This window comes from Thioalkalivibrio sp. HK1 (assembly GCA_000583135.1).
Lineage (GTDB): Bacteria > Pseudomonadota > Gammaproteobacteria > HK1 > HK1 > HK1.
Genome location: JFBG01000030.1, coordinates 1 through 57,671, shown reverse-complemented (window position 1 = coordinate 57,671; position 57,671 = coordinate 1). Strand labels below are relative to the sequence as shown.

General features: G+C 58.6%; 32 protein-coding genes and 3 pseudogenes (1 of these 35 running past the window's edge). 15 read left to right on the top strand and 20 right to left on the bottom strand.

The features are described from left to right. The 4 genes from BF99_RS0109400 to BF99_RS21955 all read right to left on the bottom strand — a co-directional run. Positions 1-11,375, bottom strand: part of the annotated coding region (locus BF99_RS0109400) for a Calx-beta domain-containing protein (protein WP_156013244.1) (this coding region is incomplete at its 3' end). 3,883 nt of the annotated region lie to the left of the window's left edge; 11,375 of its 15,258 annotated nt are in view. A gap of 1,023 nt (positions 11,376-12,398) precedes the next feature. Further along, positions 12,399-12,722 carry a hypothetical protein gene (locus BF99_RS0109395; protein ID WP_025770659.1) on the bottom strand — a complete coding sequence of 108 codons (324 nt, stop codon included), beginning with the start codon at positions 12,720-12,722 and terminating at the stop codon, positions 12,399-12,401. A gap of 144 nt (positions 12,723-12,866) precedes the next feature. After that, entirely contained in the window at positions 12,867-13,463 is a 597-nt protein-coding gene (locus BF99_RS0109390) for an autotransporter domain-containing protein (protein WP_197019095.1), read from the bottom strand. Then, complete coding sequence (locus BF99_RS21955) at positions 13,460-15,811, bottom strand: hypothetical protein (protein ID WP_156013243.1); 2,352 nt, start codon at positions 15,809-15,811, stop codon at positions 13,460-13,462. Before BF99_RS21955 ends, BF99_RS0109390 begins: the two co-directional genes overlap by 4 nt. Positions 15,812-17,334: 1,523 nt before the next feature. Between BF99_RS21955 and BF99_RS0109355 the strand changes: the two genes are divergently transcribed. Beyond that, on the top strand, positions 17,335-18,819 hold the full coding sequence (locus tag BF99_RS0109355; protein WP_156013242.1) for a ketol-acid reductoisomerase: 1,485 nt from the start codon (positions 17,335-17,337) through the stop codon (positions 18,817-18,819). Between the two features lie 256 nt (positions 18,820-19,075). Here the strand turns inward: BF99_RS0109355 and nadE are convergent, their stop codons facing one another. Beyond that, entirely contained in the window at positions 19,076-21,127 is a 2,052-nt protein-coding gene (nadE, locus tag BF99_RS0109350) for an NAD(+) synthase (RefSeq protein ID WP_025770652.1), read from the bottom strand. A 383-nt stretch (positions 21,128-21,510) separates the two neighbouring features. Here nadE and BF99_RS0109340 point away from each other — a divergent pair, with 383 nt between their 5' ends. Beyond that, positions 21,511-22,689: an AI-2E family transporter gene (locus BF99_RS0109340; RefSeq protein WP_025770650.1), complete on the top strand. Its 1,179-nt coding sequence runs from the start codon at positions 21,511-21,513 to the stop codon at positions 22,687-22,689. Between the two features lie 143 nt (positions 22,690-22,832). Here BF99_RS0109340 and BF99_RS0109330 read toward each other — a convergent pair whose 3' ends face one another. Next, on the bottom strand, positions 22,833-23,777 hold the full coding sequence (locus tag BF99_RS0109330) for a hypothetical protein (RefSeq protein ID WP_025770649.1): 945 nt from the start codon (positions 23,775-23,777) through the stop codon (positions 22,833-22,835). 43 nt (positions 23,778-23,820) lie between these two features. On the opposite strand from BF99_RS0109330, the gene BF99_RS0109325 reads away from it, so the two are divergent. From BF99_RS0109325 to BF99_RS21950, 5 genes are all read left to right on the top strand, one after another. Continuing rightward, positions 23,821-24,093: a hypothetical protein gene (locus tag BF99_RS0109325; protein ID WP_025770648.1), complete on the top strand. Its 273-nt coding sequence runs from the start codon at positions 23,821-23,823 to the stop codon at positions 24,091-24,093. A gap of 193 nt (positions 24,094-24,286) precedes the next feature. Beyond that, the gene (purL, locus tag BF99_RS0109320; protein ID WP_231471355.1) at positions 24,287-28,423 is read left to right on the top strand and encodes a phosphoribosylformylglycinamidine synthase; all 4,137 of its coding nucleotides are present in this window, start codon (positions 24,287-24,289) and stop codon (positions 28,421-28,423) included. Between the two features lie 363 nt (positions 28,424-28,786). Continuing rightward, positions 28,787-29,773: a protein-methionine-sulfoxide reductase catalytic subunit MsrP gene (msrP, locus tag BF99_RS0109310; RefSeq protein ID WP_025770646.1), complete on the top strand. Its 987-nt coding sequence runs from the start codon at positions 28,787-28,789 to the stop codon at positions 29,771-29,773. Between the two features lie 73 nt (positions 29,774-29,846). Further along, positions 29,847-30,557, top strand: coding sequence for a sulfite oxidase heme-binding subunit YedZ (locus BF99_RS0109305; protein ID WP_231471353.1), 711 nt, complete (start codon positions 29,847-29,849; stop codon positions 30,555-30,557). Positions 30,558-30,606: 49 nt separating this feature from the next. Next, positions 30,607-31,203, top strand: coding sequence for a Smr/MutS family protein (locus tag BF99_RS21950; protein WP_025770644.1), 597 nt, complete (start codon positions 30,607-30,609; stop codon positions 31,201-31,203). 67 nt (positions 31,204-31,270) lie between these two features. Here BF99_RS21950 and BF99_RS22455 read toward each other — a convergent pair whose 3' ends face one another. From BF99_RS22455 to ilvD, 4 genes are all read right to left on the bottom strand, one after another. Then, positions 31,271-31,885 (bottom strand): Smr/MutS family protein, encoded by a 615-nt coding sequence (locus BF99_RS22455; RefSeq protein WP_025770643.1) that lies wholly within the window; start codon positions 31,883-31,885, stop codon positions 31,271-31,273. A gap of 107 nt (positions 31,886-31,992) precedes the next feature. After that, positions 31,993-32,184, bottom strand: a complete 192-nt coding sequence (locus tag BF99_RS0109290) for a hypothetical protein (RefSeq protein WP_038097898.1) — start codon at positions 32,182-32,184, stop codon at positions 31,993-31,995. 4 nt (positions 32,185-32,188) lie between these two features. After that, on the bottom strand, positions 32,189-33,097 hold the full coding sequence (locus tag BF99_RS0109285; RefSeq protein ID WP_051482853.1) for a glutaminyl-peptide cyclotransferase: 909 nt from the start codon (positions 33,095-33,097) through the stop codon (positions 32,189-32,191). 31 nt (positions 33,098-33,128) lie between these two features. Next, positions 33,129-34,823 (bottom strand): dihydroxy-acid dehydratase, encoded by a 1,695-nt coding sequence (gene ilvD / locus BF99_RS0109280; protein ID WP_038097912.1) that lies wholly within the window; start codon positions 34,821-34,823, stop codon positions 33,129-33,131. A gap of 257 nt (positions 34,824-35,080) precedes the next feature. Here ilvD and BF99_RS20605 point away from each other — a divergent pair, with 257 nt between their 5' ends. The 7 genes from BF99_RS20605 (at position 35,081) to argA (ending at position 43,135) form a co-directional block, all read left to right on the top strand. Then, positions 35,081-36,022: a gamma-glutamyl-gamma-aminobutyrate hydrolase family protein gene (locus BF99_RS20605; RefSeq protein ID WP_081759190.1), complete on the top strand. Its 942-nt coding sequence runs from the start codon at positions 35,081-35,083 to the stop codon at positions 36,020-36,022. Beyond that, a complete protein-coding gene (locus BF99_RS0109265) occupies positions 36,019-37,356 on the top strand; it encodes a glutamine synthetase family protein (protein WP_025770637.1) in 1,338 nt (445 codons plus the stop codon). The genes BF99_RS20605 and BF99_RS0109265 overlap by 4 nt, the downstream gene beginning before the upstream one ends. A gap of 106 nt (positions 37,357-37,462) precedes the next feature. Further along, complete coding sequence (locus tag BF99_RS0109260) at positions 37,463-38,542, top strand: polyamine ABC transporter substrate-binding protein (protein WP_038097896.1); 1,080 nt, start codon at positions 37,463-37,465, stop codon at positions 38,540-38,542. Positions 38,543-38,697: 155 nt separating this feature from the next. Then, positions 38,698-39,612 (top strand): ABC transporter permease, encoded by a 915-nt coding sequence (locus tag BF99_RS0109250; RefSeq protein WP_025770635.1) that lies wholly within the window; start codon positions 38,698-38,700, stop codon positions 39,610-39,612. Next, on the top strand, positions 39,609-40,451 hold the full coding sequence (locus BF99_RS0109245; RefSeq protein ID WP_025770634.1) for an ABC transporter permease: 843 nt from the start codon (positions 39,609-39,611) through the stop codon (positions 40,449-40,451). Before BF99_RS0109250 ends, BF99_RS0109245 begins: the two co-directional genes overlap by 4 nt. 117 nt (positions 40,452-40,568) lie before the next feature. Next, positions 40,569-41,684, top strand: coding sequence for an ABC transporter ATP-binding protein (locus BF99_RS0109240; protein ID WP_025770633.1), 1,116 nt, complete (start codon positions 40,569-40,571; stop codon positions 41,682-41,684). Between the two features lie 98 nt (positions 41,685-41,782). Beyond that, positions 41,783-43,135: an amino-acid N-acetyltransferase gene (gene argA, locus BF99_RS0109235; protein WP_025770632.1), complete on the top strand. Its 1,353-nt coding sequence runs from the start codon at positions 41,783-41,785 to the stop codon at positions 43,133-43,135. Between the two features lie 19 nt (positions 43,136-43,154). Here the strand turns inward: argA and pyrF are convergent, their stop codons facing one another. From pyrF to gyrA, 10 genes and pseudogenes are all read right to left on the bottom strand, one after another. Further along, on the bottom strand, positions 43,155-43,940 hold the full coding sequence (gene pyrF / locus BF99_RS0109230) for an orotidine-5'-phosphate decarboxylase (protein ID WP_025770631.1): 786 nt from the start codon (positions 43,938-43,940) through the stop codon (positions 43,155-43,157). Between the two features lie 94 nt (positions 43,941-44,034). After that, positions 44,035-45,231 (bottom strand): lipopolysaccharide assembly protein LapB, encoded by a 1,197-nt coding sequence (gene lapB / locus BF99_RS0109225; protein ID WP_025770630.1) that lies wholly within the window; start codon positions 45,229-45,231, stop codon positions 44,035-44,037. Between the two features lie 244 nt (positions 45,232-45,475). After that, positions 45,476-45,757, bottom strand: a pseudogene (locus BF99_RS23730) (integration host factor subunit beta); the annotation flags it as partial. Positions 45,758-46,375: 618 nt separating this feature from the next. Beyond that, a pseudogene (rpsA, locus tag BF99_RS0109210) lies at positions 46,376-48,034 on the bottom strand (30S ribosomal protein S1); the annotation flags it as partial. Positions 48,035-48,254: 220 nt separating this feature from the next. Further along, entirely contained in the window at positions 48,255-48,977 is a 723-nt protein-coding gene (gene cmk, locus BF99_RS0109200) for a (d)CMP kinase (protein WP_025770627.1), read from the bottom strand. Then, a complete protein-coding gene (gene aroA, locus BF99_RS0109195; RefSeq protein ID WP_025770626.1) occupies positions 48,970-50,355 on the bottom strand; it encodes a 3-phosphoshikimate 1-carboxyvinyltransferase in 1,386 nt (461 codons plus the stop codon). The genes cmk and aroA overlap by 8 nt, the downstream gene beginning before the upstream one ends. Further along, on the bottom strand, positions 50,352-51,302 hold the full coding sequence (locus tag BF99_RS0109190; RefSeq protein WP_025770625.1) for a prephenate dehydrogenase: 951 nt from the start codon (positions 51,300-51,302) through the stop codon (positions 50,352-50,354). The genes aroA and BF99_RS0109190 overlap by 4 nt, the downstream gene beginning before the upstream one ends. Before the next feature lie 76 nt (positions 51,303-51,378). Continuing rightward, entirely contained in the window at positions 51,379-52,311 is a 933-nt protein-coding gene (locus BF99_RS21940; protein WP_231471351.1) for a chorismate mutase, read from the bottom strand. Positions 52,312-52,437: 126 nt separating this feature from the next. Further along, positions 52,438-53,601, bottom strand: coding sequence for a phosphoglycerate dehydrogenase (locus BF99_RS0109175; protein ID WP_025770623.1), 1,164 nt, complete (start codon positions 53,599-53,601; stop codon positions 52,438-52,440). A gap of 466 nt (positions 53,602-54,067) precedes the next feature. Further along, a pseudogene (gene gyrA / locus BF99_RS0109170) lies at positions 54,068-56,620 on the bottom strand (DNA gyrase subunit A); the annotation flags it as partial. A 452-nt stretch (positions 56,621-57,072) separates the two neighbouring features. On the opposite strand from gyrA, the gene BF99_RS0109160 reads away from it, so the two are divergent. After that, positions 57,073-57,671 (top strand): amidohydrolase family protein (locus BF99_RS0109160; RefSeq protein ID WP_025770620.1); only part of this gene is annotated, 599 nt, incomplete at its 3' end.

Genomic DNA, 57,671 nt, shown 5'->3' with positions numbered 1-57,671 from the left:
TCATCGATGAATTCTATTTTTTTGGTATCGTGATAATTCGAATTTTTGATGGTGAAGTCGATATTGATGCTATCGTTTCTATCGGACAAAAACCAATGCCAACTATTGTCTTGAGAGGTGACGGTCAAATTCTGCCATTCATCCCAATTGTTCGGAGTGAATGTAAGATCGACAACATCCCCCAAGCCAAGACGTTCTTTATCGATTGCCTCTTGATTATGATCCATGTTGATGGATATATCGTTGGGTGGTTCGCTCTTTAGTCTTATATTGAACGTGGCGGAGGTTCCTTCGGGCAAGGAATGGGGGAAATTCCTGTACTCCAATCGATCGGTATCATCGTCTCTTACCGTCACTGGAATGTGATTGGTATCCGGGTGTCGGTTTTCCAAGGTATTGACAACCACTCTATCGTAGCCGCCACCGGATCCCGAAATGGTCATCTTGGCGCGATCGTCTTTATCGTCTTCATCATCGGCGGCACGGAGGGTGATCTTTCGCTTTGTATTGTAGTTGGCGATCGTGAATTCAAGGGTGGTCTGATTTCCCGCTTCGCTGCTATCGGTGTCGATGGTCACATCCGGGTTGTCCGAATAGAAGTTGATCACCACATCGTCCGATGGCCGAGAAGGTAGCCAAACATCATGAACGAAGCTGGTACCTTCGAAAAAATCGGCCAAGCGAGGATCGATTTTCACGATGCTATAGTCGCCATCCCTGACCGTTATCGAAACGCTACCTGAGACATTTTCATAGCCACCGCCGGAGGCGGTAAAGGGGATGGTGCCGGTGTCATGACCCGTAGCGTCATCGATGGCCGCAGTGACGACGATGGTTTTGGCTACGCTCCAATCGGAGGGACCGAATGTCAGGGAGGTTTGGTTACCGGACGTCGATGTATCGGCGTCGGCGGTGATGTCTTCATTGGTGGGCTGGGTGAATGTAACCGTCACGGTCGATATCGGATTCGTGCTCAACTTGACTCCGATATTGCCTCGATCACCCTCATCGATGGTCAAAGAGGTCGGATCGAAAACCAGCGCCGGGGTTTCGTCATCGAGGACGACCACCGATGCTTGACCGGATACCCCCGCATAATTGCCTCCGGATGCATTGATGTTGAAGATTTGACTATCATTCAATGCATCATTGTCTTGGGCGGCGGAGATGGTGACGCTTTGAGCGATATACCAGTTGGACGATGTGAATGAAAGCGTCTTTTGGTTTCCCTCGGTAGCGGTATCGGTATCCAATGTGATATCGGAGTTGGAAGGCGGGGCGCGGGTGATGTTCAAGCTGACAACCTCGCTCGGGCGCGTCGACAGATAGACCTTGAACGCTCCCGAGGCACCCTCATCGATCGTCAGCGGCAAATCCTCGAAGACCAGCGCAGGCGCTCGGTCATCGTCGAGCACCGATACCTTGACTTGGGCGGCGATATCATCGTATCCGCCGCCCGATGCGTTGAATGCGACCACCCCGCTGTCGTCATCGGCATCGTAATCGGCGGCGGCGAAGACGGTGATGGTTTTCGCCGTATCCCAGTCGGCGGGCGTGAAATCCAAGGTCGTTTGATGGCCGGTGGCGGTGGCGTCGGTATCGGCCCTGATATCGACATTGTCGGGCTGAGTCAAGGTTACCCGGACATTTCCGTTGGGGAGGGTGCCTAGCCTGATCTTGAAGGTCTCGCTCGCGCTTTCATCCAATATCACCGGCACATCCTCGAAAACCAGCGAGCGCTGCGTCGTTTCCGGCAGGTCTTCCAAGACATTGACGTCCACCTTTCCGGTGATGGCGGCGATATTCTTCGTCGAATCCCCGTATTCGCCGCCGGCGGCGCTCCACGAAACGATCGCGCTTTCGCTGAAGGCGTCGTCGTCCGCCGCCGCCGTCAAATCGATGTTCTGCCATGTATTCCAGTCACCCCGGGTGAACTCTAGAACGAGCGCAGCGCTGCGGTCGCTACCGATGCGCACATCGGTATTGTCGGGCTGTTGGAAGGTCACGGAGACCTCGTTCTCCAAATAAGGCCGGGTGGCGAGCCTTGCCTTGATGGTGGCACTGTTTCCTTCCTTGACGGAGACCGGTACGCCTTCGAATTCGACACCCGCTTGGTCATCGTCGATGATGCTGATCGTCCGCTTGTTTTGATCGCCGCTGAACCCTCCACCTACGGGCGTGAAAGCGAGTTCGACATCCATATCCCCCGACATCTCATCATTGTCGACCGGGGTCAATATCCCGTTTTGTACGCTATCCCAATTCGCGCTGGTAAAAACGAAAGAAGTTTTGTCGAAGCCGATGAGTGCACTGTCGGTGGTATCGCTATAGGCAAGGGTGACCGTTACATCGGAAGTCGGTCTTCGGATCAAACGAAGACCGAATGTATGGGCCGATGCGCTCTCGGAAATCGAGTCGGGGAAATCGGAAAAGATGATATCGGCGGTATCGTCATCCGTTATTTGCACCGGATGGCTGAAGGTGAGCGATTCATAATCGCCGCCCGTTGCGCGAACGGGGATGAAGGCGTGATCGTTGATGGTGTCGTCATCGTCCGATGCGAAGACTCGGATGGTTTGAGGTTGATTCCATTTATCCGGCGAAAAGGTCAAGGAACTCCCGATGGATGCGAGGGCGGGGGTGGTATCGACCTTGACATCCAAGTTGGTGGAGCGGAGAAAAAGCACTTTGACGGTGGCGGTGGGTTTGGTTGCCAAGGAAATATCCAACGAGGCGCTGCCGCCCTCGTTGATTTTGGTCCGGCGAGGATCGAAGATGACGGCGGCGGTCTCGTCGTCATCGATTCTTATATTGACTTGCGCGCTTTGATCGTCGTAGCCGTCGCGCGGAAACTCGCCGCGGGCGCTGACGGAGATGGTGGCGATATCGTCGGCCGCATCCCCGTCCGATGCGGCACTGACTCGTACCGTGCGCGCTGCGTTCCAGTTCGTCTCGGTAAAGCGCAACGTGCTTTGGTTCCCGGTTTTGAGAAGATCGGCATCGAAGGTCATATCGGGGCTGCCGCTTTTGACCATGCGCAGATCGACATAGCCGAAGGGACGGTTACCGAGTTTGACGGTGAAGTCGGAGGAACCCCCTTCGTCGACCGTCACTTGCGTATCGTCGATGACCAATCGAGATGCATCGTCATCGACGATGCTCACTAAATGCACGACGTCGACCAGATGGTTGTCATTCAACTCGAAAAGGAGTTCGACCTCTCTCGAGAGAAATACATCGTCGTCATGGGCCGTCAACGTGACATCGACCCATGTCGTTCTATCGACCGATATCGTGCTCTTGTCGACACTCAAGAGCGCAGGATGGCTGCTGGTGATGCTGACTTCCTGAAATTCGCCCACTCTGAAGACAGAAAAAGGATCGTTATCCAGTCTCACTTTGAATGTGGCGGTCTCACCCTCGTCCATCGTAAGGGGGATATCCTGAAACCTTATATCCGCCCGGTCATTGTCGACGGTGTCATAGCGTAAAGAGCCCGTTAGACCGTCATATCCTCCGCCGCTGGCAGTTATCGTGATTAAGTGGTTGGTAATCGAATACCAGTTGTCATCATCGGCATGTTTGAAGAAAACGGTCTGCGGTCGATTCCAGTTCTCAGGGGTATAGTCAAGATGAACGGCCGGCACCGGCTGCCGAGCGGCATTCAACGGAGCGATCAAGTGATTATCGAATGTATGCCCCGATAGGACGAAAGGAAATGCCACCCTGACATTGCCTTCGGGCTTGGTGGCAAGGCTGATATCGACGGATTGCGTCTTTCCTTCGTGAATGGTCACGGTGGCCGGATTCAAAACCAATCCCTTGCTATCGTCGTCTTCGATATCGATATCGAGACGATAACTGGCATTGTAGTTGGCAGTATTGATAGAAGAGGCATCGAGGGTGACGACAAGACTTTTATCCTCGTCATCGTCGTCGGGTAATGCCACCAAAGTGATGGTTTTAGGCTGGTCCCAATCAAGAGCGGTGAAGATCGATGTCGCAGGGTCGAGACGCAACGCCCCGGAATTCGAAGGATCGTTCAATACGAGTTTGACCTCCGCTCGATTCCGAGGGGCCGTGGCCAGTTTGACCGTGAAATCGATACGCTCGCCCTCGTCGATTTCTTCGGGGGCGTTGCTGACGATCAAGGCATCGTTTCCGCTATCGGAGACGAGAACGTCGATATCGCTCGTCAACTCGTCGTAATAGCCGCCGGTCGTGCTCAATCTCATCTTGAACTTTCGATTCCCCGATCGATTATCCGACACGCTGACATTGATCGTCCACCATCGATCCCAATTCGTGGCATCGAATCGATGCTCGTCGTCATCGAGTGAAATGGCGGCATTATCGAGCACTTGAAGAGTGGCGGTGACCTCACCGATCGGGCGATGGGAGAGCCTGGCTCGAAAATTGGCCGACGAACCCTTTCTTCCGACGATCGTAAGGGGGTCGGGCTCGTATACCAGCGATGCTCGATCGTCGTCGACGATCGAAAGCGTGATACCGATCTCCATATCGTCATAGTTTCCACCGGCGGCGGTGATGTCGATCGTCTCGTTCTCGCCGATCAAGTCATCGTCCTGCGCGGCATCGACGACCACCTTACGCGGAACATACCAGTTGGCGGGCTGGAAACGAAGGGCGCTTTGATGACCGATGACGCTGTCATCGCCGTCGATGGTCAGATCGGAATTGATCGGCGTAGGGAAGGTAAGCACGACATCGGCGGTGGGTTTGGATCCGAGGCTTATATCGAAACTTGCGTTTCCTCCCTCGTCGATTCTTATCAATTCACTTGTCAGCACGATCGCCGGTGATCGCTCGGCATCGGCGATGGTCACTTTCATCGTGTTCTTTACATCGACATAACTTCCTCCGTTGGCAACCATGGAAATCGTCACGATATCGTTGACGGTGTTATCGTCGGTGGCGGCATTCAACGAAACGGTCTGCCAACGATCCCAGTTGCGATCGGTGAAAACGAGTTCGTTCTGATCGCCGGCGGTCGACGGATCGCTATCCAAGGTCAGATCGCTGTCGGCGGGCAGGCTCAATGCCACGCGCACCGGATCGCTCGTCGAGAACACTCGGGTCTTCAAGCGGACATTGAAAGAGGCGCTTCCTCCCTCTTCGATGAGCACCATCTCCTCGGGATCGGTATCGATCATCGGGGTATCTTTATCGGTCAACTCCAATGCCACCCGGGTCTCGATCTTCGAATATTGTCCACCGTGGGCGACCAGCCTCACATCCCGATATTCGGTATAGTTATCGCTATCGGGGGTATTGGTCAAAGTGACCGTTTGCCACTGTCTCCAATTCGAGGAATTGAAAGCGACGGAGTTCGGATCGGCGCTCAACTCGCCATCGTCGGGAAGGACGATATCCACTCGCACCGGCTCCACGGGTTCGGCCGAGAGCCTGATTCGAAAACGATTGCTGCCTCCCTCGTCGATCACCAAATAACCTTGCACTCCGTCCCTATCCGTAATCAACCTCGGAGCGTCGTTATCGATCACTTTGATGGTCGACGTTTTATTGATGGTCGGATGCTTGTAATAGCGCCTATCCAATCCGACGGACTTGGAATGAATGACAACCTCTTCGCTCACCGCATTGTCATCCTCGGGGGCGGTGATGGTGACCGTCTGCGGCACATTCCAGTTTCTGGAGTTGAAACTGTATCTCCAATAATTGATCAATCTGGATCTGTCGTTAAAGACACCGTTCAGCGCCAAGGGGTTGGAAGAACGAAATTCCACTTCGTAGTAATTTTGGGAAGGGTACCAAGGATAGCGAGTGCCTCCATTCGGATAGGAGGGCTTCGCATCCAATTTGACGGTGAAGGTCAGGGTCTGGCCTTCGTCGATCGTCTCCGGAAAGCCTGCGATCATCGGCCCGGATGCGTCATCTTCGATGACGACGATCGGCACTTCCAGAACATCCTGCCGAGGCCGAATCCCGTAAGTCATCACCACCTTGCCGGTTTCCACCCAATAATCATTATCCTGAGGGGAAGAGAATCCCACGCTCTGCCAAGTATCCCAGTCGGACGGGGTGAAGGCAAGAAAGGTTTTATCCATTTGGATACCGGTGGGGTTGACCCTTCGGTATTCCGGTCTCTTTGAATCTCCGAAAAGATATAAAACAGTCCTCAGATCCACACCGACCAAAGCCGATGGCCGTTCTCGAAGCTTGACCCTCAAAGTGCCGCTTCCGCCCTCGGGTAGAGAGATACCGCTGAAGAGCCCGTCGTTCGTATAATCCAACATCAGTTCGGGTCTGTCGTTATCCGATATATCGACGAGCACGGATGCGCTCAGTCCTTGGTAATCCGCTCCGGTGCTGCGAAGGGTGAGGACGAATTGTCCGTGGTTGTCGTCGCTGTCCTCGGCCGCGCTCAGATTGATGACTTGCGGCGTATTCCAGTTATTCGAAGTGAAGGTCAGCGAACTTCGATCGAGGGTGATGCCACTCGAGGCGGCGACGACGGCATTCACCGTGACGCTGCCTTTGAAGGGTATCGTTGCGAGCCTCACCTTCAGCGGCGTTTCGCCCCCTTCCCCCAAAGAGATATTGGTGCTGTCCGGCAGCAACTTCGCCACATCGGGATCTTGTTCGCTGACCGTCATCCGATGCACGGCGTCATAGCCGCTGCCCGATGCCACCGCCACCAGTTGCGCCTTTCGATCGACCGCATCGTAATCGCGCACCGATCCCAACAGGAATGATTGCGATCGATTCCAGTTATCTTGATCGAAAGAAAGGGTATGGGAGGTCTTGGTCGGAACGATACTGTGAGGGATAGTCAAGATCGGGCCGAGCCGCAGGAACGCCGCACCTTCTTCGGAAGGAGTGATGACGACATTCACCCTCCCCGAGGGGCGGTTGGCCAACTGCACGCTGACCGAAGTGTTGATATTTTCCGTGATCTTCAACGTATCGAGCATCACGATTCCCGGAATCGGCTTCGATGGATCTTGATCTCGATCTTGCACATCCACCGAAAGTGAGGGTTTGCCGAAACGGATATCGATGGCGCCGGTTCGCTTGTCATGGACACTCATCGGTATCTCGAAACGCTCGCTGACGCTGTTCAGATCGAGCGGCGCCGAGAGCGTCACCCTTTGCGATGCACTCCAGTTATCCCTCGTGAACGTCAATGTCAAGGGCGCGATGGATAAGTGCGCTTGGGAAAGCGGGGGTGTCAACCTCACTTCCATGTCGGATACCGGCTGCGCCCGCAAAGCGATATCGACCGGCAGACTATTGCCTTCTTCCACGGTGATGTCGCCTGTCGGAGAGATCATCAATCCTTGGGTGTCTTCGTCCACCGCCGTGATTGTCACCTCATCGGATTGATATCCGCCTCCTGTTCCTAGCGGCAGGCCGAACCTGACGACGATCGTCTCGTTTTTTGCATTGTCGTCATCCGATAACTCCACACGACGCGTTTGCTCGACATTCCAGTTATCACGAGTGAATGTCATACCGCTATTCGGGACGATATTGACATAACTACCCGCATACCCCGCCGATGTCGATGTTATATCCAAAGAAAATACGACTATACGCTGCGTTTGAGGGGACTCCGACAGGCGGACTCCGATGATCGCACTACCACCCTCGACGATACTGACCGCTCTGGGACTGACGATCACCCGCTTTACATCGTTATCCTTGACGGTCGTCGTCAATTGCTTCGACATCCCATCGTAGCCCCCGCCGGTGGCGGTGAAGGTGATCACCGGTCTGTTTACAAGAGCATCGTCATCTTCCAAGACCGATAGACCGATACTTTGCACCTTCTTCCAGTTCGTCGGGGTGAAGGTCAACGACGACGGGGTGAAAACGAGGATGTCATCGTCGGCGGCGACGCTGACGCTCACCTGACCCGTCGGCCGGGATTTGAGACGAACGCCCAAACTATAACTTTGCCCTTCCACATAAGTCGGGTTTTCAAGCCCGGTGATCAATAGATCGTTGGTATCCGGATCGGAGACCCTCACCGACAGGTTCGCAACAACGCCTTCATAACTACCGCCGGTTGCGGTGAAACGCAAAGTCCCCGTCTCGTCGTTGGCGTTTTCGTCTTTGGCGGCGATGATGCGAATCCTGCGCCCTTGATTCCAATTCGTTCGGGTGAAGGTGAGGGTGGATTGCAGACCCGAACGCTTGGCATCGCCGTCGACCGTTATCCAGGAAAGTCGGGGTTGTTCCAAGTTCAATACGACATCGCCGCTCGGCTCGTGCGAGAGTTTGACGACGATAGCGACCGCCGCCCCTTCGAGCAACGACAGGCTCTGCCGGTCGATGACGATACTTGCGATCTCGTCGTCTTTGACCGCTATGTTCATACTATCGCCGACACCGGCGTAATCCCCGCCTTGGGAAGTCAAAGTGAGCGATATCGACTCGTCATGAAAATCGAGATCGTTCCTTGCGGAAACGGAAACCCTCTGATTTTGGTTCCAGTTCGAGGCGGTAAAGCGCAACGAACTCTTGTCCACGACCAAATCGGGATCCGGATGATAGAGATCGACGACGACATCGCTGCCGGCATTGCCGCCGGAACTCGAAAAGGTCGGCTTGGCCACGAGTTTGATATCGAAAGAAGCGCTCCGGCCCTCATCGATCGTCAAAGTCTTCGGATCGATCACGAAGCCCGGAGTATCGTCATCGTGAACGAGAACGGACTTTCGCCGACTGCCAACGATGTTATAGGCGCTTGTATCGACGACATAGGCGACCACCTCCGAACGACCGTCGATTCCGTCTTCGTCGTGTTTCGCCGATAGATAGACGCTTTGGGTGGTTTCCCAGTTTTGCGCAGTGAAGGTCAGGACCCTTTCGTTGCGATTTTCGTGAACGCGGGTGGGGGAGACCAAAGACAGGCTATCGTCGCCGGCATGAACCGCCACCATCACATCGGCCGTCGGGGCGTTCCCGAGCCTGAGCCTCACGCGGCCCACGCCGCCTTCTTGTATCCTGGGAAACAGGGGACCGAAAACCAGATGCGGCGCATCGTCATCCGCTACCCTCAAAGAAAGGGTGGCGCTCGCCAGATCGTAGCCGCCGCCATCGTGTCCGCTGTCATCGGCGCCGATGATGAAACCCCCGATCTCGTCGAGCGAATCGTTGTCATCTTCGGCTCTGATGAGGAGGGTTTGCGCTACATTCCAATTCGTATCGGTGAAAATCAGCTGAGCGGGGGTCATCTCGACGTTTTGGAATCGAGTGCCGAATGGCCGGTGCGTCACCGTCACTTGAGAACCGGTTTCGGTCGGCTTTTTGGATAGCCTGATTTTGTATGAGAGGGCATCTCCCTCGGTCAAACTGGCGGACCTGTCGCCATCGATCACGAAACCGAATTCTTCGTTATCCTTGACATTGACCGTGACCTTCTCCGAGAAGCGATTTCCTTGCAGATCCGAATAGCCGCTGCCGAAGGTCGTTGTCACGGTGATATCGAAACTCCGGTCTTCGACTTCGTCATCGTCGGTCGACAGGATTCTGACCGAATGCCCTCGACTCCAATCATCGGGTTCGATGATCAAATCGCTCTGGGTACCCCCTCTCCTCGAATTGCCGTCGATGGTGATGGCGGTGGCGGCGCTTCCCGGCACGTCGATCGAGAATCCCACATCCCGGTCGGGGCGGGTCGCCAAGGCGATCTTGAAACTGCCGGCGCCGCCCTCGTCGATCGTCAATGTCGAGGGGGTCACCGTTATCCCCGGGGTGTCGTTGTCCTGAACATCGATCCGAGCGATGCCCTCGACATTCACATAACCCCCGCCGAGGGCGTTGAAAGTCAGAGGGATGTTGTCATTGACGTGATTCACGTCGTGGGCGGCTGAGATACTGAAAGTTTTCTCTTGATTCCAATCGGTGGCGGTGAACTCCAAGGTGCTCGGGCTAAGGCCGATGAAGGACGGAAGCGATTTGCCGCTCACCGTCACCCTCCCCGTCGGCTTCGATGTGAGTTTGACTTTCAACGTCCCGGCAGCCCCTTCCTCCAAGACCAGCGGCCGATCTCGATTATCGCCACCGAGTGTGCCGAGTCGTTTGAACCCGCCGAGCTTGCTGGCGGCGGGGCTGAAAGCGAGCGCACGGGTATCGTCTTCCCTTATTCGGATCTGGATGTCGTCGATGAAGTTGGAGGGAGCCCACGCATCGCCGTTATCGGAGAATTCGAGCGTCGCACTCGCCCCCGTCTCCACCTGATCGTTATCCACGGCATGGATCTTGATGTAGTGATATCCCCTAAGGGGGGTTGTGGATCCTCCGGATATCGTGATCTGACTTTCGTTCGGAAGGTCGCCCGAAGAGCCGATATCGTTCGGGCCGGTGGCCCGGGCGATCTTGATCCGGTTTGCATCCGTCACTCTGGCGAATATGAAATTGCTGTTGCCGGTCGATGGATACTTGAATCCGATATTGACGACCTTCCCCTCTTCGATCGTCAAGGGAGCGACGAAATTGGGAACGGGTCTATGCTCGTTACCGCCCGATGTCGGCTCTCTGACGATGACCGGGAGTTCGGCCGTGATTCTGAATCCATAGCCTACGTTGAGATCGCTATTGTCGGTGGACGAGGGAGCCGGGGTGCTGAAAACGACCTTCTTGCTCTCGTCGGTATCGTTTGCATCCACCGCCGCCGTCAACGTGACGGAATGCCGGTTTCGGTAGTTCGAATGGGTGACGGAAATCCTGGATCTGTCGGCGGTGATCCCTTCATCCGCTCGAATATTGATATCCGCTCTGGGTCTGGGATTTTCCGAAGTCTGGACATAAACGGTTTTTCGCCCTCCTTCTTCGATCTGCAAGGGATTGCTTGCATCGTAAACTTGGGAACCCGATTGGGCTTCGTAGAATGTCAATCCGCTGTCGCTATCGAGCTGTCGTATCCAAAAGACGACGGGGTCGGGTTGCTGACCCGACTCCCATTCATTATCACGTCTTGCTTCGATCTCGATGGGAATCGCTGTGTCGACCAGATCGTCATCGGAATTGACGGTGATCGTGACCGTCTGATAATGGTCCCAATACTCGTCTTGGTCGGCTCTATGGCGGAAAAAGAGCCGACGGTTGTCATCGAGACCGTCAAAGTTGACATCCTGACTGGGACTGAATTCGATCCTTCCACGATCACGAGTGGCTATGGGTGGCCCGGATAGTTTGATTCTGATCTTGAATTTCTTACCCTCCTCCACCGTGAATGTCGGGGGGTAGCTGTATTGATCGAAGCGGGCGGTTGTCCGAGGATCGACCGAGATCGGATCTCCGTCGATATCGGTGATGATGATTCTCACCTTCTCGTTTTCGATATCCAACCCGGCCTCGACGGCATGAACCCGTATCGTCGCCAAAGCGATGAGGACGTGAAAGACCGCGAAAAAAACGAAACCGGCAAGGCGGAGGCGGGGTATGTTGGGAAGGCAATATCTCCCGTCTTCGACCCGGCTCGTTCTCTGAGATGCGAAGAGGGAAGATGGATAGGAAGGGAGGCGAGAACGACGAAAAGGGAGGCGGTGGACGAGAAAAAAGGGAGTAAGAGGCCGAGCGATCGGCGAATACGATACCCGCCGAGTCGGATCGAGCAAAAGTTTTGTAGCATCTCGCCGACGATTCATTTTCCCAACATTTTTCCCTGTCTTGATTTCGCTTTTTACGGCAACCGTGTACCGCCATTGTCAATCAATGCTTTTCTTTTTCCCTTGCATTCGGAACCGAACTCGTTGCCGCAAGCAAGCGACCCTTCAAGGATCGAAATAAAGCACCGATCCCTCGGGCTAACCGAATACTATACATGAAAATGAAAAATACTATAACCCCATAAGAGATATTGATTGGCACTTCAAGACATATCGCCCGGAGCCGAAGGGATGGCCGTTTTAGAGATCGAAAGCCGGGAAATTCCGAGAAAGAAACGACCGGATCACCCTTATCGCCCGCTCGTATCGACAGTCCATCGGGGAGATGACGAAGCGCTTTGGCGGGCAGGCGCCAGCCGGTATCTCGGCGCGATCCACCCGCGAAAAAACTCTAGGACGGGGGAGACCTAAGGATCGGCTCGGCAACCGGAAAGACCTTGGCCAACCCGGGGCCGGTCCGGAGGGATCTGCGCTCGCGGTTATTCGAATAAGGGGGCCAAGGGATAACGAACCGCTCATCAACCTGCATACGCTACCCGATAATCTCGAAGCGGTTCTCGCCGGTTCTTGCGGTGCTGACCCATCATTAGGCCGATATAGCTTTCGAAATTTCACCCTTGGAGCCCGAGGGTATCGGGTCGATCAAGAGCCGGCTCTTCGGTATCTTCCTTTTCTTCGCTGCGATCGATCCCTAAAGCTTTCGAACAATGCCGATGATCGAGGCGGGAACGGTCTCGATCATCGACGGACTCTCGATCGATTCCATGGTCGAAGTTCGTATTTCAAAATCCCCCCGATTCCGAGGTCTCGATCGGCTCGCCCTGTTTCGCCTTCCTTGACCATCAGATAGACATCGACTTCCAGCCCACCTTCGCCCTCGTCATTCAAACGATAGCCCAGCCGATCCCGACGCTCGCTCCTCGAATGGACATGCTCCAAATAGGGCGAACCCACCAACCCACCCACATCCATTGCGTAGACAACCTCCGCCCGCCAACGCATCCCTTCGCCCTTGCTGCCATCCAGACTCGCAAAGGCGTCATCCGAGAACAGGGTCTTCATTCCTCCATCGGATCCTCCACCTATTCCGTATTCGTTATGGATGCGAAGCGAGAATCCATCACTCGTCGCCGGATCGCTATCCCACTCGACACCCGCCGACAGACCCCAATCCCGAGCCGCCTCCTCGCGGTGATAGACCAGCGCTCAACCCTTCAAAGACAGTTCCAGTCCCGCCTCTCGATCTTCGTAGACCAAGCCCGCTCCCACATCCAACCCCCATCCCTTCTCCGCATCCCCGCTGTCATGGCGAATACCGGCATCCACCCTCTGCGAGAAGCGGGCGTTCTCCCCTTTCCTTTGCATCAGCGAGCCCTCGAATCCGGCGCGGATGCGTCTTGCCTCGCCTTCGATCTCGCCCCATCCTTCCACTTCATCGGAGCGAATCCTCGTCCACAGGAAATCCGTCATGAAGCTAAGGCCGAATCCTCCCTCTTTCGGCAACTCGGTCAAATCCTTCGCGAGTCCGGCGTTCAGCATCCTCCAATCCAGCGAGCCTTCGAAGACGCTCTCGCCCGGATGGTTCAATCTCACCTCTCCCTCGCCATAACCGGCAGCGCCGCGCAAGCGCATTCCGCCTTCGAGTTCCATCGCCACCCACGGGACCATCGTCGTCAGATCCGCTTCCTTGTGCGTCAATCGACCTTCTTCGAGAAAATCACCCTCTCCTTCGCTATATGTCCCTAACAACCCCACCATCCAGCCCCTTCGGGCGTAATCCACTCCGAGCATTCCGGTGCTCACTTGCCCATCGACTTCGACATCGGCCGTCTCTCCTTGGTATCCCGATGCCCAGCCGCGGCCCCACAGCGACATTCCTCCTTGGGCATCGGTGCGTTTCCTTGGGCATCGGTGCGTTGCGTGAAGTTGAACGAAGCCCCGGCCGATAGCACTTGGCTCAGCGTCAAGATGTCCTCGCGCTCGAAGTCATCATCCAAGCCCTTGTCATCGGGGCGCATCACCGTCGAGGCATCGCCGATTTCGATATCGCGACCGGCTATCCTCGCCGACAGACCGAGATTCCTTCCGGTGGCACTGTCCATGCGGCTCTCGATCCCCTCGATGGCCTGCAATCCCACCATTCTTGCGAATCGAGTCAACCACGCCGCTTTCCTCTTTCGGTCATTGACCTTCACGCTCACGCTGCCCTCGATTCCTTCGTAGTTCCCTCCCGATGCTTGAAAGATGATTCGACCTCGGGAGTCGTCCTCGTCTCGCAGCGCCGTCACCTTCACATCGCGCGGATTGTCCCAATCGACAGGGTCGATCACCACCGTGTTCTGCACCCCTTTCGCAGCCACATCCGCATCCACTTCGAGATCGACTCCGAGCGATATACCCACCGCCAATGTCACCGCTTCCGTCGGCCGCATCGCCAATCTCACTCGGAAGTTTCCGACCTCTCCCTCGTCGAGTATCAGTGGCACTCCATCGAAGATCAGCCCCACTCTCGCCGCACCTGTGCCCGGAGTCGTCGGATCGGACGGATTCTTGGGATCGGTAACGGTCGGGCCTTCGGGGGTGCCCGGGTCGGGATTCGATGGGTCGCTCGGACCTTCCGGGCCGGTGGGACCGGTGGCATCGGTCGGGGAGTCCGGACCCTTAGGGTTGGTCGGGGCGCTCGGATTCGAGGGGTTGCCCGGGGCGCTTGGGTCGGTCGGGCCATTGGGATTCGACGGATTGGTCGAACCACCCGGACTGGTGGGCGCATTCGGATCCGATGGATCGGTCGGGCCACCGGGGCTCGATGGCCCGTTCGGGTTCGGGGGATTCGTCGGACCGCCGGGGTTCGATGGGCCGTTCGGGTTCGGGGGATTCGTCGGATTCGGCGTCGGCTCGGGATTCGGCACCGTAATCACCTCCCCTCCCGGAGAGGTGGGCCCATGGGGGACTTTCGGGATCACGACACCGACCGTGAGATCATGATCTATAACGCTCACGGATACGCTATCTAACAACCCCTCGTAGTTCCCGCCCGATGCCCGCAGCGATATGGTCGCTGCATCATTCGTCGTATCCTCGTCATAAGCCGTGGACACCACGACATGCTGCGATGTATTCCAATTCGAAGTCGTGAAGCTCAGCGTATTTTGATTGCCGGATGTTCGGGTATCGGTATCGACCCTTACGTCGGTATTCGAAGGCTGGGTCAATGTCACCCTTACGCCGGCTGTCGGCCTCGTCTCCAACCGTACGATGAAGGACTTCGAGCGGCCTTCATCGATTTGAAGGGAACGATCGATAACCACCATCTTCGGGGTGCTATCCCTCACCGAGACTCGCAAACTGCCACCGATGTCGTCGTAACTACCGCCCGAAGCGGAGAACGACACGCTTGCGCTGTCATCGTCGGTATCGTCATCTCGGGCGGCAAAAACGCTTACCCTTTGCAGCCTATTCCAATTCGAATCCGTGAAAGTCAAGGCGGTCTGGTTGCCGGCGGCAGTGGAGTCGGTATCGGCTCTTATGTCTGTATTCGTCGGCTGAGTCAGGCTCACGCTTACATTCGCGCTCGGCCGCGTCGCCAACCTCACTTCGAAGGTCTCGCTGCCGCCCTCGACCACCTCCAATCTCTGTGGGAAAAATACCAACCCGGGCACGGCTCCCGGAGGAGTCGGCAGTGCCGGGCAAATGAAAGTCTTGCGCCCGGCGGATGCCGCCATCGTAATGCCATCGACCGTTATCGCCTGCACCCGCACCAGATAGCTGTCATCGCATACCTCGGGCACGTCCATCTCGATCCTCGTGCCGGTCGTGAAATACGCCTTGCCGCCATCGATGTTCACCGAGTAACCGGCAATGTATTTCTCGGGCTCGGGATGATCGACAGAGGCCGTCCACGTGATCACCAGCACGGTGCCGTTGAATGTCGATTGGATATCCTTGGGCCGATCCAAGGCCGGCAAGTCCGGCTGTTCTTTGATTTGGCAGAATTTTTTATTGGCCGCGCTCGCTCGACACCACCTGTCGACCACGTCGGCGGTACAAACCGCCTGATTGTCGGCGCACCACTGCGCGAATCGCTCGCCGGTCCACTCGTTGTCAGGCTCTTGCTGCGCGGCAACCGGCAATGCACCGACGAGGAAAAGCATCGATAGCGATCACGATCGCACGGATGGGTCGCCAAAGGACGGATCGACCCTGCGCCCGATAAGGCCCATCGACCCGCACCGCCGATTTCGGCGACGACGATGGCACCTCCGCTGCGAAGCGGAGGCGTTCGGTCAAGATATGACCGACTTCGAGAGTCCGACGATGAAACGAGATCGAAGAGGGTCGTACCCCGCCTCCCGATCTCGACAACCCATCTTGACTTCGCAACCGATTTTCAATGCCGTCACGGCCGTTCATCTTCCCGATATCCCTATCGATTTCCATTTTTTCTTTCGTCGAGGCGCCACACCTTCCCACTACTCGCCTTCACCCGAAATCCCAAAGCCCTCGTTTCCTCAATCGAGCATCAGCCTTCTTCTCTTTCAAGGACACGCTTTACCTTCCAAAGACATCTTGAAAAATGTTGCCATCTCTTTGCAACCGCCAAACCGAAGGATCACCAAGCCGAAGGTCAATGCTTCATCTGATTTGACTATATCACAGAAAATCAAATACCAAAAGAGGCTTGAGACATGGTATCGACCGCTCATGGTCGACTCGCAGTTTGCATATTTTGAATCGATTTTCTATTTTTTTTCAACCCCTTTTCAATCATTTTTTTCGCTTCGATATCGAAAGCGAATTTTCACGCCGGATGGGATGTTGTCAACGATACCTTCGCCGAGGCATCGGCCGCCGCAAGCGATCTTCCGATACGAGCCTTGGAAGGGAATCGATTATTGGATGCAGCCGACCGGTGGATTGCGTCGATAGCCCGATAAAAACGCCTAGCGATAGGGGTTGATTCTTGGATGGATAAGGGGGGGGATTCGGATGAAGATCCTCAGGTCTCGCCCCGAAATCGGCGGGTAATCGTATCAAAGACAAGATACCTCGACAAGGGGGGCAGTAGTGTGAATCAGGGGGCGAATGGCGCCGGTCGACGATGGCCCGGATCACCATCGAAGCCGAGGGTATCGGCAAGTCGTCGATCGGCGATTCGAGCGGAACATCGGAATTCCTTTTCATGCTCGAAAAGAAGGAATGATTCGCCCGCCGCTTCTTCTCAAGAGCCCTTGTCAATGCTTTGACGGCGTGGGATCTTTTCGACCGTTCTATCTCCAACACCGGCAAAAGTCGACGCGATCCGGCGGCAATCTCAGAGGAATGGGGGCTCCATCGCACCCGCCGATATCCGACGGAATCTTCGACAATGCCTTATCCTTCGCATCGGGTGCTGCGCCTTCGGCGGCGCCGAAACCGGGCGATGCTCGGGTCGATTGCGGGGGATCCGCACAAGGGGGAGTCGAGGCCAGTGCCTCGCCGCCGCAAACGATCTCGAGATGCAAAAGCCTTGACCGTTCGCAAAACGCCCTTGACCGGCACGGGTATGATCAAGGGTTCGGTATTCGCACAAGGCATCGAAGGCCTTATTGCTTGCCTTGCATGAATCTGTCAGCCGGGATCGCTGCGAATCTTGCGCTGCATCCATTTGTCCATCAATCACTCAAGGAGCCGTATCGTGGCATTCACCTCGAATATCTTCGACACCCGCACCATCTCGCTTGCCGATCGAGAGGAGACCATCCTTGCCGGCGGTCGCCATCTCTTCCCCCTATTGCCCCGGGCTTTGGAAGGGATCTCTCAGATCGGGGTGATCGGATGGTCTTCACAGGGTCCGGCGCAAGCGCAGAATCTGCGAGAGTCGCTCGAGGGATCGGGGATCAAGGTCAAGGTCGGTCTGAGGGAGGGCTCCTCCTCGATGCGAGAAGCCGAGGCGGTGGGCTTCACCAAAGAAGGCGGGGGCTTGGGCGAGATGTACGAGGTGATCCACGAATCGGATATGTCCTTGCTCTTGATTTCCGATGCGGCCTTTGCGGAAAACTACCGCCGTATCTTCGATGCCTTCCGCCCCCAGACCACTTTGGGGCTCTCGCACGGATTCCTGCTCTCCCACTTACAAGCCCTCGGCGAGGATTTTCCGGCGAATATCAACGTCATCGCGGTCTGCCCCAAGGGCATGGGACCTTCCGTAAGACGCCTGTACGAACAGGGGCGACAGGTCAACGGCGCGGGGATCAACTGCTCGTTTGCCGTCCATCGGGATATCACCGGCCGAGCCACCGATTACGCCCTCGCTTGGGCGGTGGCGCTGGGCTCCCCCTATACCTTCGAGACCACGCTCGAAAGCGAATATAAATCCGATATTTTCGGCGAGCGGGGGATCCTTCTCGGAGCCGTGCACGGCATCGCCGAGAGTCTTTACTCGCGTTTCGTCGACAAGGGCGAATCCCGCGACGACGCTTTTATCAACAGCGCGGAATCGATCACCGGTCCTATCAGCAAAACCATCTCCCGCTCCGGCCTCAATGCGGTCTACGAAGAACTCGACGAAAGCGAGAAAGCGGCGTTTCGCAAGGCTTATAACGCGTCTTACCATCCTTGCCGCGAGATCCTCGAGGAGATCTACGACGATGTCGCCTCCGGCAACGAGGTTCGCAGCGTGATCCAAGCAACGAGGCGTCACGGCACCTATCCGATGGGGACGATCGACAGCACCGATATGTGGGCAACCGGAGAGAAGGTGCGCGCCGACAGCACCCGCAACTACGCCCCGATCCACCCCGAGACCGCCGGCGTCTATCTCGCGTGCATGATGGCTCAGGTCGATCTTCTTGCGGATCGCGGCCATCCTTATTCGGAGATCGCCAACGAATCGATCATCGAAGCGGTGGATAGCCTCAATCCTTATATGGACTACAAGGGGGTTTCCTATATGGTGGATAACTGCTCGACCACCGCCCGCTTGGGGGCTCGTAAATGGGCGGCGCGCTTCGACTATATCCTCAAACAACAGGCCTACACCGCGATCGACAAGGAGGGGAGCGGGGACGAGACCCCCTTCGAGAAATTCCGGTCGTCGAATATTCACGAGGTGCTCTCGGTTTGCGCCGAGCTGCGGCCTTCGGTGGATATTGCGGTGGTGCCGACCCGAGGGAGCGAATGAGGCATCCCGGGTCTTTGCTCGATTCGGCTTGACTCGGCTCGGTTCGGCGGGCTCGTTGCGCTGAACATCGATCATCGGCGGTGCAAGGTCCGTCGAAGGTGCTTTATCCGGGGATATTCCGGTGCCGCACGGTCGAAAGCGACCATCTGCCTCGATCACCGGCTGCGATCACATCCCGTTTCGTGATCGCAGCCGGTAGCCGAGTCCTTCGCCCGCCATCGAGGGCAGCCACGATCGATTCCGAAAATCGACGCTTTCAGCCCTCCTCGAGGAGGCGCTTTTTGAGTTCCATGTAGCGTTGCGGCCACCAAGCGGGGAGCTGACTCTCGCGCAGATCGAAGCCGAAGGCTCTTTTGCTCAACACGATGATCGGCGGGGCTTGGATCCGCTTGAAACAATTCCGGCGCAAGGCCAGGGCCAATTCTTCGAGATCCTCGACGAAGGAGCGATGGTCGGGAAACCATTGCCGGAAACGCTCCTCATCCCGCCAGCCGATGCGATCTTGCAGTTCCCCGGCGCAATACCATCGAAGCAGATCCACGAGGTGATATCGGTATTCGATCATCTCGGTCAGCAGCGCATCGTGGTAACCGTATTTGATCGGATCCCCTCGCCCGCAGGTGATATCGTGATCGGCGGATAGCTCCGCGCTCGGGGGAACGGTGCCATCGAGCAGATTGGCGGGTATCACCTCGCGCCGGAAATGGCTCCGGTTGAGGTGCTCGGCAAGAGCCAAGACCTGGGGCTTGTAGAGATCCGCGATCGGGGCGATGGCCCCGTTGACATCGCCGTAGAGGGTGGCGTAGCCAAGAGCGGTTTCGGTCTTGTTGCCGTTATTGGTGAAAAAGAGCCCGCATTTGGCGGCGATCCCCGCAAGCATATCCGCCCCTCGGATGCGCGCTTGGATGTTTTCCTCGACCTGCACCGTTTGGTTCCCGGGAGCGCCTTCGAATCCGATTTCGGATAGGCGGGCCGACAGGTTCCGATAGAGATCCTCGATGGGACAGACGATGGATTCGATGCCGAGCTCGGCGCACAGTATCCGGGCATTCTCCTTGGTCAGATCGGCATTGAAGCGGGTCGGCAAATTGACCGCGAAAACCCGCTGGGGGCCGAAAGCGATTTGCAGCAAGCAGGCGACCACGCTCGAATCCACGCCACCGCTGACGCCTACCAGATAGCGTCCCTTTCGATCGTGTATCGCATCGAAATGGCGCAGCCCGACGATGATGGCTTGGGCGATATCATCCATTTCCTGCCGAGGCGTTCCACAAGGGGCGGGGGCGGAAGGATCCAAGGCCGCTTCGAAAGGCAAAGCACTTTCACGATCCGAAGCATCGATCGCAGATGATCCCGAGGCCGCAAGATCGAGCAGCAACAGATCCTCTTGCCAAGAGGCGGCTTCCCCGGCGAGCGAGCCGTCCGGACGATAAGCGCTGCTGCCGCCGTCGAAAACCAACACGTTCTTGCCGTTATTTTGCGCCCCGACCAAATTGACATAAAAAAGGGGGAGCCGAGAGCCCGCCATGGCTTCTCGCACCACTCGATTGCGCTTGTCGTTCTTGCCTTGGGTCCACGGCGAGGCGGAGAGGTTGATCACGAGATCGGCACCCGCCCGATCCCATGCTTGGAGGGTATCGACGGGGGCGCCTCGATCGCGATAATCCAAGTGCCACAGATCCTCGCAAAGCTGCACTCCCAACCGGATCGAGGTTCTCCCCCCGGCGATCGTCAAGGGAATTTCCCAAGGGACCATCCAATCGAAAAGGGCCGTGCCGGTCTCGGCCGCGATCTTGCGCAGGGAATGAAAATGCCGATCGTCATCGAAGATGCGGTAGTTCGGATGCAATGTCTTGGGCTGCACCCCATCGGGCAAGGGGGCGGGCAAGGAGGGGCGCTCGACGAACGATCCGTCATGGCAGACCCAAGCGGCGTTGAATTTACGAAGACGGCCATCCTCGCCGCCGACACCGGCTTGGAAGGCGACATTGCCGAAAACGACCGTGATGCCTTCGCTCGCCTCGCAGATCACTTGAGAGAATCGCGCACAATCCTCGACCAGAGCGTCGATCTCCCAAAGATCGCCGAGAAAATAACCGGGGATGCAAAGTTCGGGAAAGGCGACGATCGCCGCTCCTTGGGTTCTTGCGCGATCGATGAAACGAAGCATCCTCTCGACATTGCGATCCGGCCTGCCCGCTTGAACCTCCATTTGGGCAAGCGCGATCAAAAAAGGGGAATCGAGACCTTCGATGCCGCGCTTCGAGCCGAGAGGATCGCAAGCGACGGGAGCGGTGCCGGGGGCCATGAGGTGATCGACGCTAAATAGCAAGTGGAATCAGGGCGACGGGGGATTTGAGAGTAGAGATTCGAGCGGATTCGACTATCTGGTGCACGATATCCGAGTGTTTTCGTTCGAAGAGGATCGATATTCCAACGAACCGCGGATGCGGCCGTTGACCGGTGCACGGATGGCATCGCAAAAGCCGACGAGTTCCAAACGGATGGATGAAAATACGCCCCCCGACGGCAACCTTCTAAATCGCAGGCGAACGAAGCGCAAGTGCGACTCCCTCTTTGCGTCGTTCCCTTTTCCGCTCGAAGCAATCGATGGCCGATCGAGTCTCGCTTCGATCCCCGATGCCGCCTCGGTGAGCGACCCCTTCGATTGAAAGGCCTTCGAAAAAACGCATGAACGATCACGCCGATCCCGAAGAGGATCACAAGGAAAAAGGGGCGATGCCGATACCGTCGCCCTCGCTTGATTCGGGGGCATCGAAAAACCTCGACGCCATCGATCCGGAGCGAGGAAAGGCCGCGAATGTACTGGTGATCGCGGCCGCCTTGGTGGTGGTCATCGCGGGCCTTCGAACCGCAGGACCGATCATCATTCCCTTCCTGCTCTCGACCTTCATCGCCATCATCGGCACCCCGGCCTTGGCTTGGCTGGAACGCTTGGGGTTGCCGCGCTGGCTCGCGATGGTCGCGGTCATCGGCGCGATTATAGTGGCGGGGGCGATGATGATGGGGATCGTGGGCTCGGCGATCGCGGATTTCGGTCAAGACTTGCCGCAGTACAAAGAGCGCATCAATCAGCAAAGCGCCGCATTGGGCGCTTGGCTCGAGGGGCGGGGGATCACTTCGCCCTTCATCTCCCTTACCGATATTTTCAGACCGGAGTTGGCGATCGAACTCACCGCCGACCTCTTCAACGGGCTCGGGGCGCTGCTGACCAATGCCATGCTGATCTTCTTGACCGTGATCTTCATCCTCTTCGAGGCCTCGGTCTTTTCCATCAAATTCCACACCCTCGACAACGGCAATGGCCGCACCCTCGAGCGCTTCACGACCTTCAGTCAGAACGTCAAACGCTATCTGGTCATCAAGACCGCCACCAGCTTGCTGACCGGCGCCGCGATCTGGCTCTGGCTCTGGCTGCTGGGAGTCGACTATCCCGTGCTATGGGGGTTGCTCGCCTTCTTGCTCAACTATGTCCCCAATATCGGCTCGATCATCGCCGCGATACCGGCCTTGCTGCTTTGCCTGATCCAGCTCGGGCCGGGGACGACCCTGGTCGCCGTCGTCGGCTATCTGATCGTCAATATCGCCGTCGGGAGCCTGCTCGAACCGCGCTTGCTCGGGCGCGGATTGGGTCTTTCGCCCTTGGTGGTTTTTCTCTCGTTGGTATTTTGGGGTTGGGTACTCGGCCCGGTGGGCATGTTCTTGTCCGTGCCCCTGACCATCATGATCAAAATCGCCCTCGACTCCCGCCCGGATACCCATTGGATCGCCGTGCTGCTCGGATCGGAGGAGGATGCCGTGCAGCAATGGCAAGCCCGAAAGGGGCCCCAGGGCAATATCGAGACTTAGATTCTTCGAACGAAGGCGGCCGTAAAAACCCGTTTATTCGCCCGAAAAAAAACGATACCCTCGCTCGTCGGTCCGATCGGGCGTCGATCCCGCTTTGCGGTCGGACCGAAAACCATATCAGCGGCGGATCCGAGATGGCACTTTTAAGGCGGGGTTTGGTATGGCAGGCGGCCCCCGTCTTCGCCCTGACTCATGAAGGGCTCTGATCGAGACCCCGGCTCGAAATAACGATCCTCGATATGGCGATCCTCCAAGATCATCCAAGGATCGTGCCGTTGACTCCCCCGAGGATCGATATAGGGACCCAAAGGTGGCGGATATCCCCTCGGCGGTTCGTAACCGGTGGCCATCGAAGACGATGAAGCGGAGCCATGAAGATCCGACGTTCGACGAGGCTCCGGCACGGAGGCGACGGTATCCCCTGCCATGTCCCGATGGGAGGCGGGCGGCATCGATCCGTTATCGGCAAGGGACGAAGGCGAGGGTTCGACGAAGGCCGTTGCCGTTATCGGCTCCGGCTCCGACAACGCCCCGATCTCCGCCGATTCTTGCTGCGGTTGATCGCCGTGAAAAACGATGACCAAAAAACCCACGATAATCAAAGGCCCCCAAAGGGCCAAATAGCTGACGAGGCTTTTATTTTCCTCGACATTGGCCGGAGGTGGAGAAAGCGGGGATGCGCTTTGGGGAAACTCAGGACTCGATGATTCGGTAGCGGAAGTCTCATTCGCCTGCGAAGGCTCGGGGGGCGGGCCGGGGGTTTCGGTCGCCGAAGTCTCGTTCTCGGCATCGGCGCTGCGGGTCTTCGAGGGCTCGGCGGGGCTTTTCGCCGATGTCGATTCATCCGCGCTTTTCTTTCCGTCAGGGATATCGCGGCTTTTCTGCGCGCTCTTGGCGGATCCGGCTTGCGCGGCCCGCACTCGGGTTTTTGCGCTTGGGGTCGATGCCGCGCTCCGGCTTCGGGCACCCTTCGCATCGCTTTTCTTGGCCGATGAATCCTTCGCGGTCGATTTCCTCGCCGGGGCCTTCCGGTCATTCTCGACCTTTTTCTCGTCATCGGTCGCCGATGCGCTTTTTCTCGTCGCCATATCCGAGCCTCCTGTCTCATCGAATCGAGAAGGGAATATCGCAATGCTACCACTGCCTTGGCATCATGACGGCGGCGGCATCGGCGAACGAGGGTTCGGCGCCATCTTCGATACCCTCGCTTGCATCTTGCGCTCGCATCTCGGGACGGTCTTGGCGATCGCGATTCCCGATTGGCATCCCTCATCGGTGCATCGTCGGGTAGCGCCGACCCTCGCCCCCGATTTTGCCCTTTCGAGCGATGATCCCGATCGCTGCGATGCGGGCTTTCATCGAGAGGGGATCCGATCTTCGTCGATGGTGAGCGCGCGCCGATGACGGCGCCTCGATCCGATCGATCGAAGTGCCATATCGCGCCCTTCGATGGACCGAGCATCGAGGAAAAATCCCCCTCGTCCCTGCTCGTACCATCGATATTACTTGTTCGCAAGGAGAGTCTTTTTATCGCTCCTTATCGCTCGATTTTTTTCGCGGGATCTTTTTTTGGCACGATCCAAGAATCGAGATCGTTATGATCTCGGGCATGTCCGATGCCTCTCCTCGAATCCTCTTGATGTTGCGCGGCAAAAGCGTGCGCCTCGTTTCGCGTCGAGATCAGCGAATCGAGAGCCTGCGGGAAATCCATGCCGATATCGAAACTCCCCATGCATGTCGCTTCTACCTTGCGCAAACGACTCCTTTGAGCGAGGAATCGCTGTCAAGGCTTGCCCGACTCCTCGATGCCGACCCCGCACAAGCGATATGGAGCGAAGGCAAGAAGGACGAGCGCGGGGCTTCGTTCTTCGAAGACGATGCGCTGATCGTCGTTCCCCGCCCCGGTACGATCTCCCCGTGGTCGAGCAAGGTCTTGGATATCCTTCGGCTTTGCGGGATCGATGAGGTGCAGCGCATCGAACGCGGGATTGCATGGCGCTTCGCTCATCACAGCTCGCACCCTCGAGCGACCCCGCCGCCCTATCGCATTGCCGAACTCGGTCTGCTGCACGATCGGATGACCGAGGCGATCTTTTTGCCGGCTCCGAGCGAGGATGACGATGGGGCGATCGCATCGGCATCCGGATGGTCGATCTTCGAACCGAAGGCGATCTTCGCCCGTACCGAACCCCCGCCCCATCGAGGGATCGCCCTCGATCGAGAATCCCTCGAGGCTGCGGATTTGGCGCTCGGTCTCGGTCTGTCGGCATCGGAGCGCGATTATCTGCGTCGACGCTTCGGCGAAATCGAAAGGGATCCTTCCGATGCGGAGTTGATGATGTTCGCGCAGGTCAACTCCGAACACTGCCGCCACAAGATATTCAATGCCCGCTGGATCATCGACGGGGTCGTCGCCCCATCGACCCTCTTCGAGATGATCCGCAACACCCACGCCCTGAATCCCCAAGGGACGCTTTCGGCCTACCGCGACAACGCCGCGGTGATCGGCGGCCACGAGACGAAGTGGCTGGCTCCGCATCCGCAAAGCGGGCGCTACGAAACCAAGAACCGACGGATCGACCTCGTGATCAAAGCCGAAACCCATAACCACCCGACCGCGATCTCGCCCTTCCCCGGCGCTGCGACCGGGGTCGGCGGCGAAATCCGAGACGAGGCGGCAACCGGACGCGGCGGATGCAGCAAAGCGGGGTTGGCGGGGTATTCGGTTTCGCACCTGCGAATCCCGGATTTCGTGCAGCCTTGGGAAGGGCACCAAGAAAAGCCGGATCGAATCGCCTCGGCCTTGGACATCATGATCGATGCCCCCTTGGGAGCCGCCGCCTACGGCAATGAATTCGGGCGTCCGACTTTGGGGGGCTATTTTCGAACGCTGGGCATCGACGTTGCGACCGCAAAGGGCGAGGGCGAGTCCGGCAGCGACGACACCCCGTCTTTGCGCACCTACGGCTATCACAAGCCGATCATGATCGCCGGGGGCTCGGGGAATATCGATCGCGATCAGATCGAAAAACGCGAATTCGCCGCCGGAGCCCGGATCGTGGTTCTCGGCGGACCGGGGATGATGATCGGACTCGGGGGTGGAGCGGCCTCGTCGGCGACAGCCGCCGCAAGCGCCGGGGAAACTCGCGAGACGTTGGACTTCGCTTCGGTGCAGCGGGGCAATCCCGAGATGCAGCGGCGCTGCCAAGAGGTGATCGATGCCTGTCGGCGGCGGGGAGAGGCCAACCCCATCCTCTCGATCCACGATGTCGGAGCGGGCGGACTTTCGAATGCCCTTCCGGAGTTGGTGGCCGATGCCGGTTGCGGGGGGCATTTCGACTTGCGCGCCATCCCGAGCGCCGACCCTTCCCTATCACCTTTGGCGATCTGGTGCAATGAATCGCAGGAGCGTTATGTCCTTGCCATCGAATCCGATCGCCTCGACGAGTTCGCCGATCTATGCGCCCGCGAACGCTGCCCGTGGGCGGTGATCGGCGAGGCCTTCGCCGATGGCCGACTCGAAGTCCACGACAGCCTCTTTCGAAGCGATGTCGTTTCGATGCCGATCTCCTTGCTCTTGGGAGATCCGCCGCGGATGGAAAGAAATGTCGAGCGCATCGAGATCGTGCCCTCGTCCCTCGATCTATCCATCATCGATATCGAGCGGGCCTTCGAGCGAGTGCTGCGCATGCCGGCGGTGGCCGATAAATCCTTTCTCATCACCATCGGGGATCGCAGCGTCGGCGGGCTCGTCGCGCGGGATCCGATGGTCGGTCCTTGGCAGGTGCCGGTCGCCGATTGCGCCGTCTCCATCGGCGACTTCGAGGGCTTTCACGGCCAAGCCATGGCCATCGGAGAACGCGCCCCGGTCTCCCTTCTCGATGCCCGCGCCGCGGCCCGATTGGCGGTGGCGGAATCCCTGACCAATCTATTGAGCGCGGATGTGCCGGATATCGGTACGGTTGCGCTCTCGGCGAACTGGATGGCGGCTTGCGGCCATCCGGGGGAGGACGCCCGTCTTTTCGATGCGGTGGAGGCGGTGGCGATGGAGCTTTGTCCGAAACTGGGAATCGCGATTCCCGTCGGCAAGGACTCGCTCTCGATGCAGACCCGCTGGCAGGACCATGAGGGCAAGGAGCGAGCGGTGATCGCCCCGGTCTCGCTCGTCGTCTCCGCCTTCGCCCCGGTACGCGATATCCGCAAGAACCTCGTACCGATGGCGAGGCTCGATGCGGGCGAGACCCTCTTGGTGCTGGTCGATCTCGGCTTCGGAGCGCATCGCATCGGCGGATCGGCGCTGGCTTTGGCTTGGGGCCGAACCGCGATGCAAGCACCGGATATCGACCGCCCCGAGGCTCTGCCCGCTCTTTTTCGCGCGTTGGATCACCTGCGACGGGAGGGCTTGGCGCTGGCCTACCACGATCGTTCCGACGGGGGGCTCGCCACTTGCGCGCTGGAAATGGCCTTCGCCGGTCGGGCGGGATTCGAGCTCGATCTGACCCCGCTGCTGCCGGCTTCGATCGCACCGACAAAGCCGGATCCCTTGGCGCTGCTCTTTTGCGAGGAACCGGGGATCGTGCTCCAAGTGCGCAAAGACGATCTCGAAGGAGTGCTTCGCATCCTGCGATCCGAGCGGTCCTTGGGCGATTGCGTGCACCCGATCGGTCGCATCATCGACGAGGATCGATGCCTTTTCCGGCTCGGGGACGAAATCCTCTTTGCGAGTTCGCGCTCGAATCTTCATCGTCTGTGGTCGCAGACATCGCATCGAATGCGACGGCTCAGGGACGATCCCGAATGCGCCGACGAAGAATATGCGCGCATCGACGATCCCGACGAGCGGGGGCTGTGGGTCGATATCGATCCCCTGCCCGTCGACGATGACGATCTTGCACACATCGCCGAAGACGATCCCTGCGGGGTCGAACACGGCACCGGCGACCGAGATCGCCCCGCCCCCCCCTTGCTGCGATTGAAACCCAAGGTCGCGATCCTGCGCGAGCAAGGAACCAACGGCCATGTCGAAATGGCAGCGGCCTTCGATGCCGCCGGTTTCGATGCCTACGACGTGCATACCGGCGATCTCGCTTCCGGACGTATCCGCCTTGCGGAGTTCGAGGGGCTCGCCGCCTGCGGGGGATTTTCTTTCGGGGACGTTCTCGGAGCCGGGGCGGGATGGGCGGCTTCGATCCTTTTCGAGCCGCGCTGTCGAGAAGAGATGGAAGGGTTTTTTCGGCGCAAGGACAGCTTCGCCTTGGGGGTATGCAACGGCTGCCAGATGTTCGCCGCCTTGAAGGAGATCATCCCCGGAGCGGAAAACTGGCCTCATTTTGCGCCCAATCGCTCCGGGCGCTTCGAGGGTCGGCTGTCGATGGTTCGGATCGAGGCCTCGCCCTCGATCTTCCTCCAAGGCATGCAGGGTTGGCAATTGCCGGTGGTCGTTGCCCACGGCGAAGGGCGGGCGAGCGACGAGAACTTCGATCCCGAGGGGGGTTCGGTTTGTCTTCGCTATATCGATTCCACCGGCGAGGCGGCCAAGCGCTACCCCGCCAATCCCAATGGCTCGCAAGGAGGGGTGACGGGGCTTACCACCCGAGACGGAAGGGTGACGATCATGATGCCCCATCCGGAGCGCTGCATCCGCTCGGTGCAATTTTCCTGGCATCCACCGAATTGGCACGAGGAGGGTCCTTGGATGCGCATATTCCGCAATGCCCGACACCAGGTCGGTTGAGATTGGGCCCGTGAGCCTGCGGGACCTTGCACCCGAAGACCCGTAAAAGCGCTTCGTTTCGAAAAAATCGAGCCCTCCATCGGCTTTTCGGCGAACGAGGAATCCGTCGACGCTCGAGGGTCTTATGATCGATGATGGCAGGGTCGATCACACCAAACCCCATGATCTCTTGACCTTGCGCGCAAAAAAAACCATCCCCCGGATGTACCGGTAGGATGGATACTTGTAGGATGGAAAATCGGGCGATGAAAAGCAAGACTCGATCTCCCGTCTTGGCAAGATGATGCACAATCCGGTTTTATGCGATCATCAATGCTTTAATCTTTCAGTCCCTTTCGAGCCGATCCTTTAGGAGATGTGGCCATGCTCATCCGCAAACGCTCTTCGAACCCCGTCTTGCCCTCGGAAATCACCCCGCAGGCAGTTTTCGAAAGCCGCAGGAAATTCCTGCAAGGAAGCGCCTCCATCGCCGGGATCGCGGCGGGAACGGGGTTGGGATTGCTCGCCCCGGTTAGGGGCGAAGCGGCAATCGCCGTCGACCCGGAAGCGACGGGAAAGGATATCGAGAGCGTCGTCGAAAGCGCTTGGAGGGTCGATGAGGAGCTCAACTCCTGGTCCGATATCACCACCTACAATAACTTCTACGAATTCGGCACCGACAAAGGCGATCCTGCGCGCTATGCGGATGAATTCACGCCGCTCCCGTGGACCTTGGAGGTCGGGGGGGAGTGCGAAAAACCCGGTCGCATCGGCTATGAGGAGATCATCGCCCCCCACCGCATCGAAGAGCGTATCTACCGCCTTCGATGCGTGGAAGCATGGTCGATGGTCGTTCCTTGGGTCGGCATCTCCTTGGGCGATCTGCTGAATCGTTTCGCACCGACATCGAAAGCGAAATATGTCGCTTTTCGCACCGTTCATCGTCCCGAAGAGATGCGCGGGCAAAGAGGTGGATCCCTCTCCTGGCCCTATATCGAGGGGCTTCGTATCGATGAGGCGATGCATCCGATGACCCTGCTGGCCATCGGCATCTACGGCAAAATGATACCCAACCAAAACGGAGCTCCCATCCGGCTGGTGGTGCCTTGGAAATACGGATTCAAGAGCATCAAATCGATCGCCTCCATCGAATTCGTCGAAAAACAGCCCGATACCAGTTGGAATCTCGCCGCCTCTCGAGAATACGGCTTTTATTCCAACGTCAACCCCGAGGTCAACCATCCGCGTTGGAGTCAGGCGAGGGAAAGGCGTATCGGCGAATTCTTCAAACGCGATACCCTGATGTTCAACGGCTATGCCGAGGAAGTCGGCGCGCTCTATGCGGGCATGGACTTGGCGAAGAACTACTGATCCGCAAGAATCTTTGCGGATCGATCTCGGCGGCAATCAATCACCCACTCGATACCTCCGATCGATATCTCCGATGGAAAAGATCCCCGACACCGGCGCAAAGAGCCGCCCGGCATCGCCGATGCCATCGGTCGCGCAAAAGCGGGAGCGCTTCGTTTCACGGGCGAAGATCGTCGTCTTCGTGTTGGCGAGCCTTCCCTTCGCCGCCCTCCTGCTACGAGCCTTTCAGGGGGATTTGGGGGCCAATCCGGTGGAGGAGATCACCCACGTCACCGGCGAGTGGGCCTTGCGCCTTTTGATCGTGACCTTGATGATCACTCCTTTGCGCCACCTGATCGGAGCGGTCTGGCCGACCCGGCTACGACGAATGCTCGGACTATTCGCCTTTTTCTACTTGCTCATGCATTTTCTGACTTATGCGATATTGGACGCTTCGCTCGATCCCGCCTATATCGTTCAAGACGTGATCGACAGGCTTTATATCACCGCCGGTTTCGCCGCCTTCTTGATGCTCATCCCGCTGGCGATAACCTCCACCAATGCGATGGTGCGACGTATGGGTCCGGTGCGCTGGCGTCGATTGCATCGGCTGGCCTACCCGGCGGCGATCGCCGGAGCGCTGCACTTTCTATGGCTGGTCAAGGCCGATAAGGGCGAGCCGCTGATCTATGCCTCGATCCTCGCCCTTTTATTGGTGGCGCGGCTGCCACCTCTTTCGCGGCGGCTCCAAGCCTTGGGCAACCTCCGCAAGACACGCTTGGCCGCCCCGAAAGCGACGCCTTAGAAAGGGCGGGGAATCCTGTCGATACTCGATGGACGAGAGGACACGGGGGATGGCGAGAAAACATGCGATCGACGACAAAGATCGGGATTCATTCGCCCGAGCCATCGAGGGTGTGCGCCCTTTGGATGGGCGAGATGAATACGCAAAGCCTGCGCGCAAGCCCCCGGCACGCCCGAAGAAAAACATCCCGAACCCTGAGCGAAAGGACGATGATCATCCGATGCCCGCACTTGGGGCGCAGCGGGATCCGAGCCGGGATCGAAAAGGATTGTCTTTGTCGATGGCCCCTACCGAAAAAAGCCTGTTTTTCCAATGTCCGGGAGTACAAGACAAGAGGATGCAGCGTTTGAAGGCAGGGAGAATCCCCTACGAGGATCAAGTCAACCTACGCTATAAGCCGCTCGATGATGCCAAACAATCCTTGGAGCGCTTCATCGAGGACTCCTCGGCACTGGGAAAGCGCTGCGTGCTGGTGATCCATGGCAAAGGTCACGGCTCCGACGGTGGTCGATCGATCATCAAGGAAAATATCGGGAAATGGCTAAAACGCTCTCACAATGTGATGGCCTACTGCTCCGCACAACCCGGTGATGGCGACACCGGGGCTTTATATGTACTGCTCGGAAAATCCGGTGCCGCGCGCTAGTCTCGGCGCTCTTATGCGTCGAGCGTATCGAGATCAACCCTGAATGGATAGGCCATATCGCCGGGGATCAGCGAGTGGTCGATACCCTAAGCAGAACATACGAAGCCCCGGTACCGCCGTCCCTTATTTGGGCGAAACTGCTATCCAATACCGCATGGTGCCGATCGAGCCAGTTGCCGATATTCGCCTTGATCGTCGTTCTATTGTCGGGAGAACCGTGGCCCTTGCCATGGATCACCAACACGCAGCGCTTTCCTTTATAGAAGGCATCGTCGAGAAAGCGCATCAAGCGCCGTTCGGCTTCGAAGAGGGTCATTCCGTGTAGATCGATGGTGATGTCATCGGGAATCGATCCGGATCTGGATCGCTTGATCGACTTTCCATTGACCAATTCCCGTCTCGTCTTTTTCTGGATTCCGCTATTGCGCGGCATATCCTCGGCTGTGGGCGACAGGGGCGATCCTCTTGTCTTCGACGGCTTCGTTTTCGACCCGGGATCCCGCCTCGCCCTGAAAGCGGGCATCGGATCATCTTGGCCAGCACGCCTCGAATCCAAAATATGACGGACGGGCTTGCGCACCGGATCGATATATTCGCCTCGTCCCCCCAAAGGGCGCGTTCCTTCGACGGCCCGGGCGAAGGAATCTCGATCCTCGTCGTCGATCAAAGGCTTTTTCGCCATTGCGGTTTCAAATCAGGCTTTCTCGGGTGATCTCAAAAGCGGGCGAGAGAGAAAAACATCGCCGGCGACGGATCGATGGCCGGACTTGCGCTTTTATAAAAAACCGGTCAACGAATCATGTAGATCATCAACATCACGAAGGCGGCCACGGCCAAGATGGGCAAGATCGCCGCCGGCCAATCGCCCTTCCCCGCCTTCGGGGGATTTTTGAACCATCGCCTCAAACCGGGAACGAAGAAAAAGAGCAAGGCCAGAGCCGCCACCCCGGCCAAGAGTTTCTCCCAAAGCGGAATTTCCATCGCATCACCCTCCGGCGGGATCTCGATCGATCGCTTGCGAATCGATCAGTTCCAATAGATAGACCGCACTCCACAGCTTCCCGGTGACGTGAAGCCTACGCATCGCCGGATCCCAAGCAAGGCCGTTGGCGACATTGACTTCGCGATCACCTTCCATCTCGGCTTTGTCTCGCTCCCGCTCGGCCAAGGGAGCCAGATCCAACCAAGCCTTCACCTTGCCGTCGGCGGGATCGATTCGAACGACCCGATCCGAGAGCCAAATATTGGCATGGATCGCCCCGTCGAAGAACTCCAGCTCGTTGAGTCGCTCGATCGGCTGCGATCCCTGGCGCACCGGTAATTCGCGCACGATCTCGAAGGTCTCGGGATCGCGAAATTTCAGCGTCGCGCTGCCATCGCTCATCACCAAATGCCGGCCATCCCAAGCGAGCCCCCAACCCTCGCCTTCGTAGCGATGCTCCTTGATCAGAGAAAAATTATCGATATCCCGCACGAAAGCCCGGCCCGATGTCCATGTGAGCTGATACAGGGATCGATCGACGAGGGTCAGACCCTCGGCGAAGAGTCGATTGGATAGCCGGATTTGACGCACCACCCGCCCTTTGACCGGATCGATTTTGCGCAAGGTGGAGCCGCCGCGAAGGCCGGTGCTTTCGTAGACGAAACCATCGGCGAAGAGCAGGCCTTGGGTGAACGCCCGCTTATCGTGGGGGTACTTCGAGACGATGCGATATTCGATCCGGGCAATATCGTCGGTGATGCCCTCGTCGGCCACGGCGGGGCAAACGAGGCATATCCCCGACAAGACCGAAAGGGCGCACCATCGCATCCACCCTCGCCACCGAACGATCCCCGATGCGCGCTTTCGCATTCGGATCGAATCGTTCAAGGTGGAAGGGGAGTCGAAGAGCATGATCGAAGATCCGGATCGGCGAGAGATATCGCTATTCGTCGGTGACGCATCCGTAGGAGGCATCGGAAACGGTCTTGATGTACTTGTAGAGGGTTCCGCGGGATTCTTTGAATGCCGGCATCGCCCACGCCGCGCGGCGCCTTTGCATTTCATCGTCGTCGATATCGACGACGATCGAATTCTCTTGGGCGTCGATGACGATCCGATCGCCGTCTTCGACCAAGGCGATGGGCCCGCCCTCTTGCGCTTCGGGCACGATATGGCCGATGATGAATCCGTGCGACCCCCCGGAAAAGCGGCCATCGGTGATCAATGCCACATCGGAGCCGAGCCCGGCGCCCATCACCGCCGATGTCGGGGTCAGCATTTCCGGCATCCCCGGCCCGCCCTTGGGCCCCTCGTAGCGGATCACGATCACATCTCCTTTGGCGATATTCCCCTCCTCCAAGGCGCTTAGCATGTCTTCCTCGGCATCGAAGACCTTGGCCGGCCCCTCGAAGCGAAGGCCCTCCTTGCCGGTGATCTTGGCAACGGCGCCCCCGGGAGCGAGATTTCCGCGCAGGATCCGCAGATGACCGCTTTTCTTGATCGGCCGATCCAGCGGATAGACGATATCCTGCCCCTCGGTCAAGGGCGAAACCCGGGCGAGATTGTCGGCGACCGTCTCTCCCGTGCATGTCAAGGGACGGCCGTCGATCAATCCTTCGTCCAAAAGGTATTTCATGACCGCCGGCACCCCTCCGATGCGATGCAGATCTTCCATCACATAGCGGCCGCTGGGCTTGAGATCGGCGATGTAGGGGATGCGATCGCTGACGCACTGGAAGTCATCGATGGTCAAAGGGATATCCACGGCGCGGGCCATCGCTATCAGGTGCAATACCGCATTGGTGGACCCCCCCAAAGCCATCACCATCACCATCGCGTTCTCGAAGGCCTCTCGGGTCATGATATCTCGGGGCTTGATATCGTGCTCCATCAACGCCCGAACCGTTGCCCCGGCTCGCCGACACTCGTCGAGTTTGGCGGGATCCGTCGCCGGGGTCGAGGAACTAAATGGCAACGACATGCCCATGGCCTCGATGGCGGTGGCCATGGTGTTGGCGGTATACATCCCGCCGCAGGCTCCCGGACCCGGACAGGCCTTGCGCACGATCTCCGCCCGTTCCTCCTCGTCGATGCTCCCGGCCAAGTATTGGCCATAACTTTGAAAGGCATTGACGATATCCACGACCTGTCCTTTGGCGGTGCGACCGGCGCGGATGGTGCCCCCGTAAACCATGATCGAAGGGCGATTGACACGACCCATCGCCATCAAACAGCCGGGCATGTTCTTGTCGCAGCCGGGGATGGTGACCAGACCGTCGTACCACTGGCCACGGGTGACGGTCTCGATGGAATCGGCGATCAGATCGCGCGATTGCAGGGAAAAGGACATCCCCTCGGTGCCCATCGACATGCCATCGGAGACTCCGACGGTGTTGAAGCGCATGCCCTTGATCCCGACCTCCTCCACCCCCTCCTTCACCTTTTGCGCCAAATCGAGCAAGTGCATATTGCAGTTATTCCCCTCGTACCAGATGCTGGCGATGCCGATCTGGGCCTTTTCCAAATCCGCTTCGGAAAAGCCGGTGGCCAGGAGCTGGGCTTGAGAGGCCCCTTGGGATTTGGGGCGGGTGATGCGAGCGCTGAAACGATTGATCGATTTCGTGGTCGAATCTTGCATGGTGCGGATTCTCCGTTGCAGGGGATTGGAAGGCATGACCCAAGGCACCGAAAAATCGCTTCGCCTATCGATGCCTGTCGAATGTCCAAGGGACCGGGATCTCGCTTTTCGACGGATCGTTCGAGATCGCAAAAAAAGCAAAAGAGACCGACGCCCTCGCGCCGATTGCCCTATTATTGCCGCTTTGATCCTTGGGGTATTTTCCCGGGTATTTTTGACCTCTTTTGCGCATATCGAGCAATCGAATCGAGTCATCCATGTCAGATGCGGACCGACAAGGGATCGCCCCGGTGATCACTCCGGTGATCGGCATTATCGCCTGTCGCCATGAATCCGACCGGCGCATGTACCAAGCGGTACAGGAGAAATACATCTCGGCCGTCAATGTGGGGATGAATGCGATCCCCTTGCTTTTTCCGTGTATCGGAAATCGGATCGTCGACAGTCCCTTGCTCGAGATGCTTGATGGGGTGCTTTTCACCGGCAGCCTCTCCAATGTCCACCCCCGTCATTACGGCCCCGGCGTCGATTCTCTCGATACCTTGCACGATACCCATCGGGATGAAACCGCCCTGCCTTTGATCCGCCGGGCCGTCGAGAAGGGAGTGCCGTTGCTTGCGATCTGCCGCGGATTTCAGGAGGTGAATGTCGCCTTCGGGGGCAGCCTCGATCGGCGGGTGCACGAGCGACCGGGCGGCATCGACCATCATCCGGATGAAAATGCGAGCATCGATGAACAATACGCCCCCGCGCACCGGATCATGTTGACGGAAAACGGTCTTCTCCACCGATTGTTCGAGACCTGCGAAATCGAAGTCAATTCCCTCCACCACCAAGGAATCGATCGTCTTGCCCCGGATCTGATCGTCGAGGCCACCGCCCCCGATGGCTTGATCGAGGCGGTGCGGATCGAGGGAGCGCCGGCCTTCGCTTTGGCGGTGCAATGGCATCCGGAATGGCGGGCCATCGAGGATAGGGCCTCGAAGATCATCTTCGAAGCCTTTGCGCAAGCGGCAAGGCAGGCGAACGAGCGCCGAAAGGGAGGTGGAGTGCGAAACCGAAATATCGTTCGAAGCACCGAAGCGGCAACGGCGGCAATGAAAAGCGAGATCGAGACAAGCGATGTTCGCGATGCCATGGATCCCGTGCCCGCCGAATCTCACTCTTTTTCAGGCGCTTCGCCGAGGCCGATGCCGTGAACGAATCCATCGAGCAGTGGTGCGCCAAGCGCTCGATCTTGGAGATCGAAGCCCTGATGCCAGATATGGCCGGGGTCGCACGGGGCAAGGTGATGCCCCGCAATCGTTATTGTCACGATCTCGGACTCAACCTCCCCGAGGCCCTGATCCTGCAAACCGTCTCCGGCGATTATCCCGAGGATTGGAGCGCCGTCGATCCATCGGATCGGGATATGGTGCTAAGGCCCGACGAAAGCACGATCCGACTCGTTCCGTGGGCGACGGAGCCCACGGCCCAAATCATCCACGATTGCTTCCATGCCGACGGCACCCCGGTGGAAACCACTTCCCGTTATGTACTGCGTCGGGTGCTCGATCTCTACCGCGAGCATGGCTGGCAACCGATCGTGGCCCCCGAACTCGAGTTCTACCTCGTCAAACGCAACGAAGACGCCGATTATCCCTTGGAGCCCCCGGTCGGTCGCTCGGGGCAGGTCGAGCGCGGCCGCCAATCCTTCGGGATCGACATCCTCAACGAATACGATCCCTTGGTCGATGATATCTACAACTTCTGCGAAAAACAGGAGATCGAACTCGGTACTTTGAGCCACGAAACCGGGGTGGCGCAGCTCGAGATCAACCTCTCCCACGGCGATCCGCTCTTGCTGGCGGATCAGGCCTTCGTTTTCAAACGCACGGTGCGCGAGGCGGCCAGACGTCACGGGATATGCGCCACTTTCATGGCCAAACCCATGGAGCGAGAGCCGGGCAGTGCCATGCATCTCCACCAAAGCGTGGTGGATATCGCCACCGGCGAAAATGTCTTCGCCACCGAGGACGGAGCCAAGACCCGTCTTTTCCATAGCCATATCGGGGGTTTGCAAAATTATCTGCCGGCGGCGATGTCCTTCCTTGCACCGAATGTGAACTCCTATCGCCGGATCACCAAATACTTCGCAGCCCCGATCAACCTTCAATGGGGGATCGACAATCGCACCGCGGGGTTGCGGGTGCCGCTGGCGAAGAGCGTTTCGACCCGGGTCGAGAACCGAGTGGCCGGAGCCGACGCCAATCCCTATCTCGCCATCGCGGCCTCGCTGGCCTGCGGGCTGCTCGGGATGATCGAAGAACGGCAACCGACGGCCGCCATCGAAGGCAGTGCCTATAAAATGCCTTATGGTCTACCCTTGAGCCTCGCCGAATCCTTGCGCTTGCTCGGCGAATGCCCGCCCTTGACCTCGATGCTCGGCGAACGCTTCGTTCATGCTTGGAATGCGGTCAAGGAATGCGAGCTGCATACTTTCTCGCAAGTCATCAGCTCTTGGGAGCGGGAATTTCTGCTGCGCAATGTCTAAAATCCGCCGAATCGGACAAGTCATGCAACGATCCCGACCTTGACCATCCGCCAAATCGCCATGACCTCCCCGCACCATCGACGAATAACGCACCCGGAGAAAAACGATGATGAAAACCAGATACGGATATCGCCCCTCCCGCCGCCGCTTTCTCGCCGGAGTGGGCGCAACTGCCGCCGCCGGGCTCACCCTGCCGAAGTTCGGGTGGGCGGCCGAGGAGCCGAAGCTCAATTTCTATAACTGGGATACCTATATCGGCGAGACCACCCTCGATGATTTCAAGAAAGCGTCGGGGATCGAGGTCAAGATGGATCTCTTCGCCGATAACGACGAACTCTTCGCCAAACTCAAAGAGGGGAATCCGGGATACGATTTGATCGTCCCCACGAACGACTATGTGGAGCGGATGATCAGCGAGGATATGCTCGTGGAGATCGACCACTCGAAGATCTCCAATCTGGCCAATATCGAAGATGTTTTCATGAAAGCCGTCTTCGATCCCGGCCGCCGCTACAGCCTGCCTTATATGTGGGGCACGATCGGAATCGGCTATCGGAAATCGGCGCTCGCCAATCCGCCGACGAGTTGGAGGAGCCTTTACGATTCCGACGAGTTCTCCGGGCGCATCGCCTTGCTCGCAGATAGCGGAGTGGTGATCGGGATCGGGCTCAAATATCTCGGCTACTCGTTCAATGATGCCGATCCGGCGCATATCAAGGAGGTCGAAGCGCTCCTGATCCGCCAAAAAGGGCATATCAAGACCTTCGCCGAGGATAACGGGCAGGATCTGCTCGCCTCGGGCGAGGTCGATCTCACCATGGAGTGGAACGGCGATATCTTGCAGGTGATGGACGAGGATGACGATATCGGCTATTCGGTGCCCGAAGAGGGCGGGCTGCTATGGGAGGATACGCTGGCCATCCCCACCGGAGCCCCGCATCCCGAAAACGCCCACCGCTTCATCGACTATATCCTCGACGCCCAAGTGGGGGCCTCCATCGCCGAGTTCATCTATTACGCCACTCCGAACAAGGCGGCGAAACAATATCTGCCGGCGGATTATCTGGAAAACCCCGCCATCTTCCCGCCGCCCGAAACGGTCGAGAAATCGGAGACCGCGATCTATCTGGGCGAGGAGCGCCAACGCTTGATCGACGAGGCATGGACACGCATCAATGCCGCTTGATCGAAAAGCGTCCGGTCCGCGAAGATCCCGGGGCCTCGATACAAGGCCCCGGGGATCGGGATCGGCGAGATTCGAATTGCCCTCGCCTCGGCGCAGATTCGCTCCTTCATGGAGGTATCGGGTTATCCATATAAGACGATGGCAGGCCTAGCGCCATGCATAGGTCGACGAGTTTTTGGACGTTTTTCCTACCCCCGTCGTTATGGCTGGCGCTCTTTTTTCTTGCCCCTTTGGCTCTCGTTTTCGGCTTTAGCTTCGCAGAGAAACGCGGGCTGATCGATATCGTCATCACCGGCACCCTCGATAACTATCTACGCGCACTGGATCCGCTTTATCTTCGTATCTTCGTCAAATCCTTCTGGTTTGCGGGACTGACGACCTTGATCTGCTTGATCATGGCCTTTCCCATCGCCCTGATCATCGCTTTCTCCTCCGCCAAATGGAAGCCGATTCTGCTGTTGCTGGTCATCCTTCCCTTTTGGACCAATCTGCTGATCCGTACCTACGCCTTGATCGCGGTGCTGCGCACCCGAGGCTACGTCAATTTCAGCGCCGAGTGGCTATGGGAAAAGGCGAATGCGGGGCTGAACCTGTTGGGGCTCGGGGACTATCAGCTATTGGGGGAACGCTTCGTTCCTTTCGAACTGCTGTACAACAATACCGCCGTGGTCTTCGGGCTGGTCTATGTGCACCTGCCCTTCATGGTCCTACCGCTTTATGCCGCCCTCGATCGAATGGATCGCTCCTATATCGAGGCCAGCCTCGACTTGGGCGCAGGTCAATTGCGCACCTTCTTTTCGGTGGTGATGCCCTTGGCCCTGCCGGGGATCATCTCCGGCATCATCATCACTTTCATTCCCGCCTTGGGCTCCTTTCTCACCCCGGATCTTTTGGGGGGCACCGACAGCCAGATGATCGCCAATGTGATCGAGCGTCAGTTCAAATCCGCCAATGACTGGCCTTTCGGGGCGGCGCTCTCCTTCATCTTGATGTACATCACCTTTTTCGCACTGGCGGTGCGGGCCTTGGCCGACAAGGGCAATCGAGGCTCGGGCTCGACGCCGGCATGAAGAAACTCGGGCAAAGGGCTAAGAGCCCCTTGGAATACGGGCGCTCGGCATGGCTACGGCTGATGCTTCTTGCAACCTTCGTCTTTCTCTATGCCCCGATCATCACCTTGGTCGCCTATAGCTTCAACGATAGCCGGCGCAATATCGTTTGGCGGGGCTTCACCCTCAAATACTACGAGAAGGCTTGGAATAACGAGGGACTGATCGAGGCCTTCGTCAACTCGCTGACCATCGCCTTTGCCTGCACCCTCGTTGCCACCGTGATCGGAACCATGGCCGCCATCGCCCTGTGGCGATTCCCCTTCCCCTTTCGCCGCGCCGCGGATGCGACCTTCGCCTTGCCCATCGTCATCCCCGAAATCTGCATGGGGGTGGCGATGCTCGCCTTTTTCAGCCGCATCGGCTGGCCGACGGATTTGATCTGGCCTTTCAATCTGGGGGCGATCACCATCGCGCATATCTCTTTCAGTTTCCCCTTCGTGGCGGTGGTGGTCAGGGCTCGGCTTGCGAGCTTCAACCGCGAACTCGACGAGGCGGCCCACGATCTCGGGGCCTCGCCGTGGCAACGCTTTCAAGATATCCTCTTACCGCACTTGCGCCCGGCATTGATCGCCGGGGCCCTGCTTGCATTCACCCTGTCTTTGGATGATTTCGTCATCACCTTTTTTACCTCGGGGCCGAATACGGTGACCTTCCCGGTCAAGGTCTATTCGATGGTTCGATTTTCGGTGACCCCGGAGGTCAATGCCGCTTCCACCTTGCTGATCGTCATCACCCTGGTCTTGACCAGCATCGCACTGTGGCTGCAAAACCGAGGCAACGAAAGGCATCCCGGATAAAAAGGTATAAAAAAGCGCGAAAAGTGCGAAAGAAGTGCAAAAAAACCGTCTCGCTCTTCGATGCGGGATCCTCGACGATATAACGGCGGACGATCGAACCCCTTTCGAGAACAGCTCATGAACGATCGAAACAGCGAATCACCCATCATCGAGATCCGGGGGGCGACCCGACATTTCGGCGGGGCGTGGCCTGCGGTCGACAATATCGATCTGGATATCGCGGAAGGGGAATTTTTCGCTCTGCTCGGTCCTTCGGGATGCGGAAAAACCACCTTGCTGAGGATGATCGCCGGTTTCGAAAATCCGAACGAAGGGACGATCCGCATCGACGGGGTCGATGTCGCCGGGCTTGCGCCGAACAGGCGGCCCGTCAATATGGTCTTCCAATCTTATGCCGTCTTCCCCTTCATGAGCGTATTCGACAATATCGCCTATGGCTTGAAGGTATCGAAAGTTCCTGTCTCGCAAAGGCGCAAGCGGGTGGAGGAGGCACTGGCCTTGGTGCGCCTCGATGGCTTGGGGCAGCGGATGCCGGATCAGATTTCGGGGGGGCAAAGACAGCGGGTCGCCTTGGCCCGAGCCCTCGTGAAAAGACCTCGGGTGCTGTTGCTCGACGAACCGCTCTCGGCCCTCGACGCCAAATTGCGCGAGACCATGCAGATGGAGCTCGTTAGCCTGCAAAAAAAAGTGGGCATCACCTTCGTCCTCGTCACCCACGATCAGGACGAGGCCCTTTCGATGGCGGATAGAATCGCGATCATGGACCGGGGAAGGGTGCGGCAAATCGCGGATCCGACCACCATCTACGAATCCCCCACCTCTCGTTTCGTGGCCGAATTCATCGGCAAGGTGAATCTCTTCGATGCGGTGGTCAAAGAGGTCCTCGATGCGGAAGATCGGATCGTTTTCGAGGTCGAGGGGCTCGGGGAACTAAGGCTCCCCCGCTCGCGCACCGCCGGTAGCCCGATGCCGGCGGCATCGACCGCCTTGGCGATACGACCGGAAAAGATTCGTCTGAGCGCCGAGCGGCCGGCGGATCCGATCGCATTCGAGGCGAGATTGGAGGGTTTTGCCTATCATGGCAGCCAAAGCCATCTGCATTTGATTACCGAGGGCGGTGGACGGCTTTCGGTGACATCGGTCAACAGCAAACGCAAACCTTGCGAAAGCGAGCGAGGAAAGCGATGTTTTATCAGCTGGGATTTCGATGACACCCTGATTTTGAACGAGTGATATCGATCATCCTTGCAATACCCGCTACGATACTCCTTCGACCTTCGCCCATACCCCCCGCCCCCTTGCGCTGAATATCCTTTTCTTTTCGATCGATCGTGAACCCTCCGCCATCCCCTGCCGACGCCTCGGCTTTTTTATACTGGATCCGCCAGGCCGCTCCCTATATCAGCAGCCACCGCGGGAAGATTTTCGTGGTCGCCATCCCCGGGGCGATGGTCGATCACGATCGCTTTCGCGAGATCGCCCGCGATTTGGCGATCCTGCACAGTCTCGGCATCGACCTCGTCGTGGTGCACGGACTGCGCCGTCAAATCGATCGGCAACTGATAGCGAAGGGACATCGCCCTCGCTATTTGCACGGAGTGCGGATCACCGACGATCACGCCTTGGCTGCAACCCGAGAAGCCGCAGGGTCGATCAGAATGGCGATCGAATCCAAACTATCGAGCGGGATTGCCAATACCCCGATTCCGGCCGGGATGCGGGTGCGGGTTTCTTCCGGGAATTTCATCACCGCTCGACCCTTGGGCATCCATGAGGGGGTGGATTTCAAAAATAGCGGGGAGGTCAGGCGGATCGATGTCGAGGCCATTCGGCAGCAGCTCGCAGGCGGAGCCATCGTCCTCGTCTCTCCTTTGGGCTATTCGCCCACCGGCCATGTCTTTTGTTTGGAAAGCCGCCAAGTGGCCACCTCGGTGGCCATCGAAACGAATGCCGCCAAACTCGTTTTTCTCAACGACGATCCCTTGCTCGAGGATGCGCAAGGCCGGGTCTTGCGCGAGATCACCTTGGACGAAGCGAAAGAGCTGGCTCGGATCCGTTCACAGAGGACATCGCAATCCCCCGAGTGCTCGGGTATCGCTTCGCGCCTGCAACACGCCATCGAAGCCTGTCGCCGAGGCGTGCAACGGGTGCATCTGGTCAATCCTCGTATCGACGGCGCGCTGCTGTTGGAGCTGCTCACGCGCGACGGCATCGGCACCATGATCAATGCCGACAACTACGACTCGATTCGGCAAGCGACCATCGACGATGTCGGCGGAATCCTGGACCTCATCCGTCCGCTGGAGGATTCCGGGGTATTGGTCAAACGCGCCCGCGAGAAGATAGAAACCGAGATCCCCCGCTTCAATATCATCGAACGCGACGGGACGGTCATCGGCTGCGCTGCGATCTACCCCTACCCCGAAGAGGCGCTGGCGGAACTCGCCTGCCTTGCGGTGCACGACGCCTATCGCCGCAACCGCAACGGGGAGCGCCTGTTGGCGCTGGTCGAAAAGAAAGCCAAGCGCGCAGGCGCGACGCGGATCTTCGTTCTTACCACCCGGACCGGACAATGGTTCGAAGAACGCGGTTTCGTCGAAAGCGATCGATCCTCCCTCCCCCGAGAAAAACAATCCCTTTATAACGATCAGCGGGGATCGAGGGTATTGATCAAGGATCTTTGAGAGGATTCGAACCGCCGACTCAAGCGAGAGCGAGTTCGCGCTCGATCGCTTCGAGGGCCATCATCGGATCCGAAGCGGCGGTGATCGGCCGACCGATGACCAGATAATCGGCTCCGGCTCGGCGCGCCGCCATCGGAGTCATCACCCGACGCTGATCGTCGACGGCCAAGGCGGATAGCGATGATTCAGGTCGCACCCCGGGAACGACCCGTAGAAAGTCCGAGCGGAATCCCTCTTGCAAACGAGCGATATCGCCACCGGAGCAGACCACCCCGTCGAGCCCGCAATTTTGGGCGAGGGATGCAAGTCTTCGTACTTGCAGATCCGGCTCGGCATCGATGCCGACCGACCTCAGATCCTCTCGCGCCATACTGGTAAGCACCGTCACCCCGATCAACAAGGGGGCGGGGTTCGAATCCCCGCCTCTATCGGCATCGAGGGCATCTCGAGCGGCCTCCATAGCCCGTCGACCGGCTGCGGCATGAAGGTTGATCATCCACACCCCGAGGGCGGCGGCGGCGCGACAAGCCCCGGCGACGGTATTCGGAATATCGTGGAATTTGAGATCGAGAAAAATCTCGAAGCCGAGCCGATGCAAGCGCTCGATCACCTGCGGACCGGCGGCGGTGAAGAGCTCCTTGCCGACCTTGATCCGACAACGGGCCGGATCGAGCCTGGCCGCCAAGTCCAGCGCTTGGGATGACGACGGGAAATCGAGGGCGGCGATGAGGCGCGGCTCGACCCTCCTTTGCCCATCGTTCAAGCGATGATGACGGGGATCAAGGCGATGGCGTGGCTCGGACATGGGTGCGGATAGGCTCGGATATGGCTTGGCCGGGCATGCTCGGGGCTAGGATCGAATCCGAAACGGGGACAAAGCGAATCGATCCTACGGGGATCTATTCTCCCTCGACCCCTCGGATGGGTTTGATCGTTGTCCAACGCTTGCAGCTCGGGCATTGCCAGTGCAGGGATTTGGCGGGAAATCCGCAGCGCTCGCAGCGATAGACCGGGCGATCGAGAAGCAAGCCCTCGGTCAGACCCTTGAGCATCTCGACCCGGCTCCCCGGCTCGTCTCCCGAACGCCGGCACTCGTCGATCTCGAGCTCCAACATCCGATCGAGACCGCGCACCGATATCTTCCGTTTCAGGCGATCTCCGATGAAACGAATCGCCTCTCGGGGTCCGTCGCTCTCTTGCCGGATGGCCGCCAAAGCCAGCAATACACTGCTCCAGCCATAGCGCTCGTGCAAGCGCGAAAGATATTCCTGCAAGGCATCGGCTTGCCCGAGGGCGGCGAAGGATCGGTGCAAAGGGCCGATGGTTTCGGGAATGAATTCCGGATCTTGGCTCTCCACCCGCTGCAATGCGCGAATGGCGCTTCGATGATCGCCCAAGGTGGTATGAATTTCCGCCTCGATCAGGCTCGCTCGCACACACGAATCATGGGTTTCACGCGCCCGGCGGAGCTCCTCCAAAGCCTTTTCGAAACGCCTTTCTTCTTGGTAGCGGACCGCTCGCTCGCAATAATAGTGGGCGATGATCGTTCCCAAGGGATCGCCGGTCGCCAATTCCAGCTGCTGGGCGCTGACGATCGCCTGCCCCCAATCGCGCTCGTGCTCGTAGATATCGACCAGCTGCTTCAATGCCTGAACGCGATAACCATGGACCTCGGTCAGTTCCTTGAAGATGGCCTCGGCTCGATCGAAAAGTCCGGCGCTCGAATAGTCATGGGCCAACTCCATCTTGGCTTCGGTGCGTTGACCGGCGCTGAGCGAAGTGCGGGAAATGATGTTCTCGTGGATATGGATGGCGCGCTCGTGATCCCCGCGACGACGGTAGAGGTTCCCCAAAGCGAGGTGGGTTTCCACCGTCTCGGCATCGACTTCGAGGTATTCGATAAAGATATCGATCGCCCTTTCGGGCTGCTCGTTGATGAGGTAATTGATCCCGCGAGAATAATCCGATCGGAAACGCCTGAAACGCCGATCCGCCTCCTGTTTTTTATTCCCGTCATTAGCGGCATTACGCCCGGTCCACCAGCCGATGCAGGCCGCCACCGGCAAAAGAAGCCACAGGAGATCGAATCCGCTCATCGGGATTTCGCTCGAAGACGGGGGCGAATCGTCGAATCGTCGGGGTCGGTCATTCGCTGCCCGCCCTGCCATCGAAGACCCTTTTCGGGGGCGGGTCAAGGGTTCGAGGCAAGGCGGCTTCCTCGTGCTTGTCGTTCTTGTCGTTCTTGTCTTGATCTTCGACCACCGGCGGACCCTCGGACGGGGAAGTCCGTTTTTCTTCGATGGCGTCGGAGTCGGGATCCAAGTCGTGGGGCTGCGAATGAACGCCCTCATCGACCCGATCCCGCAAATCCTTGCCCGGCTTGAAATGAAGGACTCGCTTGCTCGGGATCTCCACCGTTTCGCCGGTGCGAGGATTGCGCCCGGTCCGCGGCGGGCGCCGACGAACGGAAAAAGTGCCGAAACCGCGCACCTCGATCCGCTCCCCCTTGGCCAAGACATTCCCCATCTGCCTGAGTATCGCATTCACCGCCGACTCGACATCGCGATGAACCAAATGAGGCTGCAAGTTCGCCAGATGATCGATCAACTCGGATTTCGTCATCGCAGCTCCTCGGGGATTTCAGGGCAGCCGGATCTTCATGACTTCCATCTCGATGACCACGATACGCCGCCGAAACCCCATCCGCAAGGGGAATCGATGAATCCGCAAAGGGCCGGAGTTCGCCCTTCGAGGGGAGTCGATCGCAAAATCTCTCTACCTGACTTACCGCCTCCTTGCCCCGAAGCGCCGACTCGATAAAAAGCGGTGGCGGCGATTGAAAAAGCGCTACCTGAGAGGATCGCCCATCGGCCTTTCCCCCTTAATTGAGCGGGGACAAGGCCGATGGGACCATCGGCATCGTCTTTGGCATCGTCGCCGCCGAGCTTTCGGGGATCAGCTCCCTCGATCTTCCGTCGATCCCCGAACCGCTTCGGCTTCGGGCTCGGATGCGGATTGATCGTGAACCGATGCCTCGTCCGAAGCGGAGTCGGCGGCCGGTGCGGGATCATCCGATGCATCCTCGCTCGCATCCTCGATCGAACTCTCGCTCGCCGATGCGCTCTCCTCGGTGGCCGGTTCATCGGCCGAGGCTTGGGTCGAAGCGGCGGATTCGATATCCCGAGATTCGTCGGCGGAGTCGCTTTGCGCCTCTTTCTTCGAGGATTCCTCGGAATGAGAGTCCATCTGCTTTTTGATCAAATCCCCCAAGGTCGTGGGCGCAGCGGAGGCGGCAGTGGTGTACTCCTGCATCGTCTGCACTTCCTCTTCGCTCTCCCGAGCCTTGATCGACAAGGAGAGCACGCGCTTCTTGCGATCGAGCCCCACGAACTTGGCCTCGATCTCATCTCCTTCGTTGAGGACGGTACGGGCATCCTCGATGCGCTCCCGGCCGATCTCCGACGCCCTCAGGTAGCCGTCGACACCCTCGGAAAGTAAGATCGTCGCTCCCTTGACATCGACCTCGACCACCTTGCCCTTGACGATCGAGCCCTTGGGATTGTTGGATAGGTAGGTCGAGAGAGGATCCTTGTCGATCTGCTTGATCCCCAGCGAGATACGCTCTCGATCCGGATCGACGCTTAGCACCACGGTCTCGATCTCATCCCCTTTCTTGTAGCGTCGAATCGCCTCTTCGCCCGGCTCGCCCCAAGAGAGATCCGAAAGATGCACGAGTCCGTCGATACCGCCGTCGAGGCCGACGAAGACCCCGAAATCGGTGATCGATTTGATCGCCCCGCTGACCCGATCGCCTTTGCGATGGTTATCGAAGAATTCCTGCCATGGATTGGGTCGGCACTGCTTGATACCGAGCGAGATGCGACGGCGATTTTCATCGACATCGAGCACCATCACCTCGACGCTGTCACCGAGCTGTACCACCTTGTTGGGGTGGACATTCTTGTTGGTCCAGTCCATTTCCGAGACATGGACCAACCCTTCGACCCCATCGCCGATATCGACGAAACAGCCATAGTCGGCGATATTCGTCACCTGACCGAAGACGCGGGTGCCATCGGGGTAGCGACGGGAGATATCGATCCACGGATCGGTTCCGAGCTGCTTCAACCCCAAAGAGACCCGGGAGCGGTCGCGATCGAATTTGAGCACCTTGACCTCGATCTCGTCGCCGACATTGACGACTTCCGTCGGGTGCTTCACTCGCTTCCATGCCATGTCGATGATATGGAGCAGACCGTCGATACCGCCCAAGTCCACGAAGGCGCCGTACTCGGTCAGGTTCTTGACCACCCCGGGCAGGACCGCGCCCTCTTTGAGGTTCTCGAGCAGGGATTCACGCTCCGCCGAATACTCCTCCTCGACCACCGCCCGACGCGAAACGACGACGTTGTTGCGCCGACGATCGAGCTTGATGACCTTGAACTCGAGCATCTTGCCCTCGAGGTAGGTGGTATCGCGCACCGGACGAACGTCGACCAAAGAGCCGGGCAAAAAAGCCCGGATGCTGTCGACATCCACGGTGAATCCGCCCTTGACCTTGCCGGTCATCATTCCGGTGACCACATCGCCGCCTTCGAACGACGACTCGAGTCGACTCCATGCCCGGGCCCGCTTGGCCTTTTCGCGCGAAAGCCGAGTGGCGCCGAATCCGTCCTCGACGGAATCGAGGGCGACCTCGATGAGATCGCCGATCGCGACCTCCACCTCTCCGCTTTCGTTTCTGAACTGATCGACCGGTATGGTCGATTCCGATTTCAGACCGGCATGCACGGTGACGAACTCGGGGCTGACGGCAATCACCGTGCCTTCGATAATCGCCCCCGGGCGCATTTTTCTGTCGACTTCGCTCTGCTCGAGCAGCTCCGCAAAGCTTTCCATGACCGAATCGATTTTCCTTCAGTTGAGACCCGCAAGTTAGAAAACGCAATCCGGCAAGCGAAGCGTTCGAGCGCTTTGAAATTCGATTTCAGTGCTTGCCGAGAATGACGATATCGTTATTTTTTCGAACACCACCTGCTGCGCACCGCCTCCAAGCGCCGCGGGTAACGCGCTTGGAACGATGCCCGACGAAGCCTCGACCATACCGATGGATGATCGATCAACCGGCAAGACGGAGTCTTGCGATTTCCAGTAAATCGTCGGCGACTTCGGCGGCGGTTTGGGATGTCGTATCCACCGACAGCACATCGGCCGCCATGTTCTTCGGGCGCAGCGGGGCGACGGCACGGGTGCTGTCCTGGGTATCGCGCGACACGATCCGCTGCTTGATTTCGTCAATGGTAACGGAGATACCCTTTTCAATCAATTGCCGATGGCGCCGCCTCGCCCGTTCATCGACCCCGGCCTCGAGGAAAACCTTCAAGAAGGCGTCGGGGAAAACCACGCTGCCCATATCCCGACCGTCGGCGACCAAGCCCGGATAAGAGCGAAAACTCCTTTGCAGGCCGAGCAGGGCTTGGCGTACTTGGGGGTGGACGGAAACCCGAGCGGCATCCTCGCTGCATCGCTCGCTGCGAATCGCATCCCCGATATCCTCACCCTTCATGAAGGGCCTCGAGCCCTCCAAGGGATCGGGAAGGAATTCGATCTCGCCCTCGATCTTCGCAACCAGCAAGACCAGATCTCGCTCTCGATCGCAGGCAACGCTTGATCGCCGGGCGATGAGAGCGAGGATGCGATAGAGGGCGCCGCTATCGAGGATGGAATAGCCCAAGGATCGGGCGAGCAAGCGAGCCACGGTTCCCTTGCCGGAGGCGGCGGGGCCGTCGATGGCGATCACCGGCGGCGGCGAACCCGGTCGCTCGGCAGCGGTATCAGGCATCGCCGCCTTGCACCTCGATGTCAAGGCCGACCTCGCCTGCCAGCGCAACGAAGCCGGGGAAGGAGGTCGCCACGTGACGGCAATCCCGGATCCGCAAGGATCCTTCGCCGATCCCGGCGGTGGCGAAAGCCATGGCGATCCGGTGATCCGAGGCGCTGTCGACGCTCCCTCCGGCGATCTCTCCGCCGGTGATGGCCATGCCGTCATCGAAGACCTCGACCTCGATGCGAAGCGCGAAAAGAGCGTCGGCGACGGCGGCGATCCGATCGCTTTCCTTGATCCGCAGCTCCTTGGCCCCGCGCACTCGAGTGCATCCCCGAGCGGCGGCGGCGGCGACGAAGATCGCCGGAAACTCGTCGATGGCCAAGGGCACCGATGCCGGATCGATATCGATGCCTTGCAATCGCGTACCCCGTACTCGAAGATCCGCGACCGGCTCGCCACCGCTGCCCCGAATGTCGTGCCGTTCGATCCGCGCTCCCATCCCCTCGAGGATCGACAGCACCCCGCTGCGGGTGGGGTTGATCCCGACCCCCCTCACGATGATATCCGAGCCCGGCCGACCGGCGGCGGCGGCGAGAAAAAACGCCGCCGAGGAAAGATCCCCCGGCACATCGATCACCGTTCCCCGAAGGCCGATCCCCCCCTCGATGCAAGTACGAAGCCCCTCTTGCGAAGGCGGGGCCCCGAAAGCCGCCAACATCCTCTCGGTATGGTCTCGACTCGGCCCCGGCTCGGTGTAGCAGGTTGTCCCTCGGGCCCGAAGCCCGGCGAGCAAGATGGCGGATTTGACTTGGGCGCTGACCACATCGCCGGAAAAATCGATCGCCCTCAGTCGGGCTTGGAAGGGGTCGCCGGCGATGGGTTCAAGGCGAATGGGCGGCGTCCCCGATGGGGAGGGCTCGATCTTCGCCCCCATCGATGAAAGGGGGTCGGTGATGCGTCGCATCGGACGCCGACTCAGCGATGGATCCCCCGTCAATGAACACGGGCGGTCGATCCGAGCGCAAAGCAGCCCCGCCAACAGGCGCATCGAGGTGCCGGAGTTGCCGAGATCCAACACCCCGGATCGAGGGGGCGAAAGGCTTCGATCCCCGATCCCGTGGACGACGATCTCGTCGATATCGTCTCGGCCTCGTTCCCCCTTCGAAGGCTGAGGATCGCGATCGTCGATCCGCACCCCCATCGAGCGCAGGGCGGCCATCGTCGCCAAAACATCCTCGCCCCGCAACAGGTTCCGGATACGCGTTCGCCCCTCGGCGATCGCCGCCAACATGAGGCTTCGATGGGATATCGACTTGTCGCCCGGAACCCGGATATCGCCGCAAAGGGCTCCGGTCGGGCGTACGAGGTAGTCGATGGGGGCGGTGGTTGTCATGATGCGTTGCGATCGCTCGCATACTCGAAAGATGGCGAAGCGTCTTGGGATGGATGCGAGGGAGGTGCCTGACCCGATACCGATTCGGCATGACGATCGCGGATGGACTTGGCGCGGGCGAAAACCGAGCGTATCGTCTCGCCCCGCCCTTGGCGCACGGCATCGATCAGACCGTCGAGATCGCCGCGAAAAAGGTTCAAGGCATCGACCACCGCATCCTTGTTGGCAAGGCAGATGTCATGCCACATCTGCGGATCGCTCGAGGCGATGCGGGTGAAATCGTAAAACCCGCCCGCGCAGTAGCGAAAGAGTTCGGCATGATCGGGATGCCGACCCAAGGCATCGACCAAGGTATAAGCCAGAAGATGGGGTAGATGGCTGGTCAAGGCGAGGACCTCGTCGTGCCTGTGCAAGTCCATCTCGATCACTTCGGCTCCCACCCTCTCCCACATCCATCTCACCCTCGATTGCGCTTCGCAGGAGGTGCGCTCCATCGGGGTCAGGATCACCCGTCGTCGCTCGAAAAGGCCCTCGATCGATGATTCCACTCCGCTGTGTTCGGTTCCGGCGATGGGATGGGCGGGGACGAAACGCGCCGATTGATCGGGCGAGAGGGTCGAAGCCGCAGCCTCCATCACGCAGGCCTTGGCGCTGCCCACATCGGTGATCACCGCCCTCTCGTCGATGCCTCCCCCGGCGCATAGGCGCTCGAAGACGCTCGCGATCGCCCCCAAGGGAACGGCGATCACGATCATGTCCGCCTTGCGAGCGGCGGCGGCGGGATCCGGATCGAAATCGTCGATCACCCCCAAGGCGAGGGCTCTTTCGAGGTTGGCCACTTTGCGGCTCGAACCGACGACCTCGCCGACCGCCCCGAGCCGTTTGAGATCCCGCGCCAGCGATCCCCCGATCAGCCCGGTGCCGATGATGCAAAGCCTTTGAATCATCACTGATCCTTATCGCTTTCGAATCGCTTTCGAATCGATCGCCCACTTCTTTTGCGATGGATTCGAAGAGCCCTCTTCAAGGCGCGAAGGTGGTATCGACGATGGGAAAAGAGCCCAGCAGGATCGGGCTCTGGCCTCTTTCGCCGTCATTTTCGCCGCTGTGGGAAGCATCGTCGGCTTGGCAAGCGGAACTCCCGGTGGAACTCCCGACCGAGATCCAAGCGGGGCTTCGTCGCATCCCTCCGAGCGGCGACGAACCGATTCGATCCTCGAGCGCCTCCTCGTCGATATTCGCAATGCGCACGATCCAACCATCGGCCCAACCATCGGCCTGAGCAGATGGCCGCTTGCCTTCATCGAGACTCGTTTTTCGAAGCGGGTAGAAATCCACCGTCGGCGGCGGGGATCCATCGAGCAGGGCTCTTTCAAGGGCTTCTTTGTCTTGGCTTGCGATCGACAAGACACTGCAAGCATTGCCCGAGGCGGGCACCCGCTCCGCTCCCACGGCCAGGAAACCATCCCCCCTCTCGTTCCTCCATTCGCCGACCAAAGCCTGTCCTTCGAAGGGCGCAGCAATCAACAATGGATTGGCACAACCGTCATGGACAAAGGCGATCATCGCATAGTCGCACTGCCTTGCCGCCACCGCGGCCAGCGCTTCCTCCTCGCTTTCGAAGCGACACAGATCGATGGCGCCTCCGAAATGACCGAGGGCGGCATGCATCGTCGATGGATCGGTCCAAGCGATCGTCAAGCGCTGCTCGAGCGAGCGGCAGCTCGATGCGATCTCCCGAAAAAGACGAATCGTTTCCGATGCCGGCAAAGCGCCGCCATCTCGTTTTTGGCGAGCGGCGAGACGGCTTAGCAGCTGCGCCTCTCGCTCCGGGCGATAGTAGCGAGGGGGGCTCGGAAGGCTCGATTTGATGCCCGCCACATCGATAGCGGCCTGCGCCCGGCGATTGAGCAACGCCAGAATTGCCTCGTCGATGGAATCGATCGTTGCGCGCAAGGAAACAAGGGCTTCGTCCTTTGGGTAAGGCGAATCGGGCGGCGGATCGGGCGGCAAAACCCTTTTCGCGCCCGACCACGGGGGTTCGAAATCCTTGCTCACGAGGCTTCGCTCACCGGTTTTCGCTTACAAGGCCCTGACCGAGAGCACCCCTTCGATCGCGCGCAATGCCTTCAAGAGATCCGGGGAGACCTCCCCGTCGACATCCGTCAGGGTATAGGCCACTCGATCTCGGGAACGATTGAGCATATCGAGAATATTCAGTCCGGCGTCGGCGATGGCGGTGGAGATCTGTCCGAGCATATTGGGAACATTGGCATTGGCGATGGCGATTCGCTTCCCCTCGCTATCGGCCAACCTGATCTCGGGGAAATTGACGGCGTTGACGATCGTGCCCCTTTCGAGAAAATCGATCGTCTGCTTCGCCACCATCGTCGCGCAATTTTCCTGCGCTTCCACCGTGGAGGCTCCGATATGGGGCAAAGCGATGACCCTCGGATGCCCTCGCAGCGCCGGGGAGGGGAAATCGGTGACGTAGTTCGCCAAGCGCCCCTCGTCGAGAGCCCTCAAGACCGCTTCGTCGTCGGCGATACCGCTACGCGACATATTGAGCAGCGTCGTTCCCTTGCGCATCCGGGCGATGCGAGGGGCGTCGGCAAGGCTCAGCGTATGCTCGCCCAAAGGGACATGCAAGGTAACGAAATCCGAGGCGGCGAAAATATCCTCCACGCTCGCCGCTTGGTCGACGCTCGACGAGAGTTGCCACGCCCGGCGCACCGTCATCGAGGGATCGAATCCCAGCACCCGCATCCCCAAAGAAATGGCGGCATTGGCGACCTCCACCCCGATCGCTCCGAGCCCCACCACCCCCAAGGTCCGGCCGGCGATCTCAGAACCCGTGAAGCGCTTCTTCCCCTGCTCGATCGCTTGAGTGAAAGCGGGATCGTCGTCTTCGATCCCCTGCACGAAAGACCAAGCATCGCATAGGCGCCGAGAAGAAATCAGCAGCCCGGCCATCGTCAATTCCTTGACCGCGTTCGCATTCGCTCCGGGGGTATTGAAGACCACGATTCCCCGATCGGTCAGAGAATCGACCGGGATATTGTTGAACCCCGCCCCGGCCCGAGCCACCGCCTTGACGCTTTCGGGAAAGGCATGGCGATGGAGATCGCGCGATCGAAGCAATATCACATCCGGCCGCTCCGGATCGTCACCGACGAGATAGCGCTCGCAAGGAAATAGTGAAAGTCCGGTGGCGGAAATCGAATCGAGGGTTTGGATGTGAAACATGGAGGTCTCTTGGGTTGGAAGTCGATGATGGAGTGAAGGAGGGACGATCGAGCCGGATGGCGGGTGATTCGATAGATGACGGAGTCCTCGCAGATACAGGCAAAGAGCGAGGCGATCTCGGCCTTCGAGGATCGAGGATCGGATGTGGATTGCGCATCGGGGTTTTTACCTGGCGTTTTTTCGATGATCTTTCGCGCCGATCGATCCCCGCATTCTCGATATCTTCGTCCGCATACGCTCACAAGGCTCTATCTCATATCAAGCCGCCTCATGCCGAGTCGTCGCCGTCGTCTTCGGCCGATATCGGCGGCGAGCCGGCGGCCGAGCCGTCGTCGATAGCGGAATCGTCCGAACGATCGGGCGAGGGGATATCCGGGGGCGCCAAGGTGAAAGGAGCGGCATCGGGGGCGATCGAAGGTGCAGAGGATTCATCGAGCGGTTGCAAGGCCCGGGTGGGGATTGGCGTCGATTCGATATCCTCGGCCTCCTCGCTCTCGACCACTTTTTCCACCCCGACCAAAATCTCGCTTTCGCCCAAGTTGATCAGGCGAACCCCTTGGGTATTGCGTCCGACCACGCTGATTTCGTTGACCCGGGTGCGCACCAATTTGCCCCCGTCGGTGATCAACATGATCTCGTCTTCCAAACTCACCGTTCGGGCGGCGACCACGGCGCCGTTGCGTTCGCTGGTCAGAATCGAGCGCAAGCCCTTGCCGCCGCGGCTTTGAGATCGATATCCACTCTCCAATGTGCATTTTCCGTAGCCGTTCTCGGTCGCGGTCAGCACCAGTCCATCGGCGCCGATCATCAAGGAGATAACCTTGGAGTCGGGGGCAAGACGGATCCCCCGCACTCCGCGCGCCGTGCGCCCCATCGATCTGACATCGCCCTCGGGGAAACGAATCAGTTGGCCGTTGCTCGTCGCCAACATCACATCGTCGCCACCGCCGGTGACCTCGACCCCGATCAGATGATCGTCGTCGCGCAGATCCACGGCGATCAATCCACTGGCACGGGGGCGGGAAAAAGCCTCGCAAGGGGTCTTTTTGACAATGCCGGAGGCGGTGGCCATCAGCATGAAGCCCCCGTCTTTGAGGGCGCTCATCGGCAATATGGCGCTGATCCGCTCTCCTTGCTCGCTGTCGATCGGCAATAGATTGACCAGCGGCAAACCGCGAGCGGTGCGCGTCGCCTGCGGCAAGCGATAGACCGGCTTCCAGTAGACCCGCCCTCGGCTGGAGAAAAAGAGCATCGTATCGCGGGAGTTGGCGACGAAAAGTCGCTCCACGAAATCCTCTTCCTTGGTGCTCGCGGCGATCTTTCCTCGTCCGCCGCGACGCTGGGCGGAATAGTCGGCCAGCGGCTGCCACTTGATATAGCCTTGGTAGGACATCGTCACCACGACATCCTGGGGCTTGATCAAGTGCAAGATATCCATCCCCTCCCGATAGGCCTCGATCTCGGTCCGGCGGGCATCGGCGAACTGCTCCTTGACCTCGAGGAGTTCCTCGCGCACCACTTCGCGCAAGCGCTCGGGATCGACCAAAATCCATAGCAGTTCACGGATTTTTTCGAGAATCTTGTCGAACTCGTCGATGATTCGATCCTTCTCGAGCCCCGTCAGGCGATACAGACGCAAGTCGAGGATCGCCTGCGCCTGCGCCTCGCTCAATCGATAATCCTCTCCTACAAGCCCCAAGCCCGCCGGCAGATCCTCGGGTTTGGAGGTATCGGCCCCCGCCCTTTCGAGCATGCCTCGCACCACCCCGGCGTTCCATACCCTCTCGAGCAGACCCTGCTTGGCCTCGGCGGGGGTCGCGGAATCGCGGATCAGGACAATCACCTGATCGATATTGGCCAAGGCCACCGCAAACCCTTCGAGGACATGCGCCCTTTCCCTCGCCTTGCGTAGTTCGAAAATGGTGCGCCGGGTGATCACCTCCCGCCGATGGCGCATGAAGGCATCGAGCATCTGTCGAATATTCAACAGCTGCGGACGACCCTCGACCAAGGCGACGAGGTTGATGCCGAAGACCGTCTCCAGGGACGTTTGTCGATAGAGGTTCTTGAGCATCACATCGGCGTTCTCTCCGCGCCGCAGCTCGATGACCAAGCGCATGCCGTCCTTGTCGGATTCATCCCGCAGTTCCGATATCCCCTCGATCTTCTTTTCCTTGACGAGTTCGGCGATCTTCTCCTGCAAGCGCGCCTTGTTGACTTGATAGGGAAGCTCGGTGATGACGATGCGCTTGCGATTGCCGCCATCGATATTTTCGGTATTGGCCCGGGCCCGCACATAAATACGTCCGCGACCGGTGTGATAGGCCTCGACGATCCCCCCCGAGCCATTGATGATGCCCGCGGTGGGGAAGTCCGGCCCGGGCATGATCTCCATGATCCCTTTGATATCGATCGATGGATTGTCCATGACCGCGATGCAAGCATCGATGACCTCGCCCAAGTGATGGGGCGGGATATTGGTGGCCATCCCCACCGCGATCCCCGATGAACCATTGACCAATAAATTGGGGAAGCGGGCGGGAAAAACCGAAGGCTCGATCTCGGATCCGTCATAGTTGGGAACGAAATCGACCGTTTCCTTGTCGATATCCGCCAACAGATCATGAGCGAGGCGGGCCATTCGAACCTCGGTATAGCGCATCGCCGCCGGCGGGTCGCCATCGACCGAGCCGAAGTTGCCCTGACCGTCGATCAGCATCCCCCGCATGGAAAAGTGCTGCGCCATGCGCACCAATGCATCGTAGACCGCGCTCTCGCCATGAGGGTGATATTTACCGATGGTATCGCCGACCACCCGCGCGGATTTTTTATAAGGTTTATTCCAATCGTTGCCCAGCTCGCGCATCGCATAGAGCACTCGCCGGTGCACCGGTTTGAGGCCATCTCGAATATCCGGAAGCGCCCGCCCGACGATCACGCTCATGGCGTAATCGAGATAGGACTTCTTCATTTCGTCTTCGATATCGACGGGCAGAATTTCTTTTGCAAAATCAGCCATTTGCGATGTTCTCGAGAGGGTCTTCGGCTAGAGTCTTCGGCTAAGGGATCGAAAAGGGTAGGGCAATAGACGGCAATGCGGGCGAGATCCCTTCATCCAAGGCTTGGGATGGCTATGATCGACGGATTTCGAATACCTTGGGGGATTTTTCGCGCTTTATGCCTTTGAAGATATGCGAAAAACCGTGCCAAGATCGCCTATTTTAGCACGTGGACGCCAAGGACGATGGATCGATGGACGGATGAGGGATCGGTTTGGCCTGCGAGCATCGAGGTATCGGCTTCGATATCTTGCATGCCACGAAAAAGCGAGCGATGGGCTATGATACTTAGGATCAAGATCGACGAATCCCCCGATTCAGGCACATCCGATCGGCTCCCGATATCGGCACCTCGTTCGATTTCTTGCAGCCTCGACCGAATCAATCAATGGATCTCGGAGTCATTTTTCCGATGGAAACAGCCGATCTTCTTATCGAAGCGCGATGGATCATTCCGATCGAACCGGAAAATACGGTCTTGGACGATCATGGCATCGTGGTGCGCAAGGGAAAGATCCAAGCCATCCTCCCTTGCCAAGAGGCGCGCTCGCAATTCGATGTCGAGCGAACGATCCGCTTGGATAGCCACCACGTGCTATTGCCCGGATTCGTCAATACCCACACCCATGCGGCGATGAGTCTGCTGCGGGGGATCGCCGATGATCTGCCGCTCATGGACTGGCTCAAAGAACATGTGTGGCCGGTGGAGGGCAAGTGGGTCAGCGAGAATTTCGTGCGCGACGGAACCGAACTTGCGGTCCTCGAAATGCTGCGCGGCGGCACCACCTGTTTCAACGACATGTATTTCTATCCGGGAGAGACCGGGCGCGTGGTCGATGCCGCCAAACTGCGCTGCACATTGGGGATGGTGGTAATCGAGTTCCCCACCGCTTGGGCCAAGGATACGAAGGAGTATTTCCAGCGCGGATTGGAGGTGCATGACGAGTACCGCAACCATCCTCGCATCGATACCGCGCTGGCTCCGCACGCCCCCTATACGGTATCGGACGA

Excerpts from the sequence above, each read along its gene's own strand:
- BF99_RS0109395 (WP_025770659.1), bottom strand. The coding sequence starts at position 12,722 with ATGAAGACCCTGTTCTCGGATGACGCCTTTGCGAGTCTGGATGGCAGC.
- BF99_RS21955 (WP_156013243.1), bottom strand. The coding sequence starts at position 15,811 with ATGCTTTTCCTCGTCGGTGCATTGCCGGTTGCCGCGCAGCAAGAGCCT.
- nadE (WP_025770652.1), bottom strand. The coding sequence starts at position 21,127 with ATGGCCCCCGGCACCGCTCCCGTCGCTTGCGATCCTCTCGGCTCGAAG.
- BF99_RS0109340 (WP_025770650.1), top strand. The coding sequence starts at position 21,511 with ATGAACGATCACGCCGATCCCGAAGAGGATCACAAGGAAAAAGGGGCG.
- BF99_RS0109330 (WP_025770649.1), bottom strand. The coding sequence starts at position 23,777 with ATGGCGACGAGAAAAAGCGCATCGGCGACCGATGACGAGAAAAAGGTC.
- BF99_RS0109325 (WP_025770648.1), top strand. The coding sequence starts at position 23,821 with ATGCTACCACTGCCTTGGCATCATGACGGCGGCGGCATCGGCGAACGA.
- purL (WP_231471355.1), top strand. The coding sequence starts at position 24,287 with ATGATCTCGGGCATGTCCGATGCCTCTCCTCGAATCCTCTTGATGTTG.
- msrP (WP_025770646.1), top strand. The coding sequence starts at position 28,787 with ATGCTCATCCGCAAACGCTCTTCGAACCCCGTCTTGCCCTCGGAAATC.
- BF99_RS0109305 (WP_231471353.1), top strand. The coding sequence starts at position 29,847 with ATGGAAAAGATCCCCGACACCGGCGCAAAGAGCCGCCCGGCATCGCCG.
- BF99_RS21950 (WP_025770644.1), top strand. The coding sequence starts at position 30,607 with ATGGCGAGAAAACATGCGATCGACGACAAAGATCGGGATTCATTCGCC.
- BF99_RS22455 (WP_025770643.1), bottom strand. The coding sequence starts at position 31,885 with ATGGCGAAAAAGCCTTTGATCGACGACGAGGATCGAGATTCCTTCGCC.
- BF99_RS0109290 (WP_038097898.1), bottom strand. The coding sequence starts at position 32,184 with ATGGAAATTCCGCTTTGGGAGAAACTCTTGGCCGGGGTGGCGGCTCTG.
- BF99_RS0109285 (WP_051482853.1), bottom strand. The coding sequence starts at position 33,097 with ATGCTCTTCGACTCCCCTTCCACCTTGAACGATTCGATCCGAATGCGA.
- ilvD (WP_038097912.1), bottom strand. The coding sequence starts at position 34,823 with ATGCAAGATTCGACCACGAAATCGATCAATCGTTTCAGCGCTCGCATC.
- BF99_RS20605 (WP_081759190.1), top strand. The coding sequence starts at position 35,081 with ATGTCAGATGCGGACCGACAAGGGATCGCCCCGGTGATCACTCCGGTG.
- BF99_RS0109260 (WP_038097896.1), top strand. The coding sequence starts at position 37,463 with ATGATGAAAACCAGATACGGATATCGCCCCTCCCGCCGCCGCTTTCTC.
- BF99_RS0109250 (WP_025770635.1), top strand. The coding sequence starts at position 38,698 with ATGCATAGGTCGACGAGTTTTTGGACGTTTTTCCTACCCCCGTCGTTA.
- BF99_RS0109245 (WP_025770634.1), top strand. The coding sequence starts at position 39,609 with ATGAAGAAACTCGGGCAAAGGGCTAAGAGCCCCTTGGAATACGGGCGC.
- BF99_RS0109240 (WP_025770633.1), top strand. The coding sequence starts at position 40,569 with ATGAACGATCGAAACAGCGAATCACCCATCATCGAGATCCGGGGGGCG.
- pyrF (WP_025770631.1), bottom strand. The coding sequence starts at position 43,940 with ATGTCCGAGCCACGCCATCGCCTTGATCCCCGTCATCATCGCTTGAAC.
- lapB (WP_025770630.1), bottom strand. The coding sequence starts at position 45,231 with ATGAGCGGATTCGATCTCCTGTGGCTTCTTTTGCCGGTGGCGGCCTGC.
- cmk (WP_025770627.1), bottom strand. The coding sequence starts at position 48,977 with ATGCCTGATACCGCTGCCGAGCGACCGGGTTCGCCGCCGCCGGTGATC.
- aroA (WP_025770626.1), bottom strand. The coding sequence starts at position 50,355 with ATGACAACCACCGCCCCCATCGACTACCTCGTACGCCCGACCGGAGCC.
- BF99_RS0109190 (WP_025770625.1), bottom strand. The coding sequence starts at position 51,302 with ATGATTCAAAGGCTTTGCATCATCGGCACCGGGCTGATCGGGGGATCG.
- BF99_RS0109175 (WP_025770623.1), bottom strand. The coding sequence starts at position 53,601 with ATGTTTCACATCCAAACCCTCGATTCGATTTCCGCCACCGGACTTTCA.